Annotated in this window: 43 protein-coding genes; 14 read left to right on the top strand and 29 right to left on the bottom strand. The window is 53.0% G+C overall.

All coding sequences use genetic code 11. The features are described 5' to 3' along the window. Window positions 1–142 precede the first annotated feature (142 nt). From yqjG to OGX67_RS08975, 10 genes are all read right to left on the bottom strand, one after another. Window positions 143–1,129 (bottom strand): glutathionyl-hydroquinone reductase YqjG, encoded by a 987-nt coding sequence (gene yqjG, locus OGX67_RS09020; protein ID WP_032950281.1) that lies wholly within the window; start codon window positions 1,127–1,129, stop codon window positions 143–145. Between the two features lie 72 nt (window positions 1,130–1,201). Beyond that, entirely contained in the window at window positions 1,202–1,594 is a 393-nt protein-coding gene (locus OGX67_RS09015) for a DoxX family protein (RefSeq protein WP_003024847.1), read from the bottom strand. A gap of 172 nt (window positions 1,595–1,766) precedes the next feature. Then, window positions 1,767–2,066 carry a YqjK-like family protein gene (locus OGX67_RS09010; RefSeq protein ID WP_003024845.1) on the bottom strand — a complete coding sequence of 100 codons (300 nt, stop codon included), beginning with the start codon at window positions 2,064–2,066 and terminating at the stop codon, window positions 1,767–1,769. After that, entirely contained in the window at window positions 2,066–2,461 is a 396-nt protein-coding gene (locus OGX67_RS09005; RefSeq protein WP_003024834.1) for a phage holin family protein, read from the bottom strand. Before OGX67_RS09005 ends, OGX67_RS09010 begins: the two co-directional genes overlap by 1 nt. Window positions 2,462–2,463: 2 nt before the next feature. Next, window positions 2,464–2,769 carry an ElaB/YgaM/YqjD family protein gene (locus OGX67_RS09000; RefSeq protein ID WP_003024832.1) on the bottom strand — a complete coding sequence of 102 codons (306 nt, stop codon included), beginning with the start codon at window positions 2,767–2,769 and terminating at the stop codon, window positions 2,464–2,466. Between the two features lie 33 nt (window positions 2,770–2,802). Then, window positions 2,803–3,171 carry a DUF1090 domain-containing protein gene (locus OGX67_RS08995; RefSeq protein ID WP_003024825.1) on the bottom strand — a complete coding sequence of 123 codons (369 nt, stop codon included), beginning with the start codon at window positions 3,169–3,171 and terminating at the stop codon, window positions 2,803–2,805. A 148-nt stretch (window positions 3,172–3,319) separates the two neighbouring features. Continuing rightward, window positions 3,320–3,688, bottom strand: a complete 369-nt coding sequence (mzrA, locus tag OGX67_RS08990) for an EnvZ/OmpR regulon moderator MzrA (protein ID WP_162838710.1) — start codon at window positions 3,686–3,688, stop codon at window positions 3,320–3,322. An 18-nt stretch (window positions 3,689–3,706) separates the two neighbouring features. Continuing rightward, window positions 3,707–4,369 (bottom strand): DedA family general envelope maintenance protein YqjA, encoded by a 663-nt coding sequence (gene yqjA / locus OGX67_RS08985; protein ID WP_048218685.1) that lies wholly within the window; start codon window positions 4,367–4,369, stop codon window positions 3,707–3,709. A gap of 348 nt (window positions 4,370–4,717) precedes the next feature. Then, a complete protein-coding gene (gene exuR / locus OGX67_RS08980; RefSeq protein ID WP_003024817.1) occupies window positions 4,718–5,494 on the bottom strand; it encodes a transcriptional regulator ExuR in 777 nt (258 codons plus the stop codon). A 134-nt stretch (window positions 5,495–5,628) separates the two neighbouring features. Continuing rightward, complete coding sequence (locus OGX67_RS08975; protein ID WP_003024814.1) at window positions 5,629–6,930, bottom strand: MFS transporter; 1,302 nt, start codon at window positions 6,928–6,930, stop codon at window positions 5,629–5,631. A gap of 470 nt (window positions 6,931–7,400) precedes the next feature. Here OGX67_RS08975 and uxaC point away from each other — a divergent pair, with 470 nt between their 5' ends. The 3 genes from uxaC (at window position 7,401) to OGX67_RS08960 (ending at window position 11,078) form a co-directional block, all read left to right on the top strand. Next, entirely contained in the window at window positions 7,401–8,813 is a 1,413-nt protein-coding gene (uxaC, locus tag OGX67_RS08970) for a glucuronate isomerase (protein WP_257651757.1), read from the top strand. A gap of 15 nt (window positions 8,814–8,828) precedes the next feature. Continuing rightward, window positions 8,829–10,316 carry a UxaA family hydrolase gene (locus tag OGX67_RS08965; protein ID WP_003024809.1) on the top strand — a complete coding sequence of 496 codons (1,488 nt, stop codon included), beginning with the start codon at window positions 8,829–8,831 and terminating at the stop codon, window positions 10,314–10,316. A gap of 207 nt (window positions 10,317–10,523) precedes the next feature. Further along, on the top strand, window positions 10,524–11,078 hold the full coding sequence (locus OGX67_RS08960) for a YgjV family protein (RefSeq protein ID WP_003024807.1): 555 nt from the start codon (window positions 10,524–10,526) through the stop codon (window positions 11,076–11,078). Between the two features lie 16 nt (window positions 11,079–11,094). Here the strand turns inward: OGX67_RS08960 and sstT are convergent, their stop codons facing one another. The 4 genes from sstT to OGX67_RS08940 form a co-directional block, all read right to left on the bottom strand. Then, window positions 11,095–12,339, bottom strand: coding sequence for a serine/threonine transporter SstT (gene sstT, locus OGX67_RS08955; RefSeq protein WP_032950278.1), 1,245 nt, complete (start codon window positions 12,337–12,339; stop codon window positions 11,095–11,097). 242 nt (window positions 12,340–12,581) lie between these two features. After that, window positions 12,582–13,550, bottom strand: a complete 969-nt coding sequence (locus OGX67_RS08950) for a TerC family protein (RefSeq protein WP_003828551.1) — start codon at window positions 13,548–13,550, stop codon at window positions 12,582–12,584. A gap of 271 nt (window positions 13,551–13,821) precedes the next feature. Continuing rightward, window positions 13,822–14,820 carry a Gfo/Idh/MocA family protein gene (locus OGX67_RS08945; RefSeq protein ID WP_003846207.1) on the bottom strand — a complete coding sequence of 333 codons (999 nt, stop codon included), beginning with the start codon at window positions 14,818–14,820 and terminating at the stop codon, window positions 13,822–13,824. Between the two features lie 72 nt (window positions 14,821–14,892). Next, entirely contained in the window at window positions 14,893–15,393 is a 501-nt protein-coding gene (locus OGX67_RS08940) for a M48 metallopeptidase family protein (protein WP_044700945.1), read from the bottom strand. Between the two features lie 84 nt (window positions 15,394–15,477). On the opposite strand from OGX67_RS08940, the gene rlmG reads away from it, so the two are divergent. Then, entirely contained in the window at window positions 15,478–16,614 is a 1,137-nt protein-coding gene (gene rlmG / locus OGX67_RS08935) for a 23S rRNA (guanine(1835)-N(2))-methyltransferase RlmG (RefSeq protein ID WP_003024789.1), read from the top strand. A gap of 128 nt (window positions 16,615–16,742) precedes the next feature. Here the strand turns inward: rlmG and OGX67_RS08930 are convergent, their stop codons facing one another. From OGX67_RS08930 to ebgR, 7 genes are all read right to left on the bottom strand, one after another. Continuing rightward, on the bottom strand, window positions 16,743–18,761 hold the full coding sequence (locus OGX67_RS08930) for an oxidoreductase (protein ID WP_257651756.1): 2,019 nt from the start codon (window positions 18,759–18,761) through the stop codon (window positions 16,743–16,745). A gap of 145 nt (window positions 18,762–18,906) precedes the next feature. Further along, complete coding sequence (gene ygjK / locus OGX67_RS08925) at window positions 18,907–21,258, bottom strand: alpha-glucosidase (RefSeq protein ID WP_268046456.1); 2,352 nt, start codon at window positions 21,256–21,258, stop codon at window positions 18,907–18,909. 15 nt (window positions 21,259–21,273) lie between these two features. Beyond that, window positions 21,274–22,335 carry a protein YgjJ gene (gene ygjJ / locus OGX67_RS08920; RefSeq protein ID WP_048232835.1) on the bottom strand — a complete coding sequence of 354 codons (1,062 nt, stop codon included), beginning with the start codon at window positions 22,333–22,335 and terminating at the stop codon, window positions 21,274–21,276. A gap of 207 nt (window positions 22,336–22,542) precedes the next feature. Then, window positions 22,543–23,976 (bottom strand): amino acid permease, encoded by a 1,434-nt coding sequence (locus OGX67_RS08915; protein ID WP_003846220.1) that lies wholly within the window; start codon window positions 23,974–23,976, stop codon window positions 22,543–22,545. A gap of 66 nt (window positions 23,977–24,042) precedes the next feature. After that, a complete protein-coding gene (locus OGX67_RS08910; RefSeq protein ID WP_003024776.1) occupies window positions 24,043–24,492 on the bottom strand; it encodes a beta-galactosidase subunit beta in 450 nt (149 codons plus the stop codon). Next, window positions 24,489–27,581: a beta-galactosidase subunit alpha gene (ebgA, locus tag OGX67_RS08905; RefSeq protein WP_257651754.1), complete on the bottom strand. Its 3,093-nt coding sequence runs from the start codon at window positions 27,579–27,581 to the stop codon at window positions 24,489–24,491. The genes OGX67_RS08910 and ebgA overlap by 4 nt, the downstream gene beginning before the upstream one ends. A 207-nt stretch (window positions 27,582–27,788) precedes the next feature. Beyond that, window positions 27,789–28,772: a transcriptional regulator EbgR gene (gene ebgR, locus OGX67_RS08900; RefSeq protein WP_257651753.1), complete on the bottom strand. Its 984-nt coding sequence runs from the start codon at window positions 28,770–28,772 to the stop codon at window positions 27,789–27,791. Between the two features lie 209 nt (window positions 28,773–28,981). Here ebgR and OGX67_RS08895 point away from each other — a divergent pair, with 209 nt between their 5' ends. After that, on the top strand, window positions 28,982–29,314 hold the full coding sequence (locus OGX67_RS08895) for a tRNA-binding protein (RefSeq protein WP_003024768.1): 333 nt from the start codon (window positions 28,982–28,984) through the stop codon (window positions 29,312–29,314). Window positions 29,315–29,387: 73 nt separating this feature from the next. Here the strand turns inward: OGX67_RS08895 and ygjG are convergent, their stop codons facing one another. After that, the gene (gene ygjG / locus OGX67_RS08890; protein ID WP_168150126.1) at window positions 29,388–30,767 is read right to left on the bottom strand and encodes a putrescine aminotransferase; all 1,380 of its coding nucleotides are present in this window, start codon (window positions 30,765–30,767) and stop codon (window positions 29,388–29,390) included. Window positions 30,768–31,197: 430 nt separating this feature from the next. Here ygjG and OGX67_RS08885 point away from each other — a divergent pair, with 430 nt between their 5' ends. After that, entirely contained in the window at window positions 31,198–32,718 is a 1,521-nt protein-coding gene (locus OGX67_RS08885; RefSeq protein WP_061548113.1) for a methyl-accepting chemotaxis protein, read from the top strand. Window positions 32,719–32,771: 53 nt separating this feature from the next. Here OGX67_RS08885 and OGX67_RS08880 read toward each other — a convergent pair whose 3' ends face one another. After that, window positions 32,772–33,449 carry a PadR family transcriptional regulator gene (locus OGX67_RS08880; RefSeq protein ID WP_162138602.1) on the bottom strand — a complete coding sequence of 226 codons (678 nt, stop codon included), beginning with the start codon at window positions 33,447–33,449 and terminating at the stop codon, window positions 32,772–32,774. 236 nt (window positions 33,450–33,685) lie between these two features. Between OGX67_RS08880 and OGX67_RS08875 the strand changes: the two genes are divergently transcribed. Further along, the gene (locus OGX67_RS08875) at window positions 33,686–34,468 is read left to right on the top strand and encodes a siderophore-interacting protein (RefSeq protein ID WP_257651752.1); all 783 of its coding nucleotides are present in this window, start codon (window positions 33,686–33,688) and stop codon (window positions 34,466–34,468) included. Here OGX67_RS08875 and OGX67_RS08870 read toward each other — a convergent pair. After that, the gene (locus OGX67_RS08870; RefSeq protein ID WP_032941143.1) at window positions 34,465–35,313 is read right to left on the bottom strand and encodes a helix-turn-helix domain-containing protein; all 849 of its coding nucleotides are present in this window, start codon (window positions 35,311–35,313) and stop codon (window positions 34,465–34,467) included. The two genes, OGX67_RS08875 and OGX67_RS08870, sit on opposite strands and share 4 nt — an antisense overlap. A gap of 67 nt (window positions 35,314–35,380) precedes the next feature. On the opposite strand from OGX67_RS08870, the gene cfa reads away from it, so the two are divergent. Further along, window positions 35,381–36,535 (top strand): cyclopropane fatty acyl phospholipid synthase, encoded by a 1,155-nt coding sequence (gene cfa / locus OGX67_RS08865; RefSeq protein ID WP_003846231.1) that lies wholly within the window; start codon window positions 35,381–35,383, stop codon window positions 36,533–36,535. An 89-nt stretch (window positions 36,536–36,624) separates the two neighbouring features. Here cfa and OGX67_RS08860 read toward each other — a convergent pair whose 3' ends face one another. Further along, entirely contained in the window at window positions 36,625–38,283 is a 1,659-nt protein-coding gene (locus OGX67_RS08860; RefSeq protein ID WP_257651751.1) for a glycerone kinase, read from the bottom strand. A 561-nt stretch (window positions 38,284–38,844) separates the two neighbouring features. On the opposite strand from OGX67_RS08860, the gene OGX67_RS08855 reads away from it, so the two are divergent. Together OGX67_RS08855 and dhaR are read left to right on the top strand one after the other, a co-directional pair. After that, on the top strand, window positions 38,845–39,942 hold the full coding sequence (locus OGX67_RS08855; protein ID WP_003024745.1) for a glycerol dehydrogenase: 1,098 nt from the start codon (window positions 38,845–38,847) through the stop codon (window positions 39,940–39,942). Between the two features lie 91 nt (window positions 39,943–40,033). Continuing rightward, on the top strand, window positions 40,034–41,959 hold the full coding sequence (gene dhaR, locus OGX67_RS08850; protein ID WP_193863309.1) for a dihydroxyacetone kinase operon transcriptional regulator DhaR: 1,926 nt from the start codon (window positions 40,034–40,036) through the stop codon (window positions 41,957–41,959). Here the strand turns inward: dhaR and OGX67_RS08845 are convergent. The 4 genes from OGX67_RS08845 to OGX67_RS08830 are packed head-to-tail and all read right to left on the bottom strand — an operon-like array spanning window position 41,937 to window position 44,452. Further along, window positions 41,937–42,467 (bottom strand): cob(I)yrinic acid a,c-diamide adenosyltransferase, encoded by a 531-nt coding sequence (locus OGX67_RS08845; protein WP_003841452.1) that lies wholly within the window; start codon window positions 42,465–42,467, stop codon window positions 41,937–41,939. The two genes, dhaR and OGX67_RS08845, sit on opposite strands and share 23 nt — an antisense overlap. Next, window positions 42,468–42,821, bottom strand: a complete 354-nt coding sequence (locus tag OGX67_RS08840; RefSeq protein WP_032950260.1) for a glycerol dehydratase reactivase beta/small subunit family protein — start codon at window positions 42,819–42,821, stop codon at window positions 42,468–42,470. 16 nt (window positions 42,822–42,837) lie between these two features. Then, entirely contained in the window at window positions 42,838–44,001 is a 1,164-nt protein-coding gene (gene dhaT / locus OGX67_RS08835; protein WP_003024734.1) for a 1,3-propanediol dehydrogenase, read from the bottom strand. A gap of 22 nt (window positions 44,002–44,023) precedes the next feature. Further along, window positions 44,024–44,452, bottom strand: coding sequence for a GlcG/HbpS family heme-binding protein (locus tag OGX67_RS08830; protein ID WP_257651750.1), 429 nt, complete (start codon window positions 44,450–44,452; stop codon window positions 44,024–44,026). 392 nt (window positions 44,453–44,844) lie between these two features. Between OGX67_RS08830 and OGX67_RS08825 the strand changes: the two genes are divergently transcribed. The 4 genes from OGX67_RS08825 to OGX67_RS08810 form a co-directional block, all read left to right on the top strand. After that, entirely contained in the window at window positions 44,845–46,512 is a 1,668-nt protein-coding gene (locus tag OGX67_RS08825; RefSeq protein WP_048217121.1) for a propanediol/glycerol family dehydratase large subunit, read from the top strand. 11 nt (window positions 46,513–46,523) lie between these two features. Continuing rightward, the gene (locus OGX67_RS08820) at window positions 46,524–47,108 is read left to right on the top strand and encodes a propanediol/glycerol family dehydratase medium subunit (protein WP_003024724.1); all 585 of its coding nucleotides are present in this window, start codon (window positions 46,524–46,526) and stop codon (window positions 47,106–47,108) included. A 2-nt stretch (window positions 47,109–47,110) separates the two neighbouring features. After that, the gene (locus tag OGX67_RS08815) at window positions 47,111–47,539 is read left to right on the top strand and encodes a diol dehydratase small subunit (protein WP_257651749.1); all 429 of its coding nucleotides are present in this window, start codon (window positions 47,111–47,113) and stop codon (window positions 47,537–47,539) included. Between the two features lie 10 nt (window positions 47,540–47,549). Continuing rightward, window positions 47,550–48,425: diol dehydratase reactivase subunit alpha (locus OGX67_RS08810; RefSeq protein WP_286526051.1), on the top strand; the 876-nt coding region annotated here is incomplete at its 3' end.

Raw genomic sequence — 48,425 nt, 5'->3', positions numbered from 1 at the left:
GGCTGGTCCGGCTGAAAATTGCCGACGTGTTTCCGTAAGGCCGGGAGAACCCGCATGGATGCGGGTTCAGGGCGCGTTTTACAGGGACGTTTCCTCGCGCCCGACCCGGTAGCCTGGAGGAATAAGCGGAGGCCAGTGTAAATCAGGCGAAACGCTCGTCACGCCCATGAGGTTCGCTGAGATCCTGCCACGGGCCGATTGAAATAATACCGGTCGGGTTGATTGTTTTGTGGCTACGGAAGTAGTGATGACGGATATGGTCAAAGTTGACGGTCTCCGCAATGCCCGGCATCTGGTAGATATCGCGCAGAAAACCGTACAGATTCAGGTAATCACTGATGCGGTGTTTGTCGCACTTGAAGTGGGTGACATAAACCGGATCAAAGCGCACCAGCGTGGTCCACAGGCGAATATCGGCCTCAGTTAGCTGGTCACCGGTCAGGAAGCGATGCTGACCCAGGATCTGCTCCAGTCGTGCCAGAGATTGAAAGACTTTTTCCACGGCATCGTCGTAGGCTTCCTGGCTGGTGGCAAATCCCGCTTTATACACGCCGTTATTGACGTTGTCATAAATCCAGCCGTTCAGCTCGTCGATTTTGCTTTGCAGGGCAGGTGGATAGTAATCCCCGGCTTTCGCACCCAGCGCATCAAACGCAGTGTTAAACATGCGGATGATTTCTGCAGATTCGTTGCTGACAATAGTGTGGTTTTTTTTGTCCCACAGTACCGGAACGGTCACCCGACCGCTGTAGTGAGGATCGGCGTGTAAATAGAGCTGATAAAGAAACTCGTGCTGATACAGGGTATCGCCGGTTGCCGCTGGGAAGTTGTCGTCAAAGGTCCAGCCGTTTTCCAGCATTAGCGGATGCACAACGGAAACGGAAATAAACGGTTCCAGCCCTTTAAGTTTACGCAAAATCAATGTGCGATGCGCCCACGGACAGGCCAGAGAAACGTACAGATGATAACGGTCTTTTTCGGCAGCAAAGCCACCTTCACCGGTCTGGCCAGGCGTGCCATCTGCGGTGAGCCAGTTACGGAAAGCCGATGCAGAACGTTGAAATTTCCCACCGGTTGATTTGGTGTCGTACCAAGTGTCATGCCAGACGCCGTCAATCAGTTGTCCCATGATTTTCGTCTCCTCAGATAGCAAAAGCGAGGAGATATCTCCTCGCTTTTTGATGTGTTCAGTATAGTTTGCTTACCACTTTTTATTCAGTACGCGGTCAATACTGAATGCGCCCGGACCGGTGATAGCCAGCAGCAGGAAGCCGCCTGCGATGGTCAGGTTTTTCATAAACATCAGAGAGTTCACACCTTCCGCAAAGTTACTGTGGAAGAGGAACGCCGTCAGCAGCGTGAAGCCTGCGGTGAACAGCGCGGTAGTACGGGTCAGGAAACCGAACAGAATTGCCAGACCGCCGCCAAACTCAAGCAGAATCACCAGCGGCAGCATAAATCCTGGGACGCCCATGGCTTCCATGTACTGTTGGGTACCTGCATATCCGGTGATTTTTCCCCAACCTGCGGTAATAAACAGGATTGGCATCAGAATGCGCGCTACCAGTACACCAACATCTTCTAATTTCTTCATCATACTCTCCAGGAAACCACTCAGGCGGCTTATTGTGTTTTTTGTGCAACGACGCTGCTGAGCGCGTCGTTGCTGTCGATGAAGAGAATAATAAACGTGGCTAATGAGAATTGTTAGCAAGGAAAACTGTCAGTATTTTTCAAAAATTTTGAGGTTGGGAGTAGGGAAGGGATTAGCCGCGCAGTTGCTGCTGTCTGATGGTCGATTTCACCAGACGCCAGATGCTCCAGACGCTAAAGCCGCGTTTGGCCCAGCGGACCAGCAGATTTGGGTTACGGATGGTGCGAACCGCCATAATACTGCTCCCGACTAACACCCAGCCGCGCAGGTTCAACAGCGTCTTCCAGCCACGATCGTAGACCTCGGTGGCTTCCAGCCAGTCGCGGCGAGTAGCAGACAGATCCAGCCGTTGCTGCTGGATCTGTCCAAGCAGTTGCGCCTTACGTTGTTGACGTTCGACTTTACTGCTCATTATGCGTCATCCTCCAGAGCCCGCCTGTCGTTCGCGAGTTCATTGCGCGTATGGCGTAGCAGCGTTGTTTTACGCGCTTTACGCAGCGTCCATATCCCGCCAATCAGCGCTAACAGCAACAGCACTACGGTGGTGGCAATCATGGCGTTCAGGCGGTATTGAGGGTCAATGGCCCAGATGATAAGTACCATCAGGCTCATCAGGCCAAACGCCGCGAACAGCATAGTCAGCCCAAGCATCAGCAGGATCTGGATGAGGTTGGCTTTTTCCTCTTCCAGCTCAACGACGGCCAGCCGCAGCCGCGTCTCTACGATCTCAACGAGAATCGTCAGGATCCGCTGTCCAATACCCAGTACGCCTTTGCCTGGACCTTGTGCGTGTTGAGAATCAGCCATTGTTAACGGCGCGACAGCAGTACACCAAGCACCACACCGACTGCAGCGCCAATGCCGACGCCTGTCCATGGGTTTTCGCGCACGTAGTTATCGGCTTTAGCCGCGGCCTCACGGGTCTGTTTGGCAATCACATCGCTGGTTTCACTCAGACGATGGCGGCTCTCGCGCAGCGCATGTTCGGCTTTGCTGCGAATTTTACTCATCTCTTCCTTCGACTTATCGCCAGAAGAGCTAAGTACTTCTTCAAGCGTATCCGCAAGAGATTTCAGCTCAGCGCGCAGGTTTTCCGTAGCATTATCTTTCGACATAGTTTTCTCCAGTTGAGTGGCTAGTTACCGTACTTAGTAATCGCGGGTCTCGAGTTCTTTTAGCTCTTTCTGAGCTTCAGCAAGCTTGTGTTCGCGCTTTGCGACCTTATCCGCATCGCCTTTTTGCTTAGCTTCGGCTAAGTCACGTTGACGCTCGGCAATCTCATTTTTCTGCTCGGCGATTTTTTTCTGATGGTTGGCGCGCAGTTTGCTGTCAGTACAGTTTGCCCTGACTTCGCTCAGCGCTTTGTTCAGCCCATTGATGCGGCTCTGATTATTGTGTTTTTCGGCATAGCTAATCTCCCGCTGAATGTCTTGTTCTTTTTCCTGACAGAGGGTGTTGGCGTAGCTGCCGGCACTTAGAGCGAAAAGGCTAATTGCCAAAGCGATGCGGTATTTCATTCTTGAACCTTCCATTGTGATTCGACCTCGTCGTTTAGGGTCGATGCTCCAGAATAATAAAACGTTGGGTCATAAGCCCAGTTTATTAATCATAGGCGCTAAACGGTGAAATCACCAAAGTGAGTGATCTAATTCAGATTCCTGGAAATTAACCAAAGCGGTGTGGAGTATCACGTAAGCGGGATAACCACTGCACCGCCTGATTATCATCATCCTGCTGAGCAATAACGAAACCGTGCGGTAACGTTCGGTCCAGCACGACCTTTGCGGCTGCGCTCTGCGCGCTGGAATCAAAGGTAATCAGCAGTGCGTCATTTTGCGGAGTGATGCTTTTAAAACGAATGCCGTTGGCATCCAGGTGATGCCAGATAGAGAAGCCATCAGGCATGCTGGCTCCCTGGTTTACGGCACGAATGGCAAGCGTTGATTCCTGCTGGCGAATGACAGACCAGGTCAGGAGCAACGCGCCAATGAACAACATAAAAGTGGTGGACCAGGCAAGTCGTCGGAGCGTTATGCATGATTTCAGCATAATTTATCCTCGGTTCCCGTATTTCTTCTTCCAAAGAACAACCAGTGAACCTGCCAGACCAAACACCAGTAACACCACAGGAAGCAGCATCAGACAAGACATCAGCTGATCTTCATACTTGAGAAACACCGGCGTTTTGCCCAGCAGATAACCAAGTGTTGTGAGAATCAAAACCCAAAGCAGTCCACTCATCCAGTTGAAGAACTGAAAGCGCGCATTGTTCAGGCCGGACAATCCTGCGATGGTCGGCAGTAATGTTCTGACAAACGCGATGAAGCGACCGACCAGCAGCGCAGACAAACCATGCTTATGGAACAGATGATGCGCGCGCTGATGGTAATGCGCGGGCAGATGAGATAGCCAGTTTTGTACTGTGCGGGTATTCCCCAGCCATCGCCCCTGGATATAGCTAAGCCAGCAACCCAGGCTGGCTGCGGTAGTGAGCAGCAGTAACGTTTGCGGGAAACCCATCGCGCCTTTGGCGATAAGTACGCCGACCAGCACCAGTAGACTGTCGCCAGGTAAAAAGGCCGCTGGCAGCAGTCCGTTTTCCAGAAACAAAATGGTAAATAGTACGAAATAGAGCATGCCAATCATGGAAGGATTGGCCAGCGTTTCAAAATCCTGAGCCCATAAAGCATTCAGTAATTGAGTCAGTAGTTCCATTCAATATTCCTGGAGAATCGGTTGTCGTCATGCCGGTTTTCTGGAGTTTGTAACGCCGCAATTTTATTGGTGTTTTTTACATGGATCGCGGTCTGACACAAATTCACGGCCTGAACTATTCCCTGTAAAGTTGTGAAGTAAGCAAGCTCTCAAACACAAAAATTCAAATAGCATCTAATTGTAACAAAGGTCAACGTTGTCCGTTATAGAAATTACGGTTGTTGAACTGTGATTTTGCTTATCGCAATGGAGGGAGGCGAGAGGATTTACACAGGCTGACACTTTATACCTAATGCTTACCAAGCAGGAGAAACAGGCGCTTTGTCGCGCCTGCATCGAAAAGATTGCTTATTTAGCGCTGTTAACTGCCGTATCGAGATGAACGACCGGATTTTCTGCAAAAAGATAACGATCGGCGTTGAACTCAAAATCATCGCTGGTCTCGTTGAATAACATGATTTTGGTATTCTCCAGGTGCTGCCACATCGCCAGTTTTGCCGCATTGGGATCTTTACGGATCAGTGCTTTGAGAATTTGATCATGGTCATCACACCAGTTATCGACGGTACGTGCGTCGATATGCTCGTGCAGTTTTTTCCAGTACGGGTTGTGGCTGCGCTGGGTCCACATTTTTTCCACGATGGCGGCCAGCGCTGAGTTCTGCGTGGCTAGCGCGACCTGAATATGAAACTGCAGATCCCATTCGGAATCGCGGAAGCATTTTTCATTCCGCGCATGCTCTTGAATGTCCATCAGTTTCATGATGTCTTGCTTGGTAACCTGCGTAGCAGCAAATTCAGCGATATTGCTTTCAATTAACTGACGAGCCTGAAGCAGCTCGAAAGGACCATAATTGGCGAATTCAAGCGATTCGTCGGTGGCCTGCTGGTGACGGGCCTGGTTCGAAATGACATGAATGCCAGAACCTTTGCGCACTTCTACATAGCCCTCAACTTCGAGCATGATAATCGCTTCACGAACCACGGTACGGCTGACATTTTTTTCATCGGCGATAAAGCGCTCTGCGGGGAGTTTTTCACCCACCAGATAGACGCCCTGCTCAATGCGTTCTTTCAGATCAGCGGCAAGTTGTTGGTACAAACGTCGTGGTTCAGTGATTTCCATATGCGCTCCAGGCATGATACGGCAGACTCTATTTGTTATACCACTTTTACGATTACGGCTCCACTCGCGACGTCAAAAAAGCCGCCAGATAACTGGCGGCTTAGCATGACAAAACCTTGTTAAATCTTGTCCGGTTAACTTTGCGCAGCGGGATCGCCAGTTTGCGACTCTGACTCTACCTCGCTGGCCGATTTGTTCTGCAATACTGTCCAGATGACTAACGCGCCGAGGAGGTCGAATACCGCCAGTACGGCAAACAGTGGGCTAAAGCCGATGGTGTCAGCCAGTGCGCCGACGACCAGCGCAAACAGCGTACTTGCAAGCCAGGCGGACATACCGGTCAGACCGTTCGCCGTTGCCACTTCATTACGACCAAACACGTCAGAAGAGAGTGTGATCAGCGCACCGGACAGCGCCTGGTGAGCAAAGCCACCGACGCACAGCAGGGCGATAGCAATGTATGGGCTGGTGAACAGACCGATCATCCCTGGGCCAATCATCAGCAATGCACCCATGGTGACGACCATTTTACGCGAAACGATCAGGTTAACGCCGAACCAGCGCTGGAACAGCGGCGGTAAGTAACCCCCAACGATACAGCCCAGGTCAGCAAACAGCATCGGCATCCAGGCAAACATCGCAATTTCTTTCAGGTTAAAGCCGTAGACTTTAAACATGAACAGCGGGATCCAGGCGTTGAAGGTCCCCCATGCCGGTTCTGCCAGGAAACGCGGCAGCGCGATGCCCCAGAACTGGCGGTTACGCAGGATCTGACCGAGCGACATTTTTTTCGAGGTCGCGTTTTTATGCTGTGATTCCTGACCATTCAGAATGTAATCACGTTCTTCATCAGACAGTTTTTTCTGGTCGCGCGGGTGTTTGTAGAACACAAGCCAGCACATCGCCCAGATGAAGCTCAGCGCACCGGAAATAATGAATGCCATCTGCCAGCTGTGCATGACGATGGCCCAGACCACCAGCGGTGGAGCAATCATCGCGCCGATAGAAGAGCCGACGTTAAAGTAACCTACGGCAATTGAACGCTCTTTTGCCGGGAACCATTCAGAACTGGCTTTCAGACCCGCAGGGATCATTGCGGCTTCAGCGGCACCTACCGCGCCACGCGCCAGCGCCAGTCCACCCCAACTGCCAGCCAGTGCGGTCGCACCACAGAAGACGGCCCACAGAACGGCGAACATCGCATAACCCACTTTTGTGCCGAGCACATCGAGCACGTAGCCGGCAACGGGTTGCATTACGGTGTAAGCAGCAGAATACGCTGCGATGATATAGGAATACTGTTGAGTGGAGATGTGTAACTCTTCCATCAGAGTTGGCGCAGCTGCCGCCACAGTGTTACGTGTCAGGTAACCCAGCACGGTGCCAAGTGTCACCAGTGCAATCATGTACCAACGTAACCCTTTAATTTTACGCATGTAAAACCTCATCGTTTTGTTATGTCCGCGAACGAGCGGTCATCTTCCAGTTCAGGGCGGAGGATGTTCTTTTACGAGGGGGGACCGAAAAAAGCCGGTACTCCCCGAACTTTGCCATGTCAATAATTGTGCTAATTCGGTTTCCGTACCGGTCAATCCGATGGATATCCATCGGTAATTTGCATTCCGTCGGCTTATGTATCGCGACGGCCAAAAGATAACTTGTCATACAGCTTTAAAAGGTGAGTGCCATCACAAAAGTGTGAATCTTCGTGTGGTCATTATTTCGATTCAGCAAAGCCAGAACTGGCGCGGCTTGACGCGTGATTTACCTCTTTGAGAGTAATTTTTTTGTCACCATTTGTTGATCTAACTCACGAAAATATCTTCAGCGTATAGAAATTGGTGTGATAACTTTGTCAACATCAAAACATAAGCAATCTGACGCACTCGTTGAGAGGAAGACGATAATGACCCCGTTTATGACTGAAGATTTCCTGCTGGACACCGAATTTGCCCGCGGTCTGTACCATGATTATGCCAAAGACCAGCCGATCTTCGATTACCACTGCCATTTACCACCGCAACAAATCGCTGAAAACTACCGTTTTAATAACCTGTATGACATCTGGCTGAAGGGTGATCACTACAAATGGCGTGCGATGCGTACCAATGGCGTCGCTGAGCGCTTGTGTACCGGCGATGCGTCCGATCGCGAGAAGTTTGACGCATGGGCCGCCACGGTTCCGCACACCATCGGTAACCCGTTGTACCACTGGACCCACCTCGAATTACGTCGTCCGTTTGGTATTACAGGTAAGCTGCTGTCTCCGGCAACGGCTGACGAAATCTGGAACCAGTGCAACGAGCTGCTGGCGCAGGATAAATTCTCTGCGCGCGGAATCATGCAGCAGATGAATGTGAAAATGGTCGGCACTACCGATGATCCGATCGACTCTCTGGAGCACCATGCGGCCGTTGCTAAAGACGGAAGCTTTGATGTGAAAGTGCTGCCGAGCTGGCGTCCGGATAAAGCCTTTAACATTGAGCTGGCGACCTTTAATGACTACATGGCGAAGCTCGGTGAAGTGTCTGACACGGATATCCGCCGCTTCAGCGACCTGCAAGCTGCACTGACCAAACGTCTTGATCACTTCGCAGCTCACGGCTGTAAAGTCTCTGACCATGCGCTGGATGTGGTGCTGTTTGCAGAATCTAACGAATCTGAGCTGGATAGCATTCTGGCGCGTCGCCTGGCGGGTGAAACCCTGAGTGAACATGAAGTGGCGCAGTTCAAAACCGCCGTTCTGGTGTTCCTCGGCGCTGAATACGCCCGTCGCGAATGGGTACAGCAGTACCACATCGGCGCGCTGCGTAATAACAACCTGCGTCAGTTCAAACTGCTCGGCGCGGACGTCGGCTTCGACTCCATCAATGATCGTCCGATGGCGGAAGAACTGTCCAAACTGCTGAGCAAGCAGAATGAACAAAACCTGCTGCCGAAAACCATTCTGTACTGCCTGAACCCGCGTGATAACGAAGTGCTGGGCACTATGATCGGTAACTTCCAGGGCGAAGGTATGCCGGGCAAAATGCAGTTCGGTTCCGGCTGGTGGTTCAACGATCAGAAAGACGGGATGGAACGTCAGATGACGCAGCTGGCCCAGCTCGGCCTGCTGAGCCGTTTCGTCGGCATGCTGACCGATAGCCGTAGCTTCCTGTCATACACCCGTCACGAATACTTCCGTCGTATTCTGTGCCAGATGATTGGCCGTTGGGTTGCTGCAGGTGAAGCACCGGCAGATATCCAGCTGCTGGGTGAAATGGTCAGAAATATTTGCTTCAACAATGCGCGCGATTATTTCGCCATTGAACTGAACTAAGGCCTGGGTGAAGGTATGCAATACATCAAGATCCATGCGCTGGATAACGTCGCGGTTGCGCTTGCTGATTTGGCTGAAGGAAACGAAGTCACCGTTGATGGGCAGGCGGTAATCCTGCGCCAGGCGGTCTCTCGTGGCCATAAATTCGCCTTATGCGATATTGCGAAAGGCGAAAACGTCATTAAATACGGTTTGCCAATTGGCCATACGCTGGTGGATGTTGCGGCGGGTGAGCATATTCATGCTCACAACACGCGTACCAATCTGAGCGACCTGGATACGTATCGCTACCAACCTGATTTTCAGGCGGAAGTTGCACAACCGGCGGATCGCGATGTGCAGATTTATCGACGCGCGAACGGTGACGTTGGGGTGCGCAACGAACTGTGGATCCTACCGACGGTAGGCTGCGTTAATGCCATGGCGCGCCAGATGCAGAACCGTTTTCTGAAAGAGACTAACGACGCCGAAGGAATCGACGGCGTGCATCTCTTCAGCCACACCTACGGCTGTTCACAGCTCGGCGACGACCACATTAATACTCGCACCATGCTGCAAAACATGGTGCGCCATCCGAATGCGGGTGCGGTGCTGGTGGTTGGTCTGGGCTGTGAAAACAATCAGGTGGATGCTTTCCGCGAAACCTTAGGCGAGTACGATCCTGATCGCGTTCACTTCATGGTCTGCCAACATCAGGAAGACGAAGTGGAAGCGGGGATTGAACATCTTCACCAGCTGTACAACGTGATGCGTAACGATAAGCGTGAACCGGGTAAGCTGGGCGAGCTGAAGTTTGGTCTGGAATGCGGCGGCTCTGACGGCCTCTCCGGTATTACCGCCAACCCGATGCTGGGCCGTTTCTCCGACTACGTGATTGCTAACGGCGGAACTACAGTGCTGACCGAAGTACCGGAAATGTTCGGCGCCGAGCAGCTGCTGATGGACCACTGCCGCGATGAAGAAACGTTTGGCAAGCTGGTCACCATGGTTAATGACTTCAAGCAGTATTTCATTGCCCACGACCAGCCGATCTACGAGAACCCATCGCCGGGCAACAAAGCGGGCGGTATCACCACGCTGGAAGATAAATCGCTGGGCTGTACGCAAAAAGCGGGCTCCAGCCAGGTGGTTGACGTGCTGCGCTACGGCGAGCGTCTGAAAACCCACGGCCTGAACCTGCTGAGCGCACCGGGCAACGATGCCGTCGCCACCAGCGCGCTGGCGGGCGCGGGCTGTCATATGGTGTTGTTCAGTACCGGTCGCGGTACGCCGTACGGTGGTTTTGTACCGACGGTGAAAATTGCCACCAACAGCGAGCTGGCAGCGAAGAAAAAGCACTGGATCGATTTTGACGCTGGACAGTTGATCCACGGTAAAGCGATGCCTCAACTGCTGAGCGAGTTTGTCGATACGATCGTTGAGTTCGCCAACGGTAAGCAAACCTGCAACGAGCGCAACGATTTCCGGGAACTGGCTATCTTTAAAAGCGGCGTAACGTTGTAATTACCCTTCATCTTTTGCACCACAGCTGTGTTGGCTGCGTTCGCCCACCCCGGTCACTTACTCATGTAAGCTCTCGGGGATGTGCGAACTTGCCGCCTTGCTGTAGCACAAAATCTTTTGGGTAAGTTTGTTTATGGTGGAATCTAAAAACGGCGTTTCATAATATGGAGCGCCGTTTGTTTTTGCATTACCTGACAAGGATCATTCATGACCGCGTATTGGCTGGCCCAGGGCGTAGGTGTCATCGCCTTTCTGATCGGCATTACCACCTTTTTCAATCGCGATGAGCGCCGCTTCCGGCTGCAACTTGCTGTCTATAGCGCCACCATTGGCGTGCATTTTTTTCTGATGGGCGCCTGGCCCGCGGGAATGAGCGCAGAACTCAACACCATCCGCACACTTGTCTCAATGCATACCCGCAAACTGTGGGTGATGACCGTTTTTATTATCCTCACCCTGGTTCTCGGTCTGGCGAAATTACAGCATGCGATGGAGCTGTTACCGATAATTGGCACGCTGGCCAGCACCTGGGCGCTGTTTCGCTGCAAAGGGTTAACCGTGCGTTGCGTAATGTGGTGCGCAACCGCCTGTTGGGTTATCCATAATTTCTGGCTGGGATCGATTGGCGGGACGATGATCGAAGGGAGTTTTCTGGTGATGAATGGCCTGAACATTATTCGCTTCCGGCGGATGCAAAAACGCGGAATTGATCCGTTCAAAATTGAAAAAAGCGTACAAGAAAAGAGCCCCTCCGCCCGATAACGGAGGGGCGCAGGGATTAGCCGCGCAGGGCGTTGTTTGCCAGACGCTCGTCTTCAGCCTGGCAGGCTGCCGCGGTAAACAAGACATCTGTAGAAGAGTTCAGCGCCGTTTCACAGGAATCCTGCAATACGCCGATGATAAAGCCGACGGCAACTACCTGCATGGCGATATCATTCGGGATACCGAACATATTACACGCCAGTGGGATCAGCAGCAGAGATCCACCCGCCACGCCAGATGCGCCACAGGCGCAAAGCGAAGCCACCACGCTCAGTAACAGCGCCGTCGGTAAATCGACCGGAATACCCAGCGTGTTCACCGCCGCCAGCGTCAGCACGGTAATGGTGATCGCCGCACCCGCCATATTGATGGTGGCGCCCAGCGGGATAGATACCGAGTAGGTATCACGATCCAGATTCAGCTTCTCACATAGCGCCATATTCACCGGAATGTTGGCGGCAGAACTGCGGGTAAAGAAAGCGTACACGCCGCTTTCGCGCAGACAGGCCAGCACCAGCGGATACGGGTTACGGCGAATTTTCCAGAAGACCAGCAGTGGGTTGACCACAAACGCCACCAGCAGCATACAGCCTACCAGTACGGTCAGCAGTTGGGCGTAGCCCCAAAGCGTTGCGAAACCGGTGGTTGCCAGCGTGGATGAGACCAGACCAAAGATACCGATTGGCGCGAAACGAATCACCAGCTTTACCATAAAGGTGACGGCGTTGGACATATCATTGACCAGATTTTTGGTCGTTTCATTACCGTGGCGCAGTGCAAAGCCCAGACCAACGGCCCAGACCAGAATACCGATATAGTTAGCGTTAAGCAGGGCATCAATTGGGTTAGAAACCATGCTCATCAGCAGGCTACGCATTACTTCAACGATGCCGGACGGTGGCACAATATCGCTGGCGCTGCTGGAAAGATGCAGTGTTGATGGGAAAGCAAAGCTGAAGACAACGGCGGCTAATGCCGCTGAAAATGTTCCGAGCAGGTAAAGGAACAGAATGGGGCGGATATTGGTTTTTTGCCCGTGCTGGTGGTTGGCGATAGAGGCCATGACCAGCATCAGAACCAGAATTGGCGCGACAGCTTTTAATGCGCCGACGAACAGCGTACCCAGTAAACCAACGGCTTCTGCCGCAGGTTTTGACACCAGTGCCAGTAAAATCCCCAGTACCAAACCGATCAAAATTTGTTTAACCAGGCTCCCTTGCGCCAAACGCGAGAGTAGCCCCGATGAACGTTGCGTAGTCATGTAGTGATCCTTTCATTGTGTTGTTGCCTTACCTTTGTGCGTTCTGTTGACGCATCTTTCAGGATGGGGCAAATGTTTGCATGGCTGAGTATAAGGAAAGAACGGGGTTCTGGAAGCGAAATATACTGGATTCCGCGCTGAGATCATATTTTATAACTTTGAGTTAACATTATTTTGACATGATAGACAAAAAGCCCGACGCACGCAGTGTGCTGTCGGGCTTTTCAGCTAGCAGATGAAACTTACTGTATTTGCTGCTTTTTATCGTGCTGGTGGTTGACCCATGCGTTAACAATCAGCGTCACAAACAGAATGCCAAATACCACGCCTAACGAGATAGCGATCGGGATATGGTAGAAATCGACGATCAGCATCTTAATACCGATAAACACCAGAATAACCGACAAGCCGTACTTCAGCATCGAGAAACGCTCCGCCACGCCCGCCAGCAGGAAGTACATTGCACGCAGCCCCAAAATAGCAAACAGGTTCGAGGTCAGCACGATGAACGGGTCGGTGGTAACGGCAAAGATAGCCGGAATACTGTCGACGGCGAAAATCACGTCGCTCAGCTCAACCAGAATCAACACCAACATCAGCGGCGTGACAAACAGCAGACCGTTTTTACGCACGAAGAATTTTTCATCTTCGATGGTATCGGTCATGCGCAAATGGCCGCGCAGCCAGCGTACTAACGGTCTGTCGCCGATACCGGAGGCATCCTCTTTCGCCAGCGCCATCTTCACGCCGGTAAACAGCAGGAACGCGCCGAACACGTACAGCAGCCACTCAAACTGGGTGATAAGCCAGCTGCCGGCGAAGATCATGATCGTACGCAGAACAATTGCTCCCAGCACGCCATACACCAATACCCGGCGCTGCAACGCAGGCGGCACTGAGAAGTAGCTGAAGAGCATCAACCAGACAAAGACGTTATCTACTGCCAGCGATTTTTCGATCAGATAGCCGGTCAGGAACGCCAGTGCCTGTGGGTCGGCAACGGCGCGGCCCTGGGTTTCCGCCAGGTACCACCAGAAGGCGGCGTTAAACAGTAGCGACAGCGTTACCCAGACGATTGACCAGGCCGCAGCCTGTTTCATCGACATCGTATGTGCGCCACGACGACCCTGCAACAGCAGGTCGATGGCCAGCATAATTACCACTACGACAGCGAAGCCACCCCATAACAACGGTGTGCCGACAGTATTCATTGTATTTCCCCATGCATAAAAAAAACGGCCAACGCCGAATGACGTTAGCCGCTGCTTTTTATGCATAGACCTTGCCATTCGGCAAGGTCTCACTTACAACAACAAAGGAATACGATGGCGTATTCCTTTGTTATCGCCCGGTGACCGGATGTGGTTTTTCACACATCGTAATGACGATCAACCGACAACGAAGTTACTCCCCTTTGCGGGTTACAAAATATTACAGGCCATGCATTCAGTCAATGGCCTGCAACATTCCATTTACACACTTTTACGCAGTCAGCGAGGTTACCGTTTCGTCTGCCGGGAAAACCACGCCGGTCTGGCGGCGAATCTCCGTTTGCAGTTTAGCGGTGATACGGCTGACGGCCAGTGCCGGGTGATCCACTTCGCCGGATTCAACCAAATGGGCAAAAGCCTCTGCCTCATACAGCATAGTATTGATGTGTTGAGGCGTCGTCAGATCCTGCGTTTTCCCCCCGCGTGGAACGAAGCACACCTTTTGGCATTCGGAAATATGCTCGATGACCAGCGATCCCGACTCGCCCTGAATTTCACTGGCTAATACCGAGTCGCTTACTTTTGAGTGCTGGAGCGTAACGCTGAAATCACCGTAATTCAGCACCACCACACCGTGAGCATCCACGCCGCTTTCCAGCAGGCTGGCGCTGGCCTGAACGCTCTGTGGTTCGCCCCACAGCGCAACCGCCGAGGCCAGGCAGTAAAAACCGATATCCATAATCGAGCCATTGGAGAACGCCGGATTAAACGTGTTCGGATTCTCACCATCCAGATAGCGCTGGTAACGCGAGGAGTACTGGCAGTAATTGATAAATGCCTTCCTGATTTTTCCAACTTTTGGGAGCGATTGCTGTAACAGCAGGAAGTTAGGCAGGCTGGCGGTTTTAAACGCTTCAAACAGCACGACCTGGTTTTCACGCGCGCAGGCGATAGCGGCTTCGGCTTGCGCCAGGTTGGAGGCCAGTGGCTTTTCGCAAATAACATGCTTTTTGTGCCGCAAAAACAGCTCGGTCTGCGGGAAGTGCAGGGAGTTTGGACTGGCGATGTAGACGGCGTCGATCGCCTCGCTTTGCGCCATCGCTTCCAGCGAAGTAAACAGATGCTCGACGGGGTAATCGTTGGCGAAGGTCTGTGCCTGCTCAAGGCTACGAGAATAGACTGCGGTTAACTTATACTTGCCGGTTTCATGGGCGGCATCGACAAACTGGCGGGTGATCCAGTTTGTGCCAATTACTGCGAAACGTATCATAAAGGCCTTCAGGCTGCGAAAAGGGATTCTTTCGTCAATTTAGCATGCCCTGAAGACAAAGCCAGTGCGCGACTACGCAGTTTGCTTTAACGATTGTTGCGTTAACCACAGGCGGGTATCGAACTCCAGTTGGTGATACTGAGGCTCCATATGACAGCACAGCTGGTAAAACGCTTTGTCGTGTTCTTTTTCTTTCAGATGCGCCAGTTCATGAACGACAATCATACGCAAAAAGGGTTCGGGGGCATTGCGAAAAACGGTCGCCACGCGGATCTCCGCTTTAGCCTTGAGCTTTCCGCCCTGCACGCGAGATACGGCGGTATGCAGTCCCAGCGCATTCTTCAGAACGTGGATCTTGCTGTCATACATGACTTTATTCAGCGGCGGGGCGTTACGCAGAAACTGATTTTTCAGATCCTGAGTATATTGCCAGAGCGCTTTGTCGGTCGCGAAGTCATGCGTACCCGGATAGCGCTTCTCCAGCACTGCGCCCAGGCGTTGCTCAGCAATCAGCGTTCTCACCTGAGAAAGTAAATTCTCCGGATATCCTTGCAGATAGGTCAACTGACTCATTAGTGCCCCATATAAAGTATAAAAAGTGTATACTCACGCACCCTTTTCAGGGATACGCCGAAATTTTACCATTCAGGAGGGCCGATGAGCCACATAGACAACGGTTTCCGTTCGCTGTCACTTAAACGTTTCCCGGAAACGGATGACGTTAACCCGCTGCTGGCGTGGGAAGCTGCAGATGAATATCTGCTGCAACAGTTGGACGATACCGAAATTAGCGGCCCGGTGCTGATCCTGAATGATACCTTCGGTGCGCTGGGCTGTGCGCTGGCGGAACATACGCCGTACAGCATTGGCGACTCCTATCTCAGCGAGCTTGCCACACGTGAGAACCTGCGTCACAACGATATTGCCGAGTCGAGCGTCAAGTTCCTCGACAGTACCGCTGACTATCCGCAGGCGCCGGGCGTGGTGCTGATTAAGCTGCCAAAAACCATGGCGCTGCTGGAGCAGCAACTGCGCGCCCTGCGTGAAGTGGTAACGCCGCAGACGCGTATCATCGCCGGTGCAAAAGCGCGTGATATCCACACCTCTACGCTGGAGCTGTTTGAGAAAGTGCTGGGACCAACCACCACCACGCTGGCATGGAAAAAGGCGCGCCTGATCAACGGCACCTTTACCAAACCGGCGCTGGCCGATACCGCCCAGACCCTGAGCTGGAAGCTGGAAGGCACCGACTGGACCATCCACAACCACGCCAACGTCTTCTCCCGTACCGGGCTGGACATCGGCGCACGTTTCTTTATGGAACATCTGCCGGAAAACCTGGAAGGCGAGATTGTCGATCTCGGCTGCGGTAACGGCGTGCTGGGCATGACGCTGCTGGCGAAGAACCCAGAAGCCAGCGTGGTGTTTGTTGATGAATCACCGATGGCGGTCGCTTCCAGCCGTCTGAACGTGGAAACCAACCTGCCGGACGCGCTGGATCGCAGCGAATTTATGATTAATAACGCGCTCTCCGGCGTAGAACCGTTCCGCTTCAACGCGGTGTTCTGCAACCCTCCGTTCCACCAGAAGCATGCGCTGACCGATAATATCGCCTGGGAGATGTTCCACCACGCCCGCCGCTGCCTGAAAATCAACGGTGAGCTGTACATTGTGGCTAACCGTCACCTCGACTACTTCCACAAGTTGAAGAAGATTTTCGGCAACTGCGTAACCATCGCCACCAATAATAAATTCGTGGTGCTAAAAGCGGTCAAAACCGGTCGCCGTCGTTAAGCCCTTGTGCCGGATAGCGGTTAACGCCTTATCCGGCCTACACGAGCTGCATCGTAGGCCTGATAAGCGTAGCGCCATCAGGCAAAGATGTGCGCAGTTGCCTTATCCGACCTACGGGATACAACGTGTTAAATCTCCAGCGCTAAGCGGGTCCCCTGCGCAATAGCGCGTCGGGCATCCAGTTCCATCGCCACATCGCAGCCGCCGATCAGATGCACCGTTTTACCTGCCGCGTGCAGCGGATCGACCAGTTCACGGCGTGGCTCTTGTCCGGCGCAAATCACCACGTTATCCACGTTAAAGATCACCGGTTCGCCGTTCAACACGACGTGTAACCCATCATCATCAATCTTCTGGTAGCTGACTGCCGGGATCATTTTCACGCCGCGTGAGAGCAGGGTGGCGCGATGGATCCAGCCCGTCGTTTTACCTAAACCTTGCCCCGGTTTGCTGGCTTTACGCTGCAACATCACTATCTGGCGCGGGCTGCGGGATAAGTGCGGACCTTCCGGGCGTAAGCCGCCAGGCTGTTGCAGGCTGGTGTCGATCCCCCATTCCACGCAGAACTCCGCAATGTTCTGGCTGGTGGCTTCACCGGGTTGACTCAGATACATGGCTGTATCGAAACCAATCCCGCCGCAGCCAACGATCGCTACGCGTTTGCCCACTGGCGTTTTATCGCGCAGAACGTCGAGATAGCTCAGCACTTTTGGATGTTCGATCCCCTCGATCGGCGGCATACGTGGCTCGATCCCGCTGGCAAGGATCACTTCGTCGAAAGTGTGCAGATCGTGTGCGCTGACAAAATGATTCAGCTTCAGGTTCACGCCAGTCACGTCGATCATCCGGCGGTAGTAGCGCAGGGTTTCATAGAATTCTTCTTTGCCGGGGATCTGTTTGGCGATATTAAACTGCCCGCCAATCTCGCCATGTGCGTCAAACAGCGTGACGTGATGTCCGCGTGCGGCGGCATTAATGGCGAAGGCAAGGCCCGCAGGACCCGCACCGACAACCGCCAGATTCTTTGGCACAGCTGCCGCAACGATCGGCATTTTGGTTTCATGGCAGGCGCGCGGATTCACCAGGCAAGAGGTGACTTTGCCGACAAAGATCTGATCCAGACAGGCCTGGTTACAGCCGATACAGGTGTTGATCTCATCCGCTCGTCCGGTTTGCGCTTTTGACAGCAGTTCGGCATCGGCGAGGAACGGACGGGCCATCGACACCATATCGGCATCGCCACGGGCCAGAATGTCATCGGCGACCAGGGGATCGTTAATGCGGTTGGTGGTGACCAGTGGGATTGTCACATGCCCTTTCAGCTTACGCGTCACCCAACTAAACGCGCCGCGCGGTACTGGGGTAGCTATAGTGGGAATACGCGCCTCATGCCAGCCAATACCGGTGTTAATAATGGTGGCCCCGGCGGCTTCTATAGCCTGCGCCAGCTGGACGGTTTCGTCGAAGGTTCCGCCGTTTTCTACCAGATCGAGCATCGACAGGCGGAATAAAATTATAAAGTCATTACCGGCACGCTGACGTACCGCTCGCACCACCTCAACGGCAAAACGCATGCGGTTGGCATACTCACCGCCCCATTGGTCATCGCGCTGGTTGGTACGCAGAGTCAGGAATTCGTTGATGAGATACCCTTCCGACCCCATCACTTCTACGCCATCGTAGCCCGCTTCCCGCGCCAGTTGGGCGCAATGGGCAAAATCTTCAATCAACTGCAGCACTTCATCGTGCGTCAGCTCATGTGGCGTAAAGCGGTTAATGGGGGCCTGAATAGCAGATGGGGCCACCAGATGCGGCTGGTAGCTGTAACGCCCGGTGTGCAGGATTTGCAGGGCGATTTTACCGCCTTCGTCATGCACGGCATCGGTAATGACGCGATGGTGTGCAAGCTGGCTGCTGTCGTTGAGCATCGCGCCGCCTTCCATCCCCACGCCGGAAAGCGCAGGCGCAATGCCTCCGCTCACAATTAACGCGACCCCGTGACGAGCGCGCTCGGCGTAGAACGCGGCCAGCCGTTCTGCACCGTCGGGATACTCCTCCAGCCCGGTATGCATTGAACCCATCAGCACGCGGTTTTTAAGCGTGGTGAAGCCTAAATCGAGCGGGGCGAACAGCGACGGATAGCTCATAAAGGTGTCCAGTATGTAAAATTATTGTTATGTGGTCGGATGAGTTCTAATTTAGCCGTCGCCGCGTAAAAGGGAAAAGGGGAATGCCGTGATTGTGATGGGATTCAAAAAAGAGGCTCTCCTTTTCAGGAGAGCCAATCGACGATTACTGCTGTTTTAGAAAATCGTTATACAGCATATAAAGATGTGCCGCGCTCCAGGAGAAGTTCGGCGCGCCCTGCTGTGCACCGGTCAATGGGTTATAGTTTTCCTGAATCGGACCATCTGCGGTGAGGCCTTTGGCGTGGCTGAAGAAGGTATCCGCCAGTTTTAACGCGTCATCGCGATAGCCATAACGCTCCATCCCTTTTAGCCCAAACCAGAACTGATCCACCCAGACGCGCCCGCGCCAGTATATATCCGCGCCGAAGGCGGGGTTGGTCAGAGCTGCAGTACCAAGTGGGACAAAGGTGTTGAACTCGTTGGGAGCGAGCATCACCTTAACTACCGCATCCGCATGGGGCTGCGTTGCCGCCCCGTTAAACAGCGGCGACCAGCCTTCCGGCCCTTTGCCACGTTCGACGATTGGTTTACCCGCACAGCCGTTGGTCAACGGGGTATCTTCGATCCTCACGTCATAGAAGAATCGGGTGTCTGGGTCGAACATGCAGGTATTGATGTAATCCGCCAGTTTTTGCGCCAACTGGCGGTAGCGCTGCGCTTCTTTGTGTTTACCGAGCAGGGTCGCCATCTCCGCCAGATAATGGTTGTCGCTGTACATATAGCTGGCCTGATCGACCGATTCCTGCAGCAGCGAGTAACCCAGCAACTTACCGTCGTTACTGCGGTTTTCGGCAAATTTCACCACCCAGTCGCTGCGTTTCCCTCCGTTAGCGACGTATTTATCCAGTTGCTCTTTGTCGATAAAACCAAAGACTGCCGCATCGTCACGCCCGGATTCCCAGGAAGCAGCAACCTGTGCTGGGATCTCGAGGCTGTCATACTGGCCTTTACTGGTGATGTTGGCGTAGTTTTTCAGTCCGGAAAGGGTTTCTTCCTTGTCGCCATTTTTCACCGTAAACAGCATTTCACCGCTGTCGGTATTGTGGGCTTTATCGCGGGTCGCGCCGTATTCCGGTACGCCGTTGCCGTTATGATCGCGGTTTCGCAGCCACCAGTCGTGATATGCAACCAGCTTTGGATACATCTCTTCGAGCCAGGCCTTATCCTTGGTGACGTTGTAGACTTCCATTACCGACCAGGCAGCCAGGCTTGGCTTGGTGTTACGCTCGTTCCAGTTGCCGCCGTCGCCGCCGCGCTCGGGGCTAAGGTTCCAGGCAATCAGGTCGGGAATGAATCCGGCGTCCTGCGGGCGAACGGGATCGCCGGGTTTAATCTGCCATGAAAAGACGGCGCGAATGTTCTCTTTGGCGATCTCCGGGTTAAAGTGCGCCATGGCGAAGGCCTGCTTCCAGGTATCCCACGGCCAGGTCTGGTTGCCGGAGAACCAACGGCCGGTAACCGACGGTGTCACGGTATTGTGTTTTACCGCGCCGCCCGGCGATCGCCAGTTACCGTTCAGCGTTTCGATCGCCTTCACCGCCACTCGGGTTTGTTCTGGCGTGGCGTCCGGGTTGTTTAAGCCTTTCTTGAGATAGTCGTCCCAGCGCTGCTGCGAGGCGAGCATGTAAGAAGAAGGACGCGCCAGAATATCGCGGATCTGCGGTTGCTCTTTTGCCACATCTTCGGCGGTAAGCAGATGAGACCAGGTGGTGTAAATCGTCGTCGAACCGTTGATATGGGTCTTCCCCGTGAAGCGATGACCATTAACCGTGGTTTTCATGGCGACAGATTTATGCACCTGATACTCCGACTCGCCGGAGGTGAGCAGATCCCAGGTTGAACGCACCTTGCCGAAGGTGACTTTCAGGCCGTCGTGCGTGGCGGTGATTTTGCGCTGATAGCCAGGGAACTCGCCATCAATGGTTTTATCCGACAGGGCTTTTCCCTCTTTTGCCTCCAGTTTTTCCAGCAGTTCGCCGTCCCACACCAGATCCAGCGGCGAGTTGCTGGTGATTTTGGTTTCCAGCAGCGAAGTGCGCGGACTGGCGAAGCGTAGCGTCATCTCTACCTGTACATCTTTTGATGACAATTTCTGTACCAGCGCCCCGGGAATGCTGTAAGCCTCGAGGGCAAAATCGACCTTTTTACCGTGCTGATACACCGTCAGCCGGTCAAAATTATTGGCCATAAAGTTGATGTACTCTTCGGTCAGCAGTGCGACGCCAGGAAAGCCGCCCATTGTTGCGGGGCCATCTGGCAACAGATGCCCGTGCCATGAGCCGAGGTCGAAAAAGGGATTAAAACGCTGGTGGTCGTCGTGATCGTAGTCATGCATGTAGTCCGGCGCACCGGTGCGATTAATGATGTTTTTGAAGTCATTAACGCTGGCGGCATGCGCAGAGACGTTCATCAGCAGGAGGCAGGCCAGCGGCGTAAGAAGAGGTTTGATATTCATGGGTTCCGGTCCTTGTTACCAATAGAAATATTGCATCAGGAAGATTTGGTCGCTCGGGTCACCAGATGCATTCTGCATATAGAACCGGCTGTCGAAGGCGGTAGCGAAACGTCCGCCGCCGTATTCATACCAGATACCGAACTGCATAAAGGACGTGGTTTCTTCCTCGGCGCGATCCGGTCGGTGTTTGGCGTAGCTATATGCGGTGGAGAGGTAAACGCCTTTTAGCGCTTCATACATCGCGCTGACCATATAGCCGGTCTCGGTGCCGGATACATCCAGCCCGTCGGCGCGACCCGTGTGGTGCCACGCGCGGGCGGCGAAGTTGGGCGAGAGGATGCCGGTCAGGAACAGCTGTCCAGTACCGTCCGTTATCTCCAGACCGTTCATCCAGGTTACGCCTTCAGTCAGGTCGTACTGGATGTAACCGTTCATCATGGCCGGATAGGTATATTTATCGTCGTAGCGATCGTATTTACCAAAGTGCAACCAGGCTTTGCTTTCATCGTGATGTCCGGCGGGTGTAGCGGTCACGCTATAGCGCAAAGGGCCGGTCAGGTTTTGCACCTTAATGGCGGTCATGATGTCTCGGGTATTCGGAATAACGTAGCCCAGGTCTGGCGTGAAATCCCCCCACCACTGCAGGTCATCCAGCGAGGAGTCCTGGCGCAGGCTGAGCATCACCTCTGTTCCTGCATCGGTACGGTAACCACCGTAAAAGCGGTTGATCCCGCCTTCGAATCCGCCCCAGCTATGGTCAGGAACCCAGGCATTGCCTTGATGGTCGGCCTGTACGGTCCAGCCCTCGCCGTAGATCAGACCAAACCATGAACCGTGTTTTATCTCCAGGCCACCTTCAATGTAAGTACCGTCGCTGTATTTATGCTTATCTTTTCCTTCTAAATCCATATATCCACCCATGCCCAATTCGCCATAAAAACGAAAAGAGGGGGAGGTTATGGCAGGTGTTTTCGTATCGTCGTGTTCAGCAGGGCGAACTTCTTCTGCACCCACAGAAGAGACGCAGAAAAAGGGCAGGGCAATAATTGCCCTGCAATAATGGCTAATGTTATTCATGCTTCGATCCTAAGCAAATAAAATATAATTTTTATTGTTATATACCCTTCATACTTCAAGCTGCATGTGCGTTAGCTACGTTCGTTCACCCCAGTCACATAGTTATCTATGCTCCTGGGAATTCACTCACTTGCCGCCTTCATGCAACTCGAATTATTTTGGTTATAGCCTTGGAGAATATTGTTTATTGTTATTATGTTTTAGTCATTAATTGATATTTGAAGCGGGAGCAGCCTCAATAGCTTTTTCTTCTTTAGTTAGCCCTTTGATGTATTTACTGTATTTCCACCAGGCAAAACCGAGGAAAATAACAATCCCACCGACGTTATAGAAAATAATGGTTATGATATTTCCGCCGCTCGGGAAGGTAGAGGCAATAAATCCGATAGTGAACAGGACGATCAGCATTGATACCACAATAATGCCGGTTTTTTGCGAACCCATACGGAAGTCGCGCGGTAAGTGGTCCAGTTTTGCGCGCAGATTCAGGTAGGCCAGCATAATAAACAGCGGCGGCAGCATCGATGCGGCGGCGGTCATGTTGATGATGGTGTTCATTAAGTCTTGCACGGTATTGGAACCGAGCGTTGGGATAATCATCAGCGGGATAACGATCAGAAACTGGATCCACGCTGCGCGGGCCGGTACGCCGTTTTCATTCAGTTCGACGGTTTTTTTACCGAAAATACCCGCCGGAATTTCAGAGAAGAAGATCTTCACCGGCGTTGCGGTCCACATCAGCAGAGAGCCGAACATCGCGGTAAAGGAGACCAGGCCGACAAAGCGGTTAACGATGAGTTCCGGCAGACCAAAGTATGCCGCCAGACCGTGGAATACCTGCACCGATCCACCGGTAAACTTCAGCTCTTTGCTGCTGACGAAGACATTGATCAGCACCGAGGAGATGGAATAAAGCACGCCGATAAAAATCCCGGCAATGATAATGACCTTCACGAACGATTTTGACCCGCCCTTGACGTCGTTGACATATACCGCCACGGACTCCGCGCCGCCTGCCGCCATGAATATCCAGGTGGTAATACCGAGGAACGCCCAGTTAAAATTCGGGATCATTGCATCAACGGTGATGGGGTCAGCAGGCTGCACGCCGCCCACCAACGCAGTACCCGCCAGTAAAATGTAGGACAGCGTCAGCAGCAGCATTAACGTGGAGGTGACGGAGGTAATCGGCCCCAGCATTTTTGCACCGTTGGTCGAAACCCAGGTCGAGAAGGCAAACAGCACCATACTTAACACGGTTGTGGCGAACGGCGTCAGAATGTATTCGTAGCCTAAAAATGCGTACGAGGCATAGGCGATAACGCGCGGGAGTAACGAGGTAAAAAAGAACAGGTTAACGAACCAGTAGGTGTAGGCGGTAATAAAGGCCCAGCGCCCGCCCAGCGAGCTTTTCACCCATGCGTAGACACCGGCTTCGGAGTTTTTATTCAGCGAAACAAATTCGGCGATGATTAAGCAGAATGGAATAAAGTAGAAAATTGTCGCGAGGAAAAACATCGGTGCGGATGCCAGACCAAGCTCAATATTATTGTTGATAACGTTATTAAAACTATAAACCGCGGCAAAGGTGAGTGAAAGTAAGCCGAACTTGCCGATGGTATTACGTTTGGTATCAGACATAGCACATCTCCGATTCCTGATTATTATAGGGTACTGGCGGCGCAACGTCGGCGCCGCCTGTGTTTTTTATTTATTATGAAAATAACCATCTTCGATGGTGACTTTGAGTACGACTTTCTTCACTACGCTATTACAGATAAAACGATAGGCTTCATGGTTGTCACAAATAACCATTTGTCCTTCGTGCACTTCTACGGTTTTTCCGCAGCCTTTCAAATATTCGCGGTCGGTTTCATCGCGATAATATTCAACCACCTGGAGATCCTCTTTGGCGGCATACTCTATTTTTTGCTGTCCTTGCAGGTAGTAATGGATCTCAAAATAACGACGATGACCGGTAAACAGCGCATCGGTTGCAGAGTCTGTCTCTACGCGGTAGCTCAGAGAATCACCGATAGAGTGAGCGACGCCTGGCTGAATATTGTCAATATTTTCAATGGCCTCGACGCAGCGTTGCCATTTCCGACCCGAAGCATAGCGTTGCTGGAACTGCTCTAAGTTGTCGATGATCCTCATTTTGTATTCTCGCTGTGCATATTCGTGGAAAAGAACCCGGTGCCAAAGGCACGGTTGGCGGTGGTTTGAGCGCCAGACTCACTGCCGGAAACCGGCAACAACGTGAAGCCGTAGCTGAATGACGTAAACCAGACGCGCCAGGAATCAAGTACCTCGCTTCCCCACGAGTTAGAACCTAAGCCCAGTAGCTGATGGTCCAGATTAAGGGTGATGTCATCGCTGTGCTGCAGCTCATTACAGTGCTGTGCGGCAAAGATATTTTCTGGCGTATAGCGCCAGGCGCTCAGGTTGACAGGGCGCTGCGGAATCACTAGCAAACCGTTACCGTGACGATTGGTTAGCGTTGCCCAACGCACGTCCTGACGATTGCCGTTGTTTTGCGGGAACGGATAATTCTCGAACATCTCATCCACGCTGCTGCGCCAAATGTCGATGATGTTGGCCTGCTGACTATCGGCATAGTTTTCACCAGGACCACGTCCGTACCAGGCCACCTGTCCCAAATCACCGCTGATGCCCATCGTGAAGCCGATGCACGGAATAATGTCCCGGTACTCGCCGTAAGGCTGGCCGGAAAGCTCCACATTCAACTGACCGTCTGCGGCAATCCGCCAGCGATAGGTGCAGCGCATACCGAAATCAAATACCGGCGGGGCGATAATCGTTTGGCTGGTGATGAGCAGCGCATCTTCGGTTTGCTCAAAGGTAAAGTCGCGCAGATGCTCCTGCATTATCTGTATATGATTTGGCTGCCAGAGGCCTTCGAACTCTTGCTTGTGGTTATCTATGGTTGGTTTGAAGAAATTAATCTTCGGCTCGCGGGTAATCAGCTCTTCACCATTGACGTTCCAGCTAATGGGTTTACCGGTCAGCTTTGAGAACGTCAGATGGAAGTTATAACCGCGAACGGTGCAGCTCTGGCGGTTCTCTTCCAGCGTCAAAGGGGTGGCGTTTTGCAGACTGAACGGTACGGCAGTCGCCGTTCTGGCTTTCAGCGGGAACTGATAAGTCGCGATGTGATGCCCGGCTTCGCTGTATAACGTGCGGGAATCTTTCGTCACGGTGACGTTGAGGAACGTCTCGCGCGCATCCAGCTCCGGCAGCGTGCATTGCAGCAGCGTATCGCTGTTGGGAGGAACGTCGCGCAGTTTTATCTGCTGAGCAGAGAGCGTATCTCCTTCGGCGCGAACCTCAATATGCAAGGTGTAGTCGTCAAGCGTGGTGAACCAGAGTTTGTTTTCTACCCGCAGCTCGCCGCGAGCCAGATCCTGCGCGCGCACTTTCACTGGTGCAATTACCTGCTTGTACTCTTGCAGACCCGGGCCTGGGGTTTGATCGGAATAAATCAGGCCATCAAGGCAGAAGTTGTAGTTGTTCGGGTAGTCGCCGTAGTCACCGCCATAGTTGTACCAGACGTTACCGTCGTTATCTTTGGCCTGAATCCCATGATCGCACCACTCCCAGACATAGTGTCCCTGAATGCAATCATGCTGATAGAAGACGTTCTGATATTCCGTTAGCCCGCCGGGGCCGTTGCCCATTGCGTGAGCATATTCGCAGATGATGCGCGGTTTAGGATGCGGGTATTCACCAAACTCATTCATCAACGGTACGCGGGTGTACATGGTGGAAATGATATCCACCACTTCGGCGTCACGATCTTCTTCGTAGTGGATCAGACGCGTGTCATCCAGCGCTTTTGCCGCGTGGTACATGGCGCGAATATTACAGCCGTAGCCGGATTCATTGCCGAGCGACCAGATGACGATCGACGGGTGGTTTTTCTGCGCGTGGACGTGGCGTACGATGCGCTCAACGTAGACATTTTCCCACAGCGGATCGTCGGTGATCCGGCTGATATCGCCGATATTAGCGAAGCCGTGAGATTCAACGTCGGTTTCGGCCATGACGAACAAACCGTAGATATCGCACAATTCATAGAAACGTGGATCGTTCGGGTAATGGGCGGTGCGTACGGAGTTGATGTTGTGCTGCTTCATTAACAGCAGATCTTTTTCTACGCGATCCATACCGACCGCGCGACCCTTGAGATGATCGTTATCATGACGGTTGACGCCATGCAGCATGACATAGCGGTTATTGATGTAAAACAGACCGTTGCGAACGTTGATATCGCGGAATCCGACGCGCTGCGGCACAACCTCAAGGATGTTGCCGCTGGCATCTTTCAGGGTCATCACCAGATGATAGAGATACGGCGATTCCGCCGACCACTGCTGCGGCGCGCTGACCTTGAAATTAAAAGCGGTATGCGTTTGTTTATCCACCGTCAGAGCGTTAATCACACCGCTATGCAGCGCCTGCTCACCATCAAACAAAGTGTATTCGAGCGATGCCATCGTTGGCGTGGAGGCGATGTTTTCCAGCACGATGTCGCAGGAGAGGGTGGCATCGCGATAGTCATCATCGAAATCGGTACGAACGGTAAAATCCTGGATATGGGTCGCCTGTTTGCCGACCAGATAGACGTCGCGGAAAATTCCCGCCGACCACCACATATCCTGGTCTTCAACGTAGGTGGAATCAGCCCATTGCATGACGCGAACGCACAGCAGGTTGTCACCGGTTTTCACCACCGCGCTGATATCAAACTCGGCCGTCAGGCGACTGCCTTTGCTGAAGCCAACGTACTGACCATTCACGTAAACTTCGAAGTAGGTTTCTACGCCATCAAATTTAATCAGCGTCTGTTTGCCCTGCCAGCCTTCGCTGAGAGAGAAAATACGCTGGTAGGCTCCGGTGGGGTTATTGGTCGGCACGTAGGGGACATCAATCGGGAAAGGAAAACCTTCGTCGGTATACTGCAGCTTGCCGTGCCCTTCCATCTGCCACATACCGGGGACGGTGATGTTGCCCCAGTCGCTCATAAACTGCGACGCAAAGGCTTCCGGCACCTGCAGCGGATGCTCAAAGAACTGGAAATTCCACTGACCGCTCAGCAACTGAAAGAGGCTGCTGGTTTCGCGGGCAAACGAGCGAGCCTGCGCAACGGAGTCGTAAGAGAAAAAATATGCGCGTGGCGCCAGTCGATTTTCGTGGGTGAGCTGAATGTTTTCCCAGCGATTCATAAGGCCTCCCGGTGGAGAAAAATCGGAACCATTCATTTTAATGGTGAGTAAGTGTAATTGATGGTGATTTTAGTAAAAGTTTTACTAAAATATAGCGAGTGAGGTGATTTACTTTAACTGGATCACGAAAATAATTCGGGCGCAGAAAAAAATGCATGACAATGCGCGCCCGGCTTCAGCAGAAACCGGACGGATTAACGGGGGATTTTAGCGGGTGGTGCCGCGCAGTTTCAGCTTGCTGGGAACAAAAACCAGCAGGGGAAGTGCACGTCCGTCGCGGGCTTTCTCAAACAGCAGGTTGACGCCCTGACTGCCCATCATTTCTGAATGGATGCGTACGGTGGAAAGCGGAGGAAAGGTGAAGCGCGCCGTCGGGATATCATTAACGCTAATCAGCGAAATATCCTGCGGAATGTTCAGTCCACGCTCGTGAATGGCGCGCAGAACGCCAATAGCAATCGAGTCAGAAGCTACAAACAGGGCGCTGGGATAGTCGGCTTTCGCCAGCATTTTTTTGGCCAGTTCATAGCCTGATGAACTGGAGAAGCCACCGCGATAAATATCTTGTTCTGAAACGACCTGCTGCAGGCGACCGTATTCGACAAACGCGGCTTCGCGGATATCAGCCTTGCCAGGCTGATCTTCGCCGCCGATGAAGCCAATGCGGGTCACGCCCTGGGCGATGAAGTAGTCGATGCTCTCTTTACTGATGCGGGCCAGATCGATATCGACAGCGTCATATTCGCTGCCGGATTCATGAAAATCGATAAAGCAGATGTTGTCGGTAAGCGCTGTTGCCGCCTCGCGCAGCGCAGGAGAAGGCTTGCCGACAATAAGAATGCCGGTAATGTTTTTGCTCTCCGGCAACCCACTGTGCTCATAGCAGTTGGTCAGTTCAATCCCCAGCTTCTCGCACTGGGTTTCAATCCCATGGCGGATCGCGAGATAGTAAGGATCGTTGATTTCCAAATCCTGCTGATAGCTGTAGAGCGCCAGAATATGCTGGGGGCCGAGTGCGCTGGTCTGGTTCTTACGGGCGCTGCTGGTTTTGTACTCCAGCTTTTCCGCGATCTCCAGAATGCGATGCTTGGTCTCTTCTTTTACATTCAGCGTGGGGTCATCGTTTAAAACCCGGGACACTGTCGCCAGGGACACGCCAGCTTCGATTGCGATGTCTTTAAGTGTTGCCATGTTTGCCTTTTCCCTGAGTTACCTGCGCATTGTAAATGAAGTGCTTATCTATTCATCTGTTTTCAGTAAAAAAAGCACGTTTAATTGACATGCTCGGGGTAAAACTGGGCTTGCAGAGTGTGATGGATACGTCATTTCCCCGCTTTTGAGAACAATGCCCGGAAAATAGTTTGCTAGTATTTAGTAAAATTTTACCAAAGGAGAAAACAATGGATACTGTCGCATTTGCTGATTTTGCCCGCATGGAAATACGTGTTGGAAAAATCGCACAGGTTAAGCGCCATGACAATGCCGATAAGCTGTATATCGTACAGGTTGATGTGGGAGAGCGAACGCTGCAAACCGTGACCAGCCTGGTGCCTTATTACAGCGAAGAGGAGCTGATGGGGAAAACGGTGGTGGTGCTGTGCAATCTGCAAAAGGCCAAAATGCGCGGTGAAACATCGGAGTGTATGCTGCTGTGCGCTGAGACGGACGATGGCAGCGAAAGCGTGCTGTTAACGCCAGAACGGGTGATGCCTGCAGGCGTGCGGATTGTTTAAATTGTGCTGATGCCGGATGGCGGCTACGCCTTATCCGGCCTACGTTTGCTCACGCAGGCCGGACAGACATCTGTTACATCTGCTCCACGCTCACCCGTAATGCTGCCAGGGCTTTGCGTGTTGATCGCAACACCAGATCGCATTGCTCGATCGTTAACGTTAGCGGCGGTTCGATGCGGATCGTCTTGGCATTGTTCAGCGTCCCAGCGACCAGCACCCGCTGGCGGAACATCTCACTGGCAAAGTTATAGCCGATTTCATTATCGACAAACTCAATCGCCATCAGCATGCCTTTGCCGCGTACATCATGTACCAGGTCCGGGTATTCCCGCGCAAGCTGACGGAAACCATCCAGCAACATATCGCCTTTCTGCTCCGCCTGAGCCGGTAAATTTTGCTCCAGCAGGACGTTAATGGTGGCCAGCGCAGCCGCACAAGCGAGCGGGTTGCCACCAAACGTGGTGGTATGCAGGAAAGGATTGTCGAACAGGACGGAGAACACCTCTTCGGTGGCAATGGTTGCGCCAATGGGCATTACGCCGCCGCCCAACGCTTTGGCCAGACACATAATGTCGGGTTGCACATTTTCGTGCTCACAGGCGAACATCTTGCCGGTACGCCCCATCCCGGTCTGCACTTCGTCAAGGATCATCAGTGCGCCGAACTCATCGCAAAGTTTACGAACAGCGGTTAAATAGCCTTGTGGCGGCAGGATCACCCCCCCTTCACCCTGGATGGGTTCGAGGATCACGGCTGCGACATCGTCACCGGTCTTTTTACACTCGCTGAGCATGGTGCGCATCGCGTTAACATCGCCAAACGGCACATGACGGAAGCCCGGCAGCAGCGGCATAAAGGGTTTGCGGAAGGTAGATTTAGCTGTGGCGGACAGCGCGCCAAGTGATTTACCGTGGAATGCGCCGCTGGTGGCAATAAACGTAAATTTACCGCGCGGTGATTGATACGCTTTCGCCAGCTTCAGGGCGGCTTCAACCGACTCGGTCCCGCTGTTACAGAAGAAACTGTATTTCAGTTTACCGGGCGCCAGTGCGGCGAGAGTTTTTGCCAGCATGGCCCGCAGAGGGTCAAGTAACTCCTGGCTGTGCAGAGGTTGTTTCGCGAGTTGATTCTGTACGGCGGAAACCACGACTGGATTACGGTGCCCCACGTTGAAAATTCCAAAACCACCCAGGCAATCGACGAACTCCTGCCCCTGGGTGTCGACAAGCGTATTGAGGCTTCCCGCTTGCCACTCTACGGCTCCGTAATCCCCGCCTGCAGTTACAGATTTTCGATACTCTAAGAACCCCGGATTGACATGCTCCTTGAAGTACTCAATCACCTCTCGGTTTAACGATTTCATTTCCTCATGATCAAGCGTGCGCTTTTCGATGAGATTCAGTGCGTGTGCGCTGCAGGCCAGGGCCGATGCGCTGGAAGGTAACCTGTTCAAAATATGCTCCCGGAGCTCGCGTATCACATGATACTGATTTAAGTATTGCAGGGATTGCGCCATTCCGGCGCGCTTAGCAAAAATCGGGATAAACACCAGGAAACATCTCATTTACGCAACATTTAATGCCATTGTTTAACATTTGCTGGCATTTTGCCCAAGCCAGGAGCCTGAAAACAGATCGAATAAACGCAAATTTGCTCTAAAAATGGGCGATATTTGCACTGTGACAGTGCGCTGGTAGAAGTGATATTGAATAGTTACTGGATGAAAGTATTTTAAATCAATGGATTAGAATGCGTACAGTTTTTGAGGTTTAATCGCAAATTGCGATCTAAATCAAATTTAACAACTAAAGATAAAAAAATTATCGCCGAAATAACATAAGCCGAAAGAGTTAACAACCAGATAACCTGCACAGGACGCAATCATGTCTTCTCATCCCTACGTTAGTCAGCAAAATACACCGCTGGATGATGATATCACCCTCATGTCGACCACCGATTTGCAAAGCTATATCACCCATGCGAACGACACCTTCGTTCAGATCAGCGGCTATCAACTGAATGAGTTGCTTGAAAAGCCGCACAATCTGGTTCGTCATCCGGACATGCCAAAAGCGGCGTTTGCGGATATGTGGTACACCCTGAAGCAGGGCGAGCCATGGAGCGGGATTGTGAAAAACCGGCGTAAGAATGGCGATCACTACTGGGTGAGGGCCAATGCGGTGCCGATGGTGCGGGAAGGACGCGTGACCGGGTATATGTCGATTCGTACCCGGGCAACTGACGAGGAAATTGCAGCGGTAGAGCCTTTATATAAAGCGCTGAACGAAGGACGTTGCAACCGGCGTATCCATAAGGGGTTGGTGGTACGCAAAGGCTGGCTGGGTAAACTGCCGGCGATGCCGATTCGCTGGCGGGTACGCAGCGTGATGGCATTCATGTTTGTCCTGCTAGCGGTCGCATTGCAGCAAATGGGGGCCGAATGGCCGTTACTGTTGATGAGTGCATTGGTGATGCTTTTAGGAACGGCTATTTTCGAATGGCAGATTGTGCGTCCTATTGAGAATGTCACCCGTCAGGCGCTGAAAGTGGCGACCGGTGAGCGGAACAGCGTGTCGCATCTTAACCGCAGCGATGAACTGGGACTGATGCTGCGAGCAGTGGGCCAACTGGGATTAATGTGTCGCTGGCTTATTCATGACGTCTCCAGCCAGGTGAGTTGCGTGCGCAGCGACAGCGAAACGCTGGCAAAAGGTAGCGATGATTTAAATAAGCATACGCAGCAGACCGTTGAGAACGTGCAGGAAACGGTGACCACCATGAATCAGATGGCGGCATCGGTAAAACAAAACTCAGAGACCGCCGCGGCGGCTGATAAGCTCTCTATTGCCGCCAGCAGCGCGGCAACGCACGGCGGTGAGGCGATGGATACCGTCATCAAAACCATGGACGATATCGCCAACAGCACCCAGCGGATCGGCACCATTACCACGTTGATTAACGATATTGCCTTCCAGACCAACATTCTGGCTTTGAACGCTGCTGTTGAAGCCGCGCGGGCGGGCGAGCAGGGGAAAGGGTTCGCCGTGGTGGCGGGAGAAGTGCGTCATCTTGCCAGCCGCAGCGCCAGTGCGGCCAATGATATCCGCAAGCTGATTGATGCCAGCGCCGACAAAGTGCAGTCCGGATCCGACCAGGTTCACGCCGCAGGACGCACGATGGACGATATTGTGGCGCAGGTGCAAAACGTCACTCAGCTGATCGCCCAAATCAGCCACTCAACGCTGGAACAGTCGGATGGTCTTTCCAGCCTGACCCGCGCGGTGAATGAGCTGAGCAACATTACGCAGAAAAACGCCGAACTGGTTGAAGAGAGTGCGCAGATTTCCGCAATGGTGAAGCATCGCGCGGGTCGTCTGGAAGATGCGGTCACGGTGCTGCATTAATACTAATAATACAGGCGGAACGTCGGGCAAACGGGTTCCGCCTGCTGTGCAGATTAATCCAGCTGAGTAATATCCAGCGCAGCGCGATCGATAATACCGATGATTTTTTTGATCTGCGCATCGCTGGTATCACCATGATTAACGCGTAGATCCAACACGGCTTTGAAGTTTTCCAGCGCGCGTTTCATCTGTGGATTTTTGCGTAATTCAAAACCCACGCAGCGGGCTTTGATCCGTTCGTGGATATGTTCCAGATGCTCACGGTTTTCATCCAGCCATTGCTGGCCCTGAGTCGTGATCGCAATCTGTTTACGCCCACCTTCCTCGTCGCTGACGGTGATCAGTGCCTGATCCTGCAAGAAATCCAACGTCGGATAGATAACGCCCGGGCTCGGGGTATAGTTACCCTGAGTCAGGGTTTCAATCGCTTTTATCAGCTCATAGCCGTGGCTGGCGTCGCGGGTCAAGATATCCAGAATCACCAGGCGTAATTCTCCGTGACCGAAGAAGCGTTGGCGACGGCCACCGCCGCCGCGACCGTGGCGGTGCCCGCAGCCGTGCTCGTGGTGGTGATCTTTGTTACAGCCTTCATGGCGATGTTCTTCACCTTTGCAGCAACCTGCATGGTGCTCGTTGTGGCGGCCTTCGTGGTGATGTCCTTCACCCTTGCAGCAGCCTTCGTGTTGGTGCTCTGTATTTTTGCAGCAACCTTCATGATGGTTTTGCATCATCGTCTCCTGATGTTGTTTAGATATATCTAATTTATATCTAAAAACTATTATTTTGCAAGTCTACAAATTATATGTTGTTTAAGTTTATGATTATTTAGTGTTTTTATTGGTTTTTGATAGCTGTTTAATCAGACGGTAACTATATCAAAAAAGTGCTTGCAATCTTCTTGATTAGCAATCATTATCATTTAAAAATGAATTTAGATATATCTTATTATTTTCACGAAGGCGAAAACATGACAAAAAACACCTCACGCTACCCGCAGCGCGTTCGCAATGAACTGCGTTTTAGGGAACTTACCGTCCTGCGCGTAGAGCGTATTAGCGCGGGCTTTCAGCGCATTGTACTGGGCGGTGACGCTCTGGACGGTTTTAGCTCACACGGCTTTGACGACCATACCAAGGTCTTTTTCCCTGAACCGGGCAGCCACTTTGTGCCGCCTGTCGTCACCGATGAAGGCATTGTCTGGGCTGACGGTGTGCGTCCGCTTTCCCGTGACTACACGCCGTTGTATGACGAAGCGCGCCATGAGCTGGCGCTGGATTTCTATATTCATGATGGCGGCGTGGCGAGTACATGGGCGATGAATGCCCGCGAGGGCGACAAGCTGACAATCGGCGGGCCGCGCGGTTCTTTGGTGGTGCCAGAGGATTATGCGTATCAGGTTTATGTGTGCGATGAGTCGGGAATGCCCGCGCTACGCCGACGCCTGGAGTCGCTCAGCCGTTTAGCGGTACGTCCAAACGTCACGGCGCTGGTCAGCGTGCAGGATGCGGCGTACCAGGATTATCTTGCCCATCTCGACGGGTTTACTATTGAGTGGTTTATCGGCCATGACGCGCAGGCGGTGAATGAATGCTTATCGCGACTAACTGTGCCCGCAGATGATTATTACGTCTGGATCACTGGCGAAGGCAAGGTGGTAAAAAACCTGAGTGCTCGCTTTGAAACCGAGGCGTTTGACCCTCAACGGGTGCGTGCGGCAGCCTACTGGCATCAGCGTAAAGCGGCAGATTAATAATTAGATGGCGGAACGCCAAACGCCTGGCGGAAGGCATAGCTAAATGCCGCGGTGCTTGAATATCCTACGTCGAGCGCCACGGCGGTCACGCTTTTATTTTTTTTCAGCATTAATACGGATTCCAGAATACGCATTTTTTGCTTCCAGACGCTGAAAGGCAACCCGGTTTCTTTTTTGAAATGGCGTGAAAAGGTACGGGCAGACATACCCAGATGATGCGCCCAGTATTCAACTGAATGCTCCAGGGCGGGGGATTCTTGTATGGTTCGGCATACTTTGGTTAATTCGCGATCCTGCGGCCAGGGTAATACAAAGGCGACTTCCGGGAGTTGCAGAATAATATCGACCAGTACGCTAACCAGTTTGCCCTCTTTTGACTGGCTATCATAATGACCTGAAATTGAATTCGTGGCGTAATGAATAAACTCTCTGGCGAAATCACTGATAGCCACAACTTTGCATTCATTGATGTTCTCTTCAAGAAAGCCCGGTTTAATATCCAGATTTTCTAAATACACATCATCCAATGCCCAAACCGCATGCTCAGTATTATTTGGGATCCAGATGCCATAATGCGCCGGGATTATCCAGCACTTACCGGCAACATCAATGCGCATGCTGCCTTTGCGGGCGAAATGAAACTGCATAAAAGAGTGTGAATGCTGTGGTACATGGTGGTTGGCTTCCAGGACATAAGAGCGAAAGAATACGTCCTGCGGCAGTTCGGTCATGGAGTTATCCGGGAAGGAGTTCCACTGTTTTTGCGCCAGAGTTTCCATAAATGAATCGTCAATGCTCCCGATAATGTGTCCGCTGCTCGATAGATCTTGTCCGCGGATCATAATACATACACTCTTTTTTCCATAATAATCTTGCGTAATAATTTTTAGCCCACTTTTGGTAAATACCATGAACTCGCTTTGTTCAGATGCTGTCATCGTCAATGAAACAAATGATAACTGGACCCGAATGGGAAAAGAGCTGCTTTCGCAAGCGGATATCAGAATTAATGGCTCACGCGCCTGGGACATTCAACTTCATCATACCGGTTTCTTTAAACGAGTATTGCAGCAAGGCTCATTAGGGCTTGGCGAAAGCTATATGGAAGGCTGGTGGGACTGCGAACGGCTCGATATTCTGTTCTGCAAAATCCTGAAAGCAAAACTCGACCAGCAGATGCCTGGTAATCTGAAAGATATTTTACGCATTGCCAGCGCGCGCCTGTTTAATTTGCAGTCACGTAGCCGTGCATGGATCGTCGGTAAAGAGCATTATGATATTGGTAACGATCTCTTTGCGCTGATGCTTGATCCGCATATGCAATATTCCTGCGGTTACTGGAAAGATGCAACCACATTAAACGATGCGCAAAATGCCAAATTAAAAATGATCTGCGAGAAGCTGCAGCTTAAACCGGGTATGCGTTTACTCGATATCGGTTGTGGCTGGGGCGGGTTGGCGGAATATGCGGCGCGTCATTATGGCGTGGCAGTAGAAGGCGTTACCATTTCCAAAGAGCAGCAGAAAATGGCGCAGCAGCGCTGTGAAGGGTTGGACGTTAACATTCTGCTGCAGGATTATCGCGATCTTAATAAACACTACGATCGCATTGTCTCCGTGGGGATGTTTGAACATGTCGGGCCGAAAAACTACGACACCTATTTCAGTATCGCCGACCGTTGTTTAAAACCAGACGGACTGTTCCTGCTGCATACCATTGGTAGCAATAAAAAAGGGATGAGCGTCGATCCGTGGATCAATAAATACATTTTCCCGAACGGCTGCTTACCGGCGATTTCCCATATTGCCGAGGCCAGCGAATCACGGTTTGTGATGGAAGACTGGCATAACTTCGGCAGCGATTACGATAAAACGCTGATGGCCTGGCATGAGCGCTTTAATCAGGCATGGCCGGAGCTGTCATCACGTTATTCCGCCACCTTCAGAAGAATGTTTAATTACTATTTATGCGCGTGCGCAGGGGCTTTCCGCGCCAGAGATATTGAGCTTTGGCAGGTGCTGTTTAGCCGCGGCGTAGAGGGCGGGATCCGCGTTTATCGTTAACGTCCGCCGGATGTCGGCGTTGCCTTATCCGGCCTACAAAGCTTTGCACTCGTAGGCCTGATAAGCGCAGCGCATCAGGTACTTATGGCTTATCCCAACTCACTCTCTGCCAGCGCTTTAAACACCATCGCTACGGCGTGCGCGCCGGGGTCCATATTTCCGAGCAGGCTTTCGCTGCTGAGATACGATGCGCGACCGGCATTGGCTTTGCTCGACAAACAGGTTCGTTCGGCTCCCGCTTGCGCGGCGTCGAATGCGGCCTGCAGATTTTGCGGCTGCGTGAGCAGCGAAGTCAGGGCTGGTTGCAGCGCATCAATCATGGTGCGATCGCCTTCGTCTGCGCCGCCGTAGAACTTCATCTGCGCCAGTCCCGTATTCAGGGATTCGGCAACGCTAGCTCCCTGTTCCAGTTTCTGCCCCGCAGCGGTAAAGAAAATAGACATCAGCACACCGCTGGAACCACCCATCACTACGGTCAGACGTTCGCCAATCAGCGCGAACAGCGTGGCAAGGTTATCCAGCGGCAACTGCTGGCGATGCAACAGACTGGCAATTTCACGCGCGCCAGCGGCAAAGGTCGAACCGGTATCGCCATCGCCGACTTTGGCGTCCAGCGCATTAAGATGAGTCTCCAGATCGGAAAGGGTTGTGGTGACAAGTTCCACAATCCCGGCCACCATGGCGTTCGCCGAAGGCTGGAATTCCACGCGTGCGCTACGCTGAGATGATGGTACACAACTGATTTCACGCGGCGGGACCGGCGTCGGCCAGTTGCTGGTTTCCACCTCGGTGAGTAACGCTTTTTCGATGCTCTCTTCCAGCACGATGGCCGTCAGTGAAAAGCCTTTCATATCCAGAGCGGTGACCAGTGAGGCCGGGCCAATCAGCCAGTCGATACGTGGGTGCAGCGGGCTGCTGGCCAGTTCGCGGGTAATGATGGCCATTTCGGCAACGGAAACGCCGCCAAGATTGTTAACCATCACCGCCAGACGGCCGGTTTCAGGCAGGGCTGCCATCAGTTTATCCACCATCAGGTTCACCACCTGCGCACTGTTCTGGGTGTCGATAACCGATGCGCCTGGTTCGCCGTGAATGCCCATGCCCAGTTCCGCGTGGCCCGGATGATGACGCGGGGCGGCGTCGGCTTCTTGCGGCAGATGACAGCTGGAAAGCGCAACGCCCAGGCTGAAGGTGTTATTGGCCGCGTACTGCGCTTCACGCAGGACGGTGGCGAGGTTGTAGCCGCGTTCGGCAAAATAGCCTGCGATTTTATGCACCAGGATGGTTCCCGCAATGCCGCGTGGGTGTTTGTTATCAGGCAGGGAGATGTCGTCGCCAACAATCAGCATTTCAACGTTGTAACCAAGGCGACGGGCTTTCTCGGCGGCGAGACCGAAATTAAGACGGTCACCGGTGTAATTTTTCACGATCAATAAACAGCCCGCCTCACCGGTTACCGCCTGGATGGCGGTCAGTACCGCATCCACGCTCGGGGAAGCGAAAACGTCGCCGCAAACCGCAGCGGTTAGCATACCTTTACCGATAAACCCAACGTGCGCGGGTTCGTGCCCTGAACCACCGCCGGAAATTACCGCCACGTTATTTTTGTTGAGGTCACGACGGACCACGATGCGAATGGCCGGATCGCTTTCCAGACGCGCCAGGTTATTCCACGGGCTGGCGATAATCGTACCGTCGATGACGTCGCTCACGAGATGGGTGCGTTGATTAAAAAAGAATTGAGACATAACGGCTCCTTGAGGTTGAGTGTAAGACAAACCCCCGGAAGCATGGTCATGGTACGGAGGCGATAGAGAGATTCTGGCGAAGTCAGCGCGGAAAAAAACAACGTTAAAATGAGTTTCATTACGGAACGTTGGTATTGTTTTTTGTTCCATAATGAAACTGAAAATAACGAGGAACGATCACAATGCGAGCTCGCTCGACTTTTTTCTCTCGCGATGAATGCAGCTGATACGGCACTGTCGGCTTTTTTTTGCCGGTTTTTTGGCAAGTGAGTGGGTAAAAAAGAAAGTGAGATTCGTCTGTGCCGGAGATTTGGTGGCAAATGAGCGGATCGGGATCGCAAACCTTATCATTTTTGTGGATAAGCGTTCCAATATGGAACGTACTCCGTTTTTATCTGTTTCATATCAGAACAAAAAGACGAAAGATTTTTTTGTGCACGCCTCGCCATACAGTTATTGCATCGCTCCGGTACCTCCCGTTTTCGCCGTCTGCATCAGGCCAAACAGGTTAACGCCAGGGCTCACCATGTAAAAACATGTACTTATTTGAGGATGAAAGGAATGCTAAAAGTTATTCAATCTCCAGCCAAATATCTCCAGGGTCCTGACGCTTCCACCTTGTTTGGTCAATACGCTAAAAATCTGGCGGACAGCTTTTTTGTGATTGCGGATGACTTCGTGATGAAGCTGGCGGGAGAGAAAGTACTCAACGGCCTGCACAGCCACGACATTAGCTGCCATGCGGAACGCTTTAACGGTGAATGTAGCCATGTTGAAATTAATCGACTGATTGCCATTCTGAAACAGCACGGTTGTCGCGGCGTGGTTGGGATTGGCGGCGGGAAAACGCTGGATACTGCCAAAGCGATTGGTTACTACCAGAAGCTGCCGGTGGTGGTGATCCCGACTATCGCGTCTACCGATGCGCCAACCAGCGCGCTGTCCGTTATCTATACCGAAGCCGGTGAGTTTGAAGAGTATCTGATCTACCCGAAAAACCCGGATATGGTGGTGATGGACACTGCGATCATTGCCAAAGCGCCGGTACGTCTGCTGGTGGCCGGGATGGGCGATGCGCTCTCGACCTGGTTTGAAGCGAAAGCCTGTTATGACGCCAGAGCGACCAGCATGGCGGGCGGACAGTCCACCGTGGCGGCGCTGAGCCTGGCGCGCTTGTGCTATGATACCCTGCTGGCGGAAGGCGAGAAGGCACGCTTTGCTGCGCAGGCTGGCGTGGTGACCGATGCGCTGGAGCGTATTGTCGAAGCTAACACTTACCTCAGCGGCATCGGCTTTGAAAGCAGCGGTCTTGCAGGGGCGCATGCGATCCACAACGGCTTTACGATTCTGGAAGAGTGCCACCATTTGTACCACGGTGAAAAAGTCGCCTTTGGTACGCTGGCGCAACTGGTGCTGCAAAACAGCCCGATGGAAGAGATCGAAACCGTGCTGAATTTCTGTCAGAAAGTCGGCCTGCCGGTAACGTTAGCGGAAATGGGCGTGAAAGAAGACGTTGACGGCAAGATCATGGCCGTGGCGAAAGCGACCTGCGCAGAAGGTGAAACCATCCACAATATGCCGTTCCCGGTAACGCCTGAAAGCGTACATGCCGCTATCTTGACGGCAGATCTGCTGGGACAGCAGTGGCTGGCGCGTTAATCAGTCGTCGGTAGGTTTTTATCCGGCATCTTCTCCCCCTCTGACAGTTTCTGCCGGAGGGGTTGTCTATGGTTAAACAGCGGAAAGGGATATGACGGCGCACACGCATAGCATCGGGAAGGAAGTCTCTTCAGTCATTGCCCAGTCATGGCATCGTTGCAGCAAGTTTATGCAGCGGGAAACCTGGCAGGCGCCGCATCAGGCGCAGGGACTGACCTTTGAGTCGATTTGTCGTCGCAAGACGGCGTTGCTGACGATTGCTCAGGCTGCGCTGGAAGATGCCTGGGAGTTTATGGACGGCCGCCCGTGCGCGCTGCTGATTCTGGATGAATCAGCCTGTATTCTCAGCCGTTGCGGCGATCCGCAGACGGTAGAACAGCTGGCGGAGCTTGGGTTTCGTGACGGCAGCTACTGTGCAGAAAGCATCATTGGCAGTTGTGCCCTGTCGCTGGCGACGATGCCGGGCCAGCCGACAAAAACCTCTGGCGAGCAGCATTTTAAACAGGCGCTGCATCCGTGGTCGTTCTGCTCGACGCCGGTCTTCGATAACCATGGTCGACTGTTCGGCTCCATCTCGCTATGTTGTCTGGTGGAGCATGAGTGCGTTTCTGATTTATCCCTGACGCTGGCGATTGCCAGAGAAGTCGGCAACTCTTTGCTGACCGACAGCCTGCTGGCTGAATCCAACCGCCATCTGAACCAGATGTACGGGCTGCTGGAGAGTATGGATGATGGTGTGATGGCCTGGAACGAACAGGGCGTATTGCAGTTCATCAATGCGCGAGCGGCGCTGCTTTTGCATCTCGATGCGCAGGCCAGTCAGGGGAAAAACATTCACGATCTGCTCAATCTCCCCATGCTGCTGCGCCGGGCGATCAAACATGCCCGCGGTCTGAATCACGTCGAAGTTACCTTTGAAAGCCAGCATCAGTTTGTTGATGCCGTCATTACCCTGAAGCCGATTGTTGAGGAGCAGGGCAACAGCTTTATTCTGCTGCTGCATCCAGTGGAACAAATGCGCCAACTGATGACCAGCCAGCTCGGCAAGGTGAGCCACACCTTTGAGCAGATGTCGACTGACGATCCGGAAACCCGCCGCTTGATCCATTTTGGACGCCAGGCAGCGAGGGGGAGTTTCCCGATCCTGCTGTGTGGGGAAGAGGGTGTTGGTAAAGAACTGCTGAGTCAGGCCATTCACAATGAAAGCGAGCGCGCCAGCGGGCCGTATATCGCCGTGAACTGTCAGTTGTATGCCAACAGCGTACTGGGGCAGGATTTTATGGGCAGTGCGCCCACCGACGATGAAAATGGCCGGTTGAGCCGTCTTGAACTGGCGAACGGCGGCACGCTGTTTCTGGAAAAAATTGAATATCTGGCACCGGAGCTGCAATCCGCGCTGTTACAGGTGATCAAACAGGGGGTGTTAACCCGCCTGGATGCCCGTCGGCTGATTCCGGTGGATGTCAAAGTGATCGCCACCACCACGGTTGATCTCGCCAATCTGGTGGAGCAAAACCGCTTTAGCCGTCAGCTGTATTATGCGCTGCACTCTTTTGAGATAGTGATCCCACCGCTGCGGGCGCGGCGCAGTAGTATTCCCTCGCTGATTTATACGCGGCTGAATAGCCTGAAAAAACGCTTTTCATACAGTTTGAAGATCGACGACGACGCGCTGGCGCAACTGGTGGCCTATTCGTGGCCGGGCAATGACTTTGAGCTGAACAGCATTATCGAAAACATCGCCATCAGCAGTGATAACGGCCATATTCGGCTGAGCAATCTACCGGATTATTTGTTTGCCGAACGTCCAGGTCTGGAGACGGCGTCTTCACTGCTGCCTGCTAGTCTGACGTTTACCGCTATCGAAAAAGAGGCGATTATCCATGCTGCCCGCGTCACCAGCGGGCGCGTGCAGGAGATGTCGCAACTGTTGAATATCGGTCGCACTACCTTGTGGCGCAAGATGAAGCAGTACGACATTGATGCCAGCCAGTTTAAGCGCAAGCATCTGGACTAGTTTCTTCAATTCTCGCCATCGAGAACAGCGCGTCTGACAGTCGGTTGATATAACGCCTGGGTTCATCGCGTAACGTTAGCGATCTGCTCATCGCGATGAGGACCCGCTCCAGTCGGCGCGTCAGGGTTCGCGCAACGTGTAGCTGTGCCGATGCGAGATTTTTCCCCGGAATAACAAACTCTTTGAGCGGGCCGCTTTGCGCCATATTACGGTCAATAAGCTGCTCCAGCGCCTGAGTATCCTCTTCACCAATACGCTGTTGTAAGCGAGCGAGTCCTTTCTCATCGCTGGCGAGTTCCGCACCCAGAACAAACAGCATTTTCTGTATGGCGTGCAGATCCTGGCGTAGCCCGGCCTGACGCGTGCTGGCATAGCAGACGCCAAGTTGGGAAATCAGTTCATCCACCGTGCCATAGGCCTCAACGCGGATGTCGTCTTTGTCGATACGGCTGCCGCCAAACAGTGCGGTCGTGCCTTTATCGCCGGTTCGGGTGTAGATGCGGTACATTTATTTTATCTCGCTGAAGGGAAGCACTTTGACCAGTTGACCAGCATTAGCACCGAGGACGCGGAGCCGGGCTGCACCGGCGCGGATATGACCACGGATCAGCGCCCGATCCTCGGGCAACTGGGCGTGGGTTAACGCAATATCACCCGTGGCGTTAAGACCCAGACCGACACGTAGCGTTGAGCTTTTGGCCGCAAGTTTGCTCAATGCCAGCGCGCAGTCATGCTCGTCGCAACAGATTGCCCGGCAAGGGACGCCTTGCTCTTCCAGCCCCCAGCACAGCTCATCAAGCACGCGGGTATCCTGCCAGCGCGAGTGATAAAACAGATGTACGCCCGGTGATGAAAGTGACATTGCGCCCCCTGTACTATCAGAATGCCTGACGGAAGATCTCGGCAATTTCTTTCTCGTTCCCTTTGCGCGGGTTAGAGAAGGCGTTGCCGTCCTTCAGCGCCATTTCCGCCATGTACGGGAAATCGGCTTCTTTAACGCCCAGATCGCGCAGATGCTGCGGAATGCCGATGTCAGCGGAGAGACGGGCAATGGCGTGGATGGCCAGTTCGGCGGCATCCATGGTGGAAAGTCCGTCAGTATTTTCGCCCATAAACTCTGCAATGTCGGCAAATTTTTCCGGGTTAGCGATCAGGTTATAGCGCGCCACGTGCGGCAGCAGTACGGCATTCGCCACGCCGTGCGGCATGTCGTACAGACCGCCAAGCTGATGCGCCATCGCGTGAACGTAGCCGAGGTTGGCGTTGTTGAAAGCCATACCCGCCAGCAGAGAGGCGTAGGCCATGTTCTCGCGAGCTTTCAGGTTGCTGCCCAGCGCTACGGCCTGACGCAAGTTGCGTGCGATCAGGCGAATAGCCTGAATAGCGGCAGCGTCGGTGACCGGGTTGGCATCTTTGGAAATATAGGCTTCCACGGCGTGGGTCAGGGCGTCCATACCGGTCGCGGCGGTCAGCGGGGCGGGTTTGCCGAGCATCAGCAGCGGATCGTTAATGGAGACCGACGGCAGGTTGCGCCAACTGACAATCACAAACTTCACTTTAGTCTTGGTATTGGTCAGCACGCAGTGGCGGGTGACTTCGCTGGCGGTACCGGCAGTGGTATTCACCGCAACGATCGGCGGCAGCGGGTTGGTCAGGGTTTCAATCCCGGCATAGCTGTAGAGATCGCCTTCGTGAGTTGCCGCGATACCGATGCCTTTACCGCAGTCATGCGGGCTACCGCCACCGACGGTAACGATGATATCGCAATGCTCTTTGCGAAAGACTTCGAGACCGTCACGCACGTTGGTGTCTTTGGGGTTAGGTTCAACGCCATCAAAAACCACCACGTCAATGCCCGCTTCACGTAAATGGGCGAGGGTTTTATCTACCGCGCCGTCTTTAATGGCCCGCAGACCTTTATCAGTAACCAGCAGCGCTTTTTTACCGCCTAACAGTTTGCAGCGTTCGCCGACAACGGAAATAGCATTGGGGCCAAAGAAGTTCACATTTGGCACCAGGTAATCAAACATACGATAGCTCATAATATACCTTCTTAGATTTAAATTATAATTCAGAGAAACAATTCAGTGCGGTTTCTGCTAATAATCTGTCTTGTTCCACGGTGCCGCCACTAACGCCAACGGCACCAATTAATTTACCGTTTAATATGACAGGTAAACCGCCGCCGAAAATAACAATGCGCTGTTGGTTGGTAAGCTGCAAACCATATAGCGAAGCACCAGGTTGTACCGCATCGGTAATTTCATGGGTACCCTGGCGCAGGCAGCAGGCGGTATACGCTTTATTAAGAGAGATATCACAGCTGGTGACAAACGCATCGTCCATGCGTTGCATTAGCAGCGTATTCCCACCGCGATCCACCACGGAAAAGACCACCGGAACGCTGATCTCAAGCGCTTTAGCCTCAACGGCCTGCGCCATTTTTTTTGCAGACGCCAGCGTAATGGTGGCAATTTGTTGGCTCTTATTCACAGTTTCTCCTGAAAATGTTGTAGGGCTGAGGTCACGAAACATATCGCGCAACAGCTATTTTTATCATTGGCTTTACCTTATTTTCTCGCCGCACGTTATTAAGTCAATAGGGCGAAAATTTCAAAGATATTAAATTCACCTTCCCGGTTTTGCGTTTATTGATAATGATCATTTAACCTCGTCACAATTCACGATGGATATTCCTGAATTGCGTTTCAATATGAAACGATGCGTTTTTATTAGGTACCAAATTGGAACGAAATTAATTTTATTTTTTTATTGTTCTGCTCATTTAGAGTTCGACCATTGCTGATGAAAGGCGAATGACGGGTGTTGTGTCCCCGGCAATGCGGCCCGGCGTCCCTATTTTTTATCTTTTGAGTCAATAAATCATGAGAAGATCAAAACGATTCGAAGTACTTGCGAAGCGGCCTGTAAATCAGGATGGGCTGATTGGCGAATGGCCTGAAGAGGGGCTGATCGCCATGGAAAGCCCCTACGATCCAGCGTCGTCGGTGAAGGTGGAAAATGGTCGTATTGTTGAGCTGGACGGTAAGAGCCGCGCCGAGTTCGACATGATCGACCGTTTCATTGCCGACTACGCCATTAACGTGGCTGAGGCCGAGCACGCCATGCAGCTCGACGCGCTGGAGATCGCCAGAATGCTGGTGGATATCCACGTCAGTCGGGAAGATATTATTGCCATTACCACTGCCATCACCCCGGCGAAAGCGGTGGAAGTGATGGCGCAAATGAACGTGGTGGAGATGATGATGGCGCTGCAAAAAATGCGTGCCAGACGCACGCCCTCCAACCAGTGCCACGTGACCAACCTGAAAGATAACCCGGTACAGATTGCCGCCGACGCTGCTGAAGCGGGGATCCGTGGCTTTTCCGAGCAGGAAACGACGGTTGGCATCGCCCGCTACGCGCCGTTTAACGCCCTGGCGCTGCTGGTGGGTTCCCAGTGCGGTCGTCCTGGTGTGCTGACGCAATGTTCTGTTGAAGAGGCCACGGAGCTGGAGCTGGGCATGCGTGGGCTAACCAGTTATGCCGAAACGGTGTCGGTGTATGGTACAGAATCGGTGTTTACCGACGGTGATGACACGCCGTGGTCCAAAGCGTTTCTCGCCTCGGCTTATGCATCGCGTGGCTTGAAGATGCGCTACACCTCCGGCACTGGCTCGGAAGCGCTGATGGGCTATTCCGAAAGTAAATCGATGCTATATCTGGAGTCGCGCTGCATTTTTATCACTAAAGGCGCGGGCGTACAGGGGCTGCAAAACGGTGCGGTCAGCTGCATCGGCATGACCGGCGCTGTGCCTTCGGGGATCCGCGCGGTGCTGGCGGAAAACCTGATTGCCTCAATGCTCGACCTTGAAGTGGCCTCCGCCAATGACCAGACCTTTTCTCATTCCGATATTCGCCGTACTGCCCGCACCCTGATGCAGATGCTGCCGGGTACCGACTTTATCTTCTCCGGTTACAGCGCGGTACCCAACTACGACAACATGTTTGCCGGGTCGAACTTCGACGCTGAAGACTTCGATGATTACAACATCCTGCAACGCGATCTGATGGTTGACGGCGGTCTGCGTCCGGTGACTGAAGAAGAAACCATCGCTATACGCAATAAGGCTGCACGCGCCATTCAGGCGGTGTTCCGCGAACTGGGCCTGCCGCTGATTAGCGATGAAGAAGTGGAAGCCGCTACTTATGCTCACGGCAGCAAAGATATGCCTGCGCGCAATGTAGTGGAGGATCTGGCGGCCGTGGAAGAGATGATGAAGCGTAATATCACCGGGCTGGATATCGTCGGCGCGTTGAGTTGCAGCGGTTTTGAAGATATCGCCAGCAATATCCTCAATATGCTGAGACAGCGTGTTACTGGTGATTACCTGCAAACGTCGGCCATTCTGGATCGCCAGTTCGACGTCGTCAGCGCCGTCAACGACATCAATGATTATCAGGGACCTGGTACCGGCTATCGCATCAGTGCCGAACGCTGGGCGGAAATTAAAAATATTGCGGGCGTGGTTCAGCCCGGCTCGATCGAATAAGGCGGAACACTGTGGAATGCACAACTGAACGTAAGCCGGTTTTCACCTTACAAGTGAGCGAAGGCGAGGCGGCTAACGCGGATGAACGCGTGGATGAAGTGGTGATTGGCGTCGGCCCGGCCTTTGGCAAGCACCAGCATAAAACCCTGATTGATATGCCTCACAACGCGATTCTGAAAGAGCTGGTTGCTGGCATCGAAGAAGAGGGATTACATGCGCGGGTAGTGAGGATCCTGCGCACCTCGGATGTTTCTTTTATGGCATGGGATGCGGCAAACCTCAGCGGCTCAGGCATCGGGATTGGCATCCAGTCGAAAGGAACCACGGTGATTCATCAGCGCGATCTGCTGCCGTTAAGCAACCTCGAGCTGTTCTCTCAGGCTCCGCTGCTGACGCTGGAAACCTATCGTCAGATTGGTAAAAACGCCGCGCGATATGCACGCAAAGAGTCGCCTTCGCCGGTGCCAGTGGTCAATGACCAGATGGTGCGCCCTAAATTTATGGCCAAGGCCGCGCTGTTTCATATCAAAGAAACCAAACACGTGGTGCAGGATGCTGCGCCTGTCACGTTGCATATTGCACTGGTAAGGGAATGACCATGAACGACAACATCATGACTGCGCAGGATTACCCATTAGCGACCCGCTGCCCGGAGAAAATCCAGACGCCTACCGGCAAGCCGCTAACCGACATTACTCTTGAGAATGTGCTGGCGGGCCGCGTAGGACCGCAGGATGTGCGTATTTCTCAGCAAACGCTGGAGTACCAGGCGCAGATTGCCGAGCAGATGCAGCGTCATGCCGTGGCGCGCAATTTTCGTCGTGCGGCAGAACTGATTGCGATTCCGGATGCCCGCATTCTGGAGATCTACAACGCGCTGCGGCCGTTTCGTTCTTCGTTCGCCGAGTTGCAGGCCATTGCCGATGAACTGGAACACACATGGCATGCCACGGTGAACGCCGGGTTTGTCCGCGAATCGGCAGAGATATACCAGCAGAGAAATAAGCTGCGTAAAGGCAGCCAGTGACGGAGGCAGCATGCCGTTAATTGCAGGGATCGATATCGGCAACGCCACCACCGAGGTGGCGTTGGCGCAGGATGGCCGGTTTATCGGCAGCGGGATTGTCGCCACGACCGGTATGAAAGGCACGCGGGATAATATCGCCGGGGTAGTCGCGTCCCTGCAGCAGGCGCTGAATAACACGCCGTGGTCGCTGCAGGACGTAGCAAAAATTTGCATCAACGAGGCCGCACCGGTGATTGGCGATGTGGCGATGGAAACCATCACTGAAACCATCATTACCGAATCGACGATGATTGGTCATAACCCGCAAACGCCCGGTGGCGTTGGCGTGGGCATGGGAACCACCATCGCCGTGGAGAAGTTGGCGGCGTTGAGCGAGGATCGATTTGCCCAGGGCTGGATCCCGTTGGTAGGTGAGGAGATGGATTTCCTTGAGGCGGTTTGGTTTATCAATGAAGCGCTGGATCGCGGCGTCAATGTGGTGGCGGCCATCCTGAAAAAAGATGATGGCGTGCTGGTGAATAATCGCCTGCATCGGCCAATGCCGGTGGTTGATGAAGTCACTCTGCTGGAGAAGGTGCCGGAAGGTGTTCTGGCGGCGGTGGAAGTGGCGGCCCCAGGACAGGTGGTGCGGGTGCTGTCGAACCCTTACGGCATTGCGACCTTCTTTGCCCTGACGCCCGAGGAAACGCAAACTATCGTCCCCATCGCCAGAGCGCTGATTGGCAACCGTTCCGCCGTGGTGCTGAAAACCCCGCAGGGCGATGTGCAATCAAGAGTGATCCCGGCGGGTAAGATCTTTATCCGTGGTGAAAAGCGTGGCGGTGAAGCCGACGTAGCGCAAGGCGCGCAGGCCATTATGCAGGCGATGAGCGCCTGCGCGCCCGTG

This window comes from Citrobacter sp. Cf118, assembly GCF_030334095.1.
GTDB lineage: Bacteria > Pseudomonadota > Gammaproteobacteria > Enterobacterales > Enterobacteriaceae > Citrobacter > Citrobacter freundii.
Note: the sequence above shows the minus strand (reverse complement) of the source record. Positions and strands in the feature narration are given on the sequence as shown.

Bases quoted from the DNA above. Each gene is read 5' to 3' on its own strand.
- yqjG (WP_032950281.1), bottom strand. From the start codon at position 1,129: ATGGGACAACTGATTGACGGCGTCTGGCATGACACTTGGTACGACACC.
- OGX67_RS09015 (WP_003024847.1), bottom strand. From the start codon at position 1,594: ATGAAGAAATTAGAAGATGTTGGTGTACTGGTAGCGCGCATTCTGATG.
- OGX67_RS09010 (WP_003024845.1), bottom strand. From the start codon at position 2,066: ATGAGCAGTAAAGTCGAACGTCAACAACGTAAGGCGCAACTGCTTGGA.
- OGX67_RS09005 (WP_003024834.1), bottom strand. From the start codon at position 2,461: ATGGCTGATTCTCAACACGCACAAGGTCCAGGCAAAGGCGTACTGGGT.
- OGX67_RS09000 (WP_003024832.1), bottom strand. From the start codon at position 2,769: ATGTCGAAAGATAATGCTACGGAAAACCTGCGCGCTGAGCTGAAATCT.
- OGX67_RS08995 (WP_003024825.1), bottom strand. From the start codon at position 3,171: ATGAAATACCGCATCGCTTTGGCAATTAGCCTTTTCGCTCTAAGTGCC.
- yqjA (WP_048218685.1), bottom strand. From the start codon at position 4,369: ATGGAACTACTGACTCAATTACTGAATGCTTTATGGGCTCAGGATTTT.
- exuR (WP_003024817.1), bottom strand. From the start codon at position 5,494: ATGGAAATCACTGAACCACGACGTTTGTACCAACAACTTGCCGCTGAT.
- OGX67_RS08975 (WP_003024814.1), bottom strand. From the start codon at position 6,930: ATGCGTAAAATTAAAGGGTTACGTTGGTACATGATTGCACTGGTGACA.
- uxaC (WP_257651757.1), top strand. From the start codon at position 7,401: ATGACCCCGTTTATGACTGAAGATTTCCTGCTGGACACCGAATTTGCC.
- OGX67_RS08965 (WP_003024809.1), top strand. From the start codon at position 8,829: ATGCAATACATCAAGATCCATGCGCTGGATAACGTCGCGGTTGCGCTT.
- OGX67_RS08960 (WP_003024807.1), top strand. From the start codon at position 10,524: ATGACCGCGTATTGGCTGGCCCAGGGCGTAGGTGTCATCGCCTTTCTG.
- sstT (WP_032950278.1), bottom strand. From the start codon at position 12,339: ATGACTACGCAACGTTCATCGGGGCTACTCTCGCGTTTGGCGCAAGGG.
- OGX67_RS08950 (WP_003828551.1), bottom strand. From the start codon at position 13,550: ATGAATACTGTCGGCACACCGTTGTTATGGGGTGGCTTCGCTGTCGTA.
- OGX67_RS08945 (WP_003846207.1), bottom strand. From the start codon at position 14,820: ATGATACGTTTCGCAGTAATTGGCACAAACTGGATCACCCGCCAGTTT.
- OGX67_RS08940 (WP_044700945.1), bottom strand. From the start codon at position 15,393: ATGAGTCAGTTGACCTATCTGCAAGGATATCCGGAGAATTTACTTTCT.
- rlmG (WP_003024789.1), top strand. From the start codon at position 15,478: ATGAGCCACATAGACAACGGTTTCCGTTCGCTGTCACTTAAACGTTTC.
- OGX67_RS08930 (WP_257651756.1), bottom strand. From the start codon at position 18,761: ATGAGCTATCCGTCGCTGTTCGCCCCGCTCGATTTAGGCTTCACCACG.
- ygjK (WP_268046456.1), bottom strand. From the start codon at position 21,258: ATGAATATCAAACCTCTTCTTACGCCGCTGGCCTGCCTCCTGCTGATG.
- ygjJ (WP_048232835.1), bottom strand. From the start codon at position 22,335: ATGAATAACATTAGCCATTATTGCAGGGCAATTATTGCCCTGCCCTTT.
- OGX67_RS08915 (WP_003846220.1), bottom strand. From the start codon at position 23,976: ATGTCTGATACCAAACGTAATACCATCGGCAAGTTCGGCTTACTTTCA.
- OGX67_RS08910 (WP_003024776.1), bottom strand. From the start codon at position 24,492: ATGAGGATCATCGACAACTTAGAGCAGTTCCAGCAACGCTATGCTTCG.
- ebgA (WP_257651754.1), bottom strand. From the start codon at position 27,581: ATGAATCGCTGGGAAAACATTCAGCTCACCCACGAAAATCGACTGGCG.
- ebgR (WP_257651753.1), bottom strand. From the start codon at position 28,772: ATGGCAACACTTAAAGACATCGCAATCGAAGCTGGCGTGTCCCTGGCG.
- OGX67_RS08895 (WP_003024768.1), top strand. From the start codon at position 28,982: ATGGATACTGTCGCATTTGCTGATTTTGCCCGCATGGAAATACGTGTT.
- OGX67_RS08885 (WP_061548113.1), top strand. From the start codon at position 31,198: ATGTCTTCTCATCCCTACGTTAGTCAGCAAAATACACCGCTGGATGAT.
- OGX67_RS08880 (WP_162138602.1), bottom strand. From the start codon at position 33,449: ATGATGCAAAACCATCATGAAGGTTGCTGCAAAAATACAGAGCACCAA.
- OGX67_RS08875 (WP_257651752.1), top strand. From the start codon at position 33,686: ATGACAAAAAACACCTCACGCTACCCGCAGCGCGTTCGCAATGAACTG.
- OGX67_RS08870 (WP_032941143.1), bottom strand. From the start codon at position 35,313: ATGATCCGCGGACAAGATCTATCGAGCAGCGGACACATTATCGGGAGC.
- cfa (WP_003846231.1), top strand. From the start codon at position 35,381: ATGAACTCGCTTTGTTCAGATGCTGTCATCGTCAATGAAACAAATGAT.
- OGX67_RS08860 (WP_257651751.1), bottom strand. From the start codon at position 38,283: ATGTCTCAATTCTTTTTTAATCAACGCACCCATCTCGTGAGCGACGTC.
- OGX67_RS08855 (WP_003024745.1), top strand. From the start codon at position 38,845: ATGCTAAAAGTTATTCAATCTCCAGCCAAATATCTCCAGGGTCCTGAC.
- dhaR (WP_193863309.1), top strand. From the start codon at position 40,034: ATGACGGCGCACACGCATAGCATCGGGAAGGAAGTCTCTTCAGTCATT.
- OGX67_RS08845 (WP_003841452.1), bottom strand. From the start codon at position 42,467: ATGTACCGCATCTACACCCGAACCGGCGATAAAGGCACGACCGCACTG.
- OGX67_RS08840 (WP_032950260.1), bottom strand. From the start codon at position 42,821: ATGTCACTTTCATCACCGGGCGTACATCTGTTTTATCACTCGCGCTGG.
- dhaT (WP_003024734.1), bottom strand. From the start codon at position 44,001: ATGAGCTATCGTATGTTTGATTACCTGGTGCCAAATGTGAACTTCTTT.
- OGX67_RS08825 (WP_048217121.1), top strand. From the start codon at position 44,845: ATGAGAAGATCAAAACGATTCGAAGTACTTGCGAAGCGGCCTGTAAAT.
- OGX67_RS08815 (WP_257651749.1), top strand. From the start codon at position 47,111: ATGAACGACAACATCATGACTGCGCAGGATTACCCATTAGCGACCCGC.